This is a genomic window from Gimesia benthica, assembly GCF_009720525.1.
Lineage (GTDB): Bacteria > Planctomycetota > Planctomycetia > Planctomycetales > Planctomycetaceae > Gimesia > Gimesia benthica.
Map to the genome: position 1 here is coordinate 3,226,200 of NZ_CP043930.1, position 57,671 is coordinate 3,283,870.

General features: G+C 54.2%; 47 protein-coding genes, 1 tRNA gene and 1 pseudogene (2 of these 49 cut by a window edge). 25 read left to right on the plus strand and 24 right to left on the minus strand.

The window, feature by feature from the left end; translation table 11 throughout:
• A protein-coding gene (locus F1728_RS12200; RefSeq protein WP_155364333.1) for a CinA family protein crosses the window boundary here: on the minus strand, window positions 1–233 show its 5' end (the start). It extends 328 nt beyond the left edge of the window; 233 of the gene's 561 nt are visible here — the first part of the coding sequence; the start codon lies at window positions 231–233; its stop codon lies beyond the left edge, outside the window.
• Between the two features lie 123 nt (window positions 234–356).
• Between F1728_RS12200 and trmB the strand changes: the two genes are divergently transcribed.
• Window positions 357–989, plus strand: a complete 633-nt coding sequence (gene trmB, locus F1728_RS12205) for a tRNA (guanosine(46)-N7)-methyltransferase TrmB (protein WP_228030698.1) — start codon at window positions 357–359, stop codon at window positions 987–989.
• A 12-nt stretch (window positions 990–1,001) separates the two neighbouring features.
• Here trmB and F1728_RS12210 read toward each other — a convergent pair whose 3' ends face one another.
• The gene (locus F1728_RS12210; protein WP_155364334.1) at window positions 1,002–1,676 is read right to left on the minus strand and encodes a hypothetical protein; all 675 of its coding nucleotides are present in this window, start codon (window positions 1,674–1,676) and stop codon (window positions 1,002–1,004) included.
• A gap of 50 nt (window positions 1,677–1,726) precedes the next feature.
• A complete protein-coding gene (locus tag F1728_RS12215; protein WP_155364335.1) occupies window positions 1,727–3,121 on the minus strand; it encodes a TAXI family TRAP transporter solute-binding subunit in 1,395 nt (464 codons plus the stop codon).
• Between the two features lie 311 nt (window positions 3,122–3,432).
• Between F1728_RS12215 and serA the strand changes: the two genes are divergently transcribed.
• From serA to F1728_RS12230, 3 genes are all read left to right on the plus strand, one after another.
• Window positions 3,433–5,058, plus strand: a complete 1,626-nt coding sequence (gene serA, locus F1728_RS12220; protein WP_155364336.1) for a phosphoglycerate dehydrogenase — start codon at window positions 3,433–3,435, stop codon at window positions 5,056–5,058.
• Window positions 5,059–5,371: 313 nt separating this feature from the next.
• The gene (locus tag F1728_RS12225) at window positions 5,372–6,022 is read left to right on the plus strand and encodes an HNH endonuclease (RefSeq protein WP_145036094.1); all 651 of its coding nucleotides are present in this window, start codon (window positions 5,372–5,374) and stop codon (window positions 6,020–6,022) included.
• A gap of 228 nt (window positions 6,023–6,250) precedes the next feature.
• Complete coding sequence (locus tag F1728_RS12230) at window positions 6,251–7,564, plus strand: homoserine dehydrogenase (RefSeq protein WP_155364337.1); 1,314 nt, start codon at window positions 6,251–6,253, stop codon at window positions 7,562–7,564.
• 12 nt (window positions 7,565–7,576) lie between these two features.
• Here the strand turns inward: F1728_RS12230 and F1728_RS12235 are convergent, their stop codons facing one another.
• Together F1728_RS12235 and F1728_RS12240 are read right to left on the minus strand one after the other, a co-directional pair.
• Window positions 7,577–8,410 carry a peptidylprolyl isomerase gene (locus tag F1728_RS12235; protein ID WP_155364338.1) on the minus strand — a complete coding sequence of 278 codons (834 nt, stop codon included), beginning with the start codon at window positions 8,408–8,410 and terminating at the stop codon, window positions 7,577–7,579.
• Window positions 8,411–8,469: 59 nt separating this feature from the next.
• Entirely contained in the window at window positions 8,470–9,387 is a 918-nt protein-coding gene (locus tag F1728_RS12240) for a carbohydrate kinase family protein (protein WP_155364339.1), read from the minus strand.
• A 123-nt stretch (window positions 9,388–9,510) separates the two neighbouring features.
• Between F1728_RS12240 and F1728_RS12245 the strand changes: the two genes are divergently transcribed.
• From F1728_RS12245 to F1728_RS12260, 4 genes are all read left to right on the plus strand, one after another.
• Window positions 9,511–9,975 (plus strand): acyl-CoA thioesterase, encoded by a 465-nt coding sequence (locus tag F1728_RS12245; protein ID WP_155364340.1) that lies wholly within the window; start codon window positions 9,511–9,513, stop codon window positions 9,973–9,975.
• 96 nt (window positions 9,976–10,071) lie between these two features.
• Entirely contained in the window at window positions 10,072–11,739 is a 1,668-nt protein-coding gene (locus F1728_RS12250; RefSeq protein ID WP_155364341.1) for an ATP-binding protein, read from the plus strand.
• On the plus strand, window positions 11,625–12,536 hold the full coding sequence (locus F1728_RS31620) for a hypothetical protein (RefSeq protein WP_155364342.1): 912 nt from the start codon (window positions 11,625–11,627) through the stop codon (window positions 12,534–12,536). The genes F1728_RS12250 and F1728_RS31620 overlap by 115 nt, the downstream gene beginning before the upstream one ends.
• A gap of 1,392 nt (window positions 12,537–13,928) precedes the next feature.
• Complete coding sequence (locus F1728_RS12260) at window positions 13,929–16,367, plus strand: hypothetical protein (RefSeq protein WP_155364343.1); 2,439 nt, start codon at window positions 13,929–13,931, stop codon at window positions 16,365–16,367.
• A 161-nt stretch (window positions 16,368–16,528) separates the two neighbouring features.
• On the opposite strand, the gene F1728_RS12265 is transcribed toward F1728_RS12260, so the two are convergent.
• From F1728_RS12265 to leuS, 3 genes are all read right to left on the minus strand, one after another.
• The gene (locus F1728_RS12265; protein ID WP_155364344.1) at window positions 16,529–16,873 is read right to left on the minus strand and encodes a hypothetical protein; all 345 of its coding nucleotides are present in this window, start codon (window positions 16,871–16,873) and stop codon (window positions 16,529–16,531) included.
• A gap of 191 nt (window positions 16,874–17,064) precedes the next feature.
• A complete protein-coding gene (locus F1728_RS12270; protein WP_155364345.1) occupies window positions 17,065–17,442 on the minus strand; it encodes a hypothetical protein in 378 nt (125 codons plus the stop codon).
• Window positions 17,443–17,573: 131 nt separating this feature from the next.
• Window positions 17,574–20,498, minus strand: a complete 2,925-nt coding sequence (leuS, locus tag F1728_RS12275) for a leucine--tRNA ligase (RefSeq protein ID WP_155364346.1) — start codon at window positions 20,496–20,498, stop codon at window positions 17,574–17,576.
• Window positions 20,499–20,795: 297 nt separating this feature from the next.
• On the opposite strand from leuS, the gene F1728_RS12280 reads away from it, so the two are divergent.
• Together F1728_RS12280 and F1728_RS12285 are read left to right on the plus strand one after the other, a co-directional pair.
• Window positions 20,796–21,761 (plus strand): sugar phosphate isomerase/epimerase family protein, encoded by a 966-nt coding sequence (locus tag F1728_RS12280; RefSeq protein ID WP_155364347.1) that lies wholly within the window; start codon window positions 20,796–20,798, stop codon window positions 21,759–21,761.
• 46 nt (window positions 21,762–21,807) lie between these two features.
• A complete protein-coding gene (locus tag F1728_RS12285) occupies window positions 21,808–22,185 on the plus strand; it encodes a DUF5658 family protein (protein WP_155364348.1) in 378 nt (125 codons plus the stop codon).
• Between the two features lie 7 nt (window positions 22,186–22,192).
• Here the strand turns inward: F1728_RS12285 and F1728_RS12290 are convergent, their stop codons facing one another.
• Complete coding sequence (locus F1728_RS12290) at window positions 22,193–22,909, minus strand: 16S rRNA (uracil(1498)-N(3))-methyltransferase (protein ID WP_155364349.1); 717 nt, start codon at window positions 22,907–22,909, stop codon at window positions 22,193–22,195.
• Window positions 22,910–23,119: 210 nt separating this feature from the next.
• Here F1728_RS12290 and F1728_RS12295 point away from each other — a divergent pair, with 210 nt between their 5' ends.
• Both F1728_RS12295 and F1728_RS12300 read left to right on the plus strand, forming a co-directional pair.
• Window positions 23,120–23,956 carry an ExeA family protein gene (locus tag F1728_RS12295; RefSeq protein ID WP_145180338.1) on the plus strand — a complete coding sequence of 279 codons (837 nt, stop codon included), beginning with the start codon at window positions 23,120–23,122 and terminating at the stop codon, window positions 23,954–23,956.
• 53 nt (window positions 23,957–24,009) lie between these two features.
• Complete coding sequence (locus F1728_RS12300; protein WP_155364350.1) at window positions 24,010–24,705, plus strand: HAD family hydrolase; 696 nt, start codon at window positions 24,010–24,012, stop codon at window positions 24,703–24,705.
• Here the strand turns inward: F1728_RS12300 and F1728_RS12305 are convergent.
• Window positions 24,702–25,388 (minus strand): SOS response-associated peptidase, encoded by a 687-nt coding sequence (locus tag F1728_RS12305; RefSeq protein WP_155364351.1) that lies wholly within the window; start codon window positions 25,386–25,388, stop codon window positions 24,702–24,704. The genes F1728_RS12300 and F1728_RS12305 overlap by 4 nt on opposite strands.
• A gap of 146 nt (window positions 25,389–25,534) precedes the next feature.
• Between F1728_RS12305 and F1728_RS12310 the strand changes: the two genes are divergently transcribed.
• Window positions 25,535–26,488, plus strand: coding sequence for an aldo/keto reductase (locus F1728_RS12310; RefSeq protein ID WP_155364352.1), 954 nt, complete (start codon window positions 25,535–25,537; stop codon window positions 26,486–26,488).
• A 23-nt stretch (window positions 26,489–26,511) separates the two neighbouring features.
• Here F1728_RS12310 and F1728_RS12315 read toward each other — a convergent pair whose 3' ends face one another.
• Both F1728_RS12315 and F1728_RS12320 read right to left on the minus strand, forming a co-directional pair.
• Complete coding sequence (locus F1728_RS12315; protein ID WP_155364353.1) at window positions 26,512–27,177, minus strand: response regulator transcription factor; 666 nt, start codon at window positions 27,175–27,177, stop codon at window positions 26,512–26,514.
• A 48-nt stretch (window positions 27,178–27,225) separates the two neighbouring features.
• Window positions 27,226–27,501: a hypothetical protein gene (locus F1728_RS12320; protein WP_155364354.1), complete on the minus strand. Its 276-nt coding sequence runs from the start codon at window positions 27,499–27,501 to the stop codon at window positions 27,226–27,228.
• A 749-nt stretch (window positions 27,502–28,250) separates the two neighbouring features.
• On the opposite strand from F1728_RS12320, the gene F1728_RS12325 reads away from it, so the two are divergent.
• From F1728_RS12325 to F1728_RS12340, 5 genes and pseudogenes are all read left to right on the plus strand, one after another.
• Window positions 28,251–28,742, plus strand: coding sequence for a chemotaxis protein CheX (locus F1728_RS12325; RefSeq protein ID WP_155364355.1), 492 nt, complete (start codon window positions 28,251–28,253; stop codon window positions 28,740–28,742).
• Between the two features lie 65 nt (window positions 28,743–28,807).
• Window positions 28,808–29,173, plus strand: a complete 366-nt coding sequence (locus F1728_RS12330; protein WP_149341066.1) for a response regulator — start codon at window positions 28,808–28,810, stop codon at window positions 29,171–29,173.
• Between the two features lie 136 nt (window positions 29,174–29,309).
• Window positions 29,310–29,918, plus strand: a pseudogene (locus F1728_RS32570) (HDOD domain-containing protein); the annotation flags it as partial.
• A gap of 402 nt (window positions 29,919–30,320) precedes the next feature.
• The gene (locus F1728_RS32575) at window positions 30,321–31,283 is read left to right on the plus strand and encodes a GGDEF domain-containing protein (RefSeq protein ID WP_390644238.1); all 963 of its coding nucleotides are present in this window, start codon (window positions 30,321–30,323) and stop codon (window positions 31,281–31,283) included.
• 182 nt (window positions 31,284–31,465) lie between these two features.
• Window positions 31,466–32,899 (plus strand): sodium:proton antiporter, encoded by a 1,434-nt coding sequence (locus tag F1728_RS12340; RefSeq protein WP_149341071.1) that lies wholly within the window; start codon window positions 31,466–31,468, stop codon window positions 32,897–32,899.
• A gap of 114 nt (window positions 32,900–33,013) precedes the next feature.
• On the opposite strand, the gene F1728_RS12345 is transcribed toward F1728_RS12340, so the two are convergent.
• The 5 genes from F1728_RS12345 to F1728_RS12365 form a co-directional block, all read right to left on the minus strand.
• Window positions 33,014–34,414 (minus strand): SGNH/GDSL hydrolase family protein, encoded by a 1,401-nt coding sequence (locus tag F1728_RS12345; protein ID WP_155364357.1) that lies wholly within the window; start codon window positions 34,412–34,414, stop codon window positions 33,014–33,016.
• A gap of 170 nt (window positions 34,415–34,584) precedes the next feature.
• Complete coding sequence (locus F1728_RS12350) at window positions 34,585–36,342, minus strand: hypothetical protein (protein ID WP_155364358.1); 1,758 nt, start codon at window positions 36,340–36,342, stop codon at window positions 34,585–34,587.
• A gap of 113 nt (window positions 36,343–36,455) precedes the next feature.
• Window positions 36,456–36,980, minus strand: coding sequence for a DUF1572 family protein (locus F1728_RS12355; RefSeq protein WP_155364359.1), 525 nt, complete (start codon window positions 36,978–36,980; stop codon window positions 36,456–36,458).
• A gap of 50 nt (window positions 36,981–37,030) precedes the next feature.
• Window positions 37,031–38,158 (minus strand): ROK family transcriptional regulator, encoded by a 1,128-nt coding sequence (locus F1728_RS12360; RefSeq protein ID WP_194242792.1) that lies wholly within the window; start codon window positions 38,156–38,158, stop codon window positions 37,031–37,033.
• An 816-nt stretch (window positions 38,159–38,974) separates the two neighbouring features.
• Window positions 38,975–39,871 carry a mechanosensitive ion channel family protein gene (locus F1728_RS12365; protein WP_155364361.1) on the minus strand — a complete coding sequence of 299 codons (897 nt, stop codon included), beginning with the start codon at window positions 39,869–39,871 and terminating at the stop codon, window positions 38,975–38,977.
• A 288-nt stretch (window positions 39,872–40,159) separates the two neighbouring features.
• Between F1728_RS12365 and F1728_RS12370 the strand changes: the two genes are divergently transcribed.
• From F1728_RS12370 to F1728_RS12380, 3 genes are read left to right on the plus strand one after another with little or no spacing between them, the layout of a single operon-like run.
• On the plus strand, window positions 40,160–41,092 hold the full coding sequence (locus F1728_RS12370; RefSeq protein ID WP_155364362.1) for a peptidylprolyl isomerase: 933 nt from the start codon (window positions 40,160–40,162) through the stop codon (window positions 41,090–41,092).
• A 46-nt stretch (window positions 41,093–41,138) separates the two neighbouring features.
• Window positions 41,139–42,053, plus strand: a complete 915-nt coding sequence (locus tag F1728_RS12375; RefSeq protein ID WP_155364363.1) for a succinylglutamate desuccinylase/aspartoacylase family protein — start codon at window positions 41,139–41,141, stop codon at window positions 42,051–42,053.
• A 60-nt stretch (window positions 42,054–42,113) separates the two neighbouring features.
• Window positions 42,114–42,929 (plus strand): SDR family NAD(P)-dependent oxidoreductase, encoded by an 816-nt coding sequence (locus F1728_RS12380; RefSeq protein ID WP_155364364.1) that lies wholly within the window; start codon window positions 42,114–42,116, stop codon window positions 42,927–42,929.
• 15 nt (window positions 42,930–42,944) lie between these two features.
• Here F1728_RS12380 and F1728_RS12385 read toward each other — a convergent pair whose 3' ends face one another.
• Both F1728_RS12385 and murQ read right to left on the minus strand, forming a co-directional pair.
• Window positions 42,945–43,895: an N-acetylglucosamine kinase gene (locus F1728_RS12385; protein ID WP_155364365.1), complete on the minus strand. Its 951-nt coding sequence runs from the start codon at window positions 43,893–43,895 to the stop codon at window positions 42,945–42,947.
• A 49-nt stretch (window positions 43,896–43,944) separates the two neighbouring features.
• On the minus strand, window positions 43,945–44,841 hold the full coding sequence (gene murQ / locus F1728_RS12390; RefSeq protein WP_155367379.1) for an N-acetylmuramic acid 6-phosphate etherase: 897 nt from the start codon (window positions 44,839–44,841) through the stop codon (window positions 43,945–43,947).
• 170 nt (window positions 44,842–45,011) lie between these two features.
• Between murQ and F1728_RS12395 the strand changes: the two genes are divergently transcribed.
• Window positions 45,012–46,493 (plus strand): sodium:solute symporter, encoded by a 1,482-nt coding sequence (locus tag F1728_RS12395; protein ID WP_228030703.1) that lies wholly within the window; start codon window positions 45,012–45,014, stop codon window positions 46,491–46,493.
• On the opposite strand, the gene F1728_RS12400 is transcribed toward F1728_RS12395, so the two are convergent.
• Both F1728_RS12400 and F1728_RS12405 read right to left on the minus strand, forming a co-directional pair.
• Window positions 46,494–47,456, minus strand: a complete 963-nt coding sequence (locus F1728_RS12400; RefSeq protein ID WP_194242793.1) for a ribonuclease H family protein — start codon at window positions 47,454–47,456, stop codon at window positions 46,494–46,496.
• Between the two features lie 169 nt (window positions 47,457–47,625).
• Window positions 47,626–50,823, minus strand: coding sequence for a YCF48-related protein (locus F1728_RS12405; RefSeq protein WP_155364368.1), 3,198 nt, complete (start codon window positions 50,821–50,823; stop codon window positions 47,626–47,628).
• Window positions 50,824–51,119: 296 nt separating this feature from the next.
• On the opposite strand from F1728_RS12405, the gene F1728_RS12410 reads away from it, so the two are divergent.
• The 3 genes from F1728_RS12410 to F1728_RS12420 all read left to right on the plus strand — a co-directional run bounded on the left by F1728_RS12410 (window position 51,120) and on the right by F1728_RS12420 (window position 55,051).
• Window positions 51,120–51,204: transfer RNA gene (locus F1728_RS12410), tRNA-Leu, on the plus strand.
• 461 nt (window positions 51,205–51,665) lie between these two features.
• Window positions 51,666–52,346: a thioredoxin domain-containing protein gene (locus tag F1728_RS12415; RefSeq protein ID WP_155364369.1), complete on the plus strand. Its 681-nt coding sequence runs from the start codon at window positions 51,666–51,668 to the stop codon at window positions 52,344–52,346.
• Window positions 52,343–55,051, plus strand: coding sequence for an ATP-binding protein (locus F1728_RS12420; RefSeq protein ID WP_194242794.1), 2,709 nt, complete (start codon window positions 52,343–52,345; stop codon window positions 55,049–55,051). Before F1728_RS12415 ends, F1728_RS12420 begins: the two co-directional genes overlap by 4 nt.
• 18 nt (window positions 55,052–55,069) lie before the next feature.
• Here the strand turns inward: F1728_RS12420 and F1728_RS12425 are convergent, their stop codons facing one another.
• From F1728_RS12425 to F1728_RS12435, 3 genes are all read right to left on the minus strand, one after another.
• On the minus strand, window positions 55,070–56,125 hold the full coding sequence (locus tag F1728_RS12425) for a C45 family autoproteolytic acyltransferase/hydolase (RefSeq protein ID WP_155364371.1): 1,056 nt from the start codon (window positions 56,123–56,125) through the stop codon (window positions 55,070–55,072).
• Window positions 56,126–56,215: 90 nt separating this feature from the next.
• Entirely contained in the window at window positions 56,216–57,241 is a 1,026-nt protein-coding gene (locus F1728_RS12430) for an MBL fold metallo-hydrolase (protein ID WP_155364372.1), read from the minus strand.
• Between the two features lie 24 nt (window positions 57,242–57,265).
• On the minus strand, window positions 57,266–57,671 hold the end of the coding sequence (locus F1728_RS12435; RefSeq protein ID WP_155364373.1) for a fatty acid desaturase family protein. It continues 410 nt past the right edge of the window; 406 of the gene's 816 nt are visible here — the last part of the coding sequence; its start codon lies off the right edge, out of view — the gene reads right to left on this strand; the stop codon is at window positions 57,266–57,268.

Below are 57,671 nucleotides of genomic sequence, written 5' to 3' on the forward strand. Positions count from 1 at the left end.
ACATCGGTAAACTGGTTCAGCGTCTCCGCCTGTACTCCCAGCCACTTCATTTTGGTATCCCAGCGATAGACCACGGCTGAGCCACAGAAATAGTCAGAAATCCCCGGCAGGCTGGTCATCAGCGTGGCCACCAGTCCGCCGGTACAACTCTCTGCCAGGACGAGTTTTCGGTCGTAACGGGAGAGAGCTGATTTAACTTCCTCAGCAGACTGGATCAAAAACTCGGGAAACATGCAGATCTCTCCAAAAACAGCGTTTGCGGCTCTGCTGATAATTTACACAACATGCCATCTATTCTACAGTGTGCAAACCAGAAATAATTTCCCTTACTTCACCTGCGATAGCACAACGAATCCATGATGACGCGTTCGAAACCGACCAAAGACCTCAAACCCTATTTTCAGACTCTTGAAGACCTGGAAGGCCCTTTCGACTGGGCTGCTTTTTTTGGCAATGATAATCCGGTAGTTCTGGACGTAGGTGCCGGCCGCGGTCTGTTTCTGTTCAATTCCAGCGGTGAGCACCCGGAGAAAAACTTTCTGGGAATGGAGATCGACTACCGCGAGGGGCGCCGCGCTGCAACCCGGTTACTGAAATCCGAGCGTCCCAATGCTCGTGTGCTGGGGGGAGATGCGAGGGTTGCTTTCGACAAGTTCATCCCCGACTCTTCTATTTCCGAAGTACATGTTTACTTTCCCGATCCCTGGTGGAAGAAGCGCCACCACAAACGCCGGATTTTTACCGACGTGTTTGTGGAACGGGTCACCAAAGCATTAAAGAATGGCGGAGAGTTGCACTTCTGGACGGACGTCGAAGAATACTACGAACGGGTCGTTAACCTGATGGATCACGCACCCCAGTTCATCAAACGGGAAGCTCCCGAGGAAAAACTCCCGGAACACGATATGGATTTCCAGACCAGCTTCGAACGAAAAAAACGCAAGGAAGGCTGGATCATTCACCGTGGTCTCTGGGAACTCAGCAAGTAATTCACAACGACTTCAGTTGTCCAGCACCGCCTGCTGCAGATCGATGGGACGGTTAAACCGAGACCGCCGATCGATGTGATACCACCAGATTCCGCGCACCGGATAAAACATCACTGACCGCACGTGCTCGTGCTGGCGCTGCATGCTCGCCAGATAGGATTCTTCAAACTCCGGAAACTCGTGAGACAGTTCCAGATGTTTGATCCGGATCAGATCTTCAACCGCTGACGAATGCTTCTCATACAGGGGCTCGATCTGTTCGATGCCGAATGACTGCACGAAACGGCGGGGCGGCGCGGGAAAAATCAGTGACTCCCGGTCATTGGCAGTCAGCAGTGAATAGTCATCCACAAACAGGGTTGTGAAATTGTGGAACCGCCCGTAAGGAGAGAGAGTCACCTGAAAATAGGTGGCACTCTCGACGTGTTCCCACACCAGAATAAAATTCTGCTGCCAGCGATAAACGCCGGCTTCCCGAAACTGGCGGGAGCGGGCCCACTCCGATTCCGAGCCGCATTTACCGGTATAGTAATCGCAGGCTTCCTCTTCGGGCATCAGGATCAGCTGGGGAGACCGCATGTGCTGAATCGCGTAATAGATCAGAATCGGGATCAACACAAACAGGTAGCCGACGAACATGACCGCCAGCATGAGTAACACATTAATCAGGTTGGCATTAGCCGGCATAGTCTACTTCCGGGCGGGTAGCCTTGTATAAATGGCATCAGAGAAAGAGTTCAATCGTCCTTTATCTTCTCACCCAGCCGGTCAATTTTCCAGCCTAAAAGTTTGGCGTTAATTTTGTCACTCAATGCGTGACACATTTCCAGAAAGACATCTGTCGCCCGATCCTCATTCAACTCGTGGGCAGAAAACTGTTTCAGCGTATGCTGCCTCAGGCTGGTTACGTCATCCAGCAACGCGATGAGTGCCGGACCATCCTGCGGTTTATTGCCATCGAATTTCATCTGCTGATTCTCGATCTCAACCAGTTGCCTGATATAGCTGTCCAGCCGGTGTTCTTTCGATTTCTCGCGGCGTTTTCGGAACCAGTGGAACAGCAGGTAACCGGCAATCAGAATGGATACGATGAAGGAACGCATCCCTTCGGTCGCCTCGACGAATTCGGAATTCATAAACGGTTTGAGCTCCGGGTTGTAAACATGATCTGCCCCGTCGTGCATCGGAAACCCCTGGTTCTCGCGGGCGAAAGTCTGCCCCTTGGCGGACAGCTCATTCAGATGCACCTGCCGGGAAAAATTCTGATGCAGTACCTGTGTTGTTACCTCGGTAATCAGATCGTCCGAAACCGATTCCCTGGTCAACAGCAGCGCACCACAGGCGACCGTGGGCAGATTCCGCTCGGGGATGACGCTTTGTTTTCGGGAATACATGCCTGCCGGGATCTCATACGGATAGAACTGGGTTTCCCTCCGCGTCAGGGCACCGATATAAGGAATTTCGAGCAGACGATACTGACTGGTCTGCAGCAGTTTCTGTAAGAGCGGCGCTTCTACACCAACCGTCACGATAGCGGCATCCAGCTTGTTCTCACCGAACTCCTCTTCGATCTCGAGGTACGACAGATAGGCAGGCTTGATTTCATCCAGGGCCAGTTGGAGATGCTCCAGCAAAGGCAAACTGGCAGCCAGATCGCCTGAGCCCGGCTGCCCGATCGCAACCCGTTTGCCTTTCAGATCATTCACATTTCTGACTTCGGAATCGAGGGGTACAATCACATGCACGGCCTGGGAAAACAGATTGGCGATGAAACAGATTTCGTCCGTCTCAACCGGCCCAGCCTGCCTGGGAGCCGCGGGCCCGGGCTTGCGTTCGATCAGTACATACTCAGCCCCCGGCTGGTAAAATCCCAGATCGGCTTTGCCTGATCTCAGCAACTTCATATTCTCCAGCGAACCCTCTGTCTGCAGGATTTCGACTTCAATCGGTAACTGTTCCTGCAACCTTGCTTTGAGCTGTTCTGCGACCCCGTAATAACGCCCTTCCGGGTGACCGGCGGCGATGGTAATACGATCGGGTAAGGCGGTCATCCAGCGGTAGGTCTGATGCAAAATTACCGGCAGGGAGATCAGGAGAACGACAACGAGGATCTTGAGGATAGTACGTCTCATATGTCACTTCTTCGATGTATTCTCAAAAATAGTAATTCGGATAACCAACGGTAAAATGTGCACAGAATATCATACCCGTTTTGAAGCCGGTTATCTGCTTTTCAGCAGGAAATTGCAGCTTCAGTTACAGAGAAACGGATCAGACGCCCGGGGTGCTGAAACTGTTTGCTGAATTCCCCAGTTTGCAGTGTCATTTGCCTTGGCGCTATTTTTTGGCGAACTATGCTAAGGGACGATACCTCTGTATCATGAGGGGATTATTGTAACTCCCCTGCCCTGTATCCCTTATTTTGAATAAGTGAGTGAATTCCATGTACCGAGTCCTGATCACGGACAATCTTTCGCCAGCTGGTCTCAAAATCCTCGAAGACAACCCGGAAATCGAAGTTGACGTTCGTTCCGGCCTCTCGCCGGAAGAAGTACGGGAAGCACTCAAGTCCGCTGATGGTATCATCATTCGCAGTGCCACCAAGCTGACTGAAGAGATTCTCCAGGGGCAGCCCCGTCTGAAAGCCATCGTCCGGGCCGGCGTCGGTGTCGATAACATCGACCGCGTCGCTGCGACTCGCGAGGGCATCATCGTCATGAATACCCCCGCCGGAAACACCACCAGTACCGCCGAGCAGACCATCGCCCTGATGATGGCCCTCGCCCGGAACATCGGTCCCGCTTATGCCACCATGAAAGAAGGCAAGTGGGAACGTAAAAAACTGACTGGAACCCAGGTCGCCGGCAAGACTCTGGCCGTCATCGGTCTGGGTCGCATCGGTCTCTCTGTCGCCCAGCGGGCCCAGGGACTGGAAATGAAAGTCATCGGCTACGATCCGTTTATGTCAGCCGAACGTGCTGCCGAGTACGGCATCGAGCTTTACAAGGAAGTCGATGAAATCGTCAAACACTGTGACTTCCTGACCGTGCACACTCCGCTGACTGACGAAACCCGTGACCTGATCAACGCCGAGCGGATCGCCACGATGCGTCCCGGAGTGAGAATCATCAACTGTGCCCGCGGTGGAATCATCAACGAAGACGATCTGGCAGATGCTCTGGAATCCGGCAAAGTTGCCGGCGCTGCCTGCGACGTATTCACCCAGGAGCCGCCGGAAAACCGTCGCCTGATCGACGCTCCCAACATGCTGGCCACACCTCACCTGGGTGCTTCGACAGACGAAGCTCAGGAGATGGTTGCCCTGGAAGCAGCCGAGATCATCACCGACTTCCTGACGAAGAACGAAATCCGGCACGCCATCAACATGATTCCAGTCTCCGGTGCAGAAATGGCGGACCTCAAGCCGCACATCGAACTGGGACATCGCCTGGGAATGTTCCTGTCACAGCAGACCTCAGGCAGCCTCAAAAAGGTACAGCTTCAGTACCGGGGCGAAGTCGCCGAGAAGCAGACCAAGCTGATCACATCCAGCTTTACTGCCGGCCTGCTCTCACATTCATTCGAAGCCGAAATCAACATCGTGAATGCCACCGTCTTCGCCAAAGATCGGGGCATCGACATTTCCGAGGACAAGTCTACCGAAGTCGGCACGCTTTCCACCCTGATCTCTGCTACCGTTGAGACTGAGGATGGCAAGTTTTCCGCCGCCGGTACTATCTTCGGCCAGGACTTCCTGCGTCTCACCAAGCTGGACGAGTTCTACCTCGATGGCTATCTCGATGGTAATCTGTTGATCTACCGTCACAATGACGTACCCGGCCTGATCGGATACATCGGCACCGTGCTCGGTAACCACAAAGTCAACATCGCCCACATGGCTCTGGGACGCCTTCAGAATCAGCCCGGTGGTGAAGCGATCGCTGTGCTGAACGTGGACGGCGATGTTCCTGACGAAGCCATTGCGGAAGTCTCCAGCCACAAAGATGTTTCCTGCGTAAAACTCATCAAAATGCCACCAGCCACTGCTCCTCTTTCCTGGTTGCAGTAAGCTCGTACAGGCTTAATAGCCGCTTCATCAGTTCGTTTTTAAGCCGATGAAGCGGCTTAGCCATTTCAGCGAAAAATTCGCCCAGTCCCGGGAAAGTATTTGAACCCCAGGGTCCCTCCTGCATAAAATATCTGCGATAGAGGTACGTACCTGCCTAATTGAGTTTATTCCTCAAATTCCAATTGACTGCGGAATCTGTTAGGTTATCATTCCCGACAATTCGAATAGTTGAATCTACTTAAGTCGCTTCGGTTCTTATAGTACCTTAAAGTTTGCCATAACCTTGCTCAGAGATCTGGAGGGTGGGCGGCGTATGATTTCAGCAACTTCCGGGAAGGCGCTCTCGAGTGCCATGCAGGCGAGCGTACTGGCGCTCAATAAGACTTATTCGCCAGTGCACGTGATCTCTGCCAAGCGGGCATTCTGCCTGCTCAGCAAAGATATCGCTGAGGTCATCAGTGTCGAAGACGGCACCTTCATGAACTACGACTTCAGCTCCTGGATCGAAATCAGCGAATTACGTTCGGAGTTCAACGAACGCAGCGAACTTGAAGACTGGATCCTCACCGTCAATTACGAAATCCAGGTCCCCCGCGTCGTCCGGTTACTCCGCTATGACCGCATCCCCAACAATACCATCAAGTTCAATCGACGAAACATTTTTATCCGCGACAGTTATCGCTGTCAGTACTGCCAGAAGAAATTCAACGTCAAACAGCTCAGCCTGGATCACGTCGTCCCCCGCTCGCATGGCGGCGGCATGAGCTGGGAAAACATTGTCAGTGCCTGTCGTCGCTGTAACACCAAAAAGGGGGGCCGCACCCCGACCCAGGCCGGTATGAAACTTCTGCAGAAACCGGCCAAGCCCAGCCGGAATCCGGTACTCCTGCAGCAGGTGAAACAGGCGAAATATGAATGCTGGAAAAATTTTGTCGGCACCAAAGAACTCATCAACTGTGACTGATCATTCTGCTCCAGCCCCTTAGCCTGCCCCTGCTTTTCCAGCCTCTCCCGCACTCAAATCCTGTCACCAGTTCCCTCATAATCGACATATCCCCTCTGTTCCTCTGCTCGATTTGTGCTGAATTTACGGGCCATGGTTCCACTGGCTCTCTCAACCGTCTATATTACGAGACGAATAATCAACATCCCCGCTGAAAGTCTACGCACCAGAAAGCCTCAGGAATCAGGAATGTCGTCTTCTCCGTTAAACGTCGCCATTATTGGCATGGGAACCGTTGGTAGCGGTGTCGCAAAAATTCTTCTGGATCGAGCCGAGCAGATGACCACCCGTGCCGGGCGGCCGATTCATCTGAAACGGGCCGTCGTTCGCGATCTTTCCCGTCCTCGCGATATTGAGCTTGCCGAGGGTGTCCTGACCGACGATATTGACTCCGTCCTGAATGACGATTCCATCGATGTCATCATCCAACTGGTGGGGGGAATTGATCCCGCTTACGACATCATGCTGCGTGCCCTGGAAAGCGGTAAAGATGTCGTCACGGCGAACAAAGCCCTGCTCTGCGAAAAAGGGGAAAGCCTTTATCAGCGCGCCCGGGAACTCGGACGTTGCATCTGCTTTGAAGCAGCCGTCGCCGGCGGTGTTCCTCTGATTGAAACAGTCACCCAGGCGATGTCCGCCAATCAAATCACTTCCATCGAAGCGATTCTGAACGGTACCAGCAACTACATCCTGACACAGATGTTTTCCCACGATGTCAGCTACGATGACGCCGTCAAAAGTGCCCAGGAAATCGGCTATGCAGAAGCCGATCCTGCGATGGACGTCGATGGCACCGATGCAGCCCAGAAACTGGGGATCCTCGTCCAACTCTCACTGGGGATCAAGGTCAGCCTGGATCAGTTCCTGCGACAGGGAATCGATACGCTGTCCCTGGCAGACCTGAAATACGCCGACGAACTCGGCTACACCGTCAAACTGCTGGCGGTCGCCAATCTGATCGACGGTCAACTGGAAATGCATGCCCAGCCGACTCTGATCCGCAACGACAATCCACTGGCCCATGTCGAAGACGCCTACAACAAAATCGCCCTCGAAGGCGATGCGGTCGGCAAGATCTGGCTCTCCGGGATGGGAGCCGGACAGATGGCAACAGCCTCCGCAGTGGTCGCGAATCTGATCGATGTCGCCGTCGGACGGGCTGCACTCACATTCCCCAGGCTCGACTTGTGGAATCCCCGGCACGATATCAAGATCATGCCGCGTGAAGAGATTTCACGTCGCTACTTCCTGCGGCTGAATGTAGAAGACCGCCCGCACGTTCTGGCAGATATTACGAACGTGCTGGGCGATCATGAAATCAGCATCGCCAGCCTGGTCCAGCATGAGGCACCGGAAGTCGATCCAAATGAAAGCTATCCGATTGTGCCTCTGGTCATCATGACTCACCAGACCACCGAAGGTCGTTTCCAGGCAGCCAGCCGGGAGCTGGAACAGCTTACCTGTATCCGCTCTCCCTTTGTCCGGATGCCGGTCAACGACTGAGCCGTCGGAACACTATTCTTTCTTTTCAGCAGCCTCTTTCTCCGGTTTGGCTGCTGCTTCTTTTTTCTCCGCGGGCTTTTCCTCAGCCTTTGTTTCAGGCTGTTTTTCTGCCGCTTCTTTCTCGGCTGGTTTTTCAGCTTCCGCTTTCTCAGCTTCGGGCTTCGCTTCTCCCTCAGCCCGCTTCTCGCCGACAACGGTCGCCTTTTTGATGTAGTCCAGCATCGGGTATTCCTGTTTCAGGTATGCATTTCCCTGAGCACGAAGCCGCATCTGATCGGGACCTGCTCCTCCGGGAGCCCCTTCACCGTATCCATTGTAAAGTGAATCGACGACATCCATGCCTTTGACCACCTTCGCGAAAGGAGAAAAGCCCATGTTGTCCAGATTGGAGTTATCACCAAAGTTGATGAAGAACTGGGTGGAACGGGAATCCGGCAGTCCGGTTTTCGCAAACGAGACATACCCGCGTTTGTTCGACTCAATCACGGGATCATCCGGAATATTGTTATCGGCCCACTTCGCATGCACGGCGGGATCACCCTGAATCCCCACCTGGGCCATGAAGCCGTCGATCACGCGAAAGAAAGCCACATCGTTGTAAAAGCCTTCTTCGACCAGCTTCTTGAACCGCTCTGCCCCACGAGGTGACCAGGCGGGATGTACTTCCAGCAGGATGTCACCTTTGGTGGTGTTTAAGAGAACCTGAAAGTTTTCGGCATCCGAGGTTACCGGCTTTTCGCCAGCTGCTTCGGGAACTTCGGCATCGCCGGCCGTGGGAGTTTCACTGGTACATCCCACCAGACAGGGCAGCAACAGGCATAACGCGAAGAGGGTGATACGTAACATCAAATCTTTCCTTAAGTTTATCTGACTGAATTCAACAAAATGAAACTGATTAAGCTCTCTTAACTGTTTTTGATTTCTCGGCTGAGTTGCTCGAACTCATCCCGCAACACCGGCATCGCCCCGGATTGACTGGCCACCAGGCCTCCCACACGATTGGCAAACAATGCTGCCCGATCCCAGGGCCAGCCCAGCAGGCGTCGCGAAATCAGAGCAGCGGTAAATGCATCGCCGGCTCCCACCGCATCAGCCACTTCAACCGGTGTCCCCGGAATATCATAGACTTCGCCTCCCGCGTAGATCAGGCATCCCTGTGAGCCACGGGTAATACAGATCGCCTCGACTCCGTAATCTGCCTGCAGCTGATCCGCGAACTTCTGCAGGTCGTCTTGAGAGACTCCCAATAATTCTGACAGAACCTCGACCTCATCCTGGTTTAGCTTGACGACGCGGGCCGCTTTGAGTGATCGCTCGATCCAGTCCCGGTCGTAATACTTCTGCCTGAGATTGATATCATAGACCACCAGGCAGTCATCGCTGGTCGCTGCCAGGCACTGATGAATCGCCTCTCGCGAGTCGGCTTCGCGCTGTGCCAGTGTTCCGAAGCAGACGGCGCGGGCGTTGCCCATCAGTGTCGCCAGCGGAGCGGTAAAGTCAAGATGATCCCAGGCGACCTGTTCGTGAATCGTATACTGCGGATCGTTGGCGTCGGTAAACTCCACCGTCACCGTGCCGGTCGGGTAGTTCTCATCGACCTGCACGTAATCCGTGGAGAGCTGTTGTTTTTTGAGAAAATCGAGCAGTTCCCGCCCCAGATCATCCTGGCCGACGCGCGTGACCACGGTCCCCCTGCATCCCAGTTGATTAGCCTGAAATGCGACATTCGCAGGAGCCCCGCCCGGACGGCGGTCATCACCAAAACAATCCCAGAGTAATTCACCTAAACCAATTACCAGCGGGAGTGACGCAGAATTATTCATGGAACTCCGATTCCATTCTTGTTGATTTCAATTACACTGTTGATCAGTATTTCGATAAACCCGTCCAACAGCATTTCAGTTCATCTCTGCTGATACCATACCATATTCCGGGATAGAAATTCCATGCATCGTATTTATGAATACCATCATTTGGTGACCAATGATGAAATCGACGGACTGGGCCACGTCAACAATGTCGTTTACCTCAAATGGCTGCAGGACGCCGCTGTCGCCCACTCTGGAGCCAACGGCTGGCCCGCCCGACGCTACCGCGAACAGGGAATCGGCTGGGTCGCCCGCAGTCACTTCATCGAATACCTGCAGCCCGCGTTCGTCGATCAGGAAATTGTCGTGCAAACCTGGATTTCTAATCTGCAGAAAGTCAAATCCCTGCGCAAATATCGCATCATCCGTCCCGCTGATTCCGAACTGCTCGTCCGGGCCGAGACCAACTGGGCCTTCGTGAATTACCAGTCCCTCTCCCCCTGCCGCATCCCCACAGAGGTCTCGGAATGTTTCTCTGTCGTCTCCGATGAAGAAGCACCCGAGCAGGCTGCATTTTCTGAGAAGTTCACGGACAAAACGTGATTTCTCGATCGCTGCCTGCTACCCTATTAACAATCAGAGCTCCCTGGAACAGCGAGCCTTCCCGATTTCACTTCCCGTTGCCCATCACGGTGTGCCATGACTGACCAACCCTATGAGAAACTAGGCGCCTTCTACCTCGGTAAAGAATACGATCTCCCCACCGGGTCGCTCACCGACAACCTCGTCCTCTACGACAGCAAAGACCTCACGACCCACGCGGTCTGTGTTGGCATGACGGGCAGTGGTAAGACGGGCCTCTGTCTCTCGCTGCTCGAAGAAGCCGCCATCGATGACATCCCCGTGATCGCCATCGACCCCAAGGGGGACCTCGGCAACCTGCTGCTCAACTTCCCCGATCTGAAACCAGCCGACTTCCGTCCCTGGATCGAAGAAAGCGAAGCGGTCCGCAAAGGAAAGACACCCGATGAATACGCCCGCGCAACCGCAGACCTCTGGAAGAAAGGCCTCGCCGACTGGCAGCAGGACGCCGATCGCATCGCTCGGCTCCGTGACGCCGTCGACATGGCCATCTACACCCCGGGCAGCAGCGCCGGCCTCCCCATCTCGGTCCTCAAATCGTTCGACGCGCCCAGCGATGCGGTCCTGAACGACAGCGACGCCCTGCGGGATCGGATCCTCTCCGCCGTCTCCGGACTGCTGGCCCTGCTCAAAATCGATGCCGACCCGATCAACAGCCGCGAACATATTCTGATCTCCAATCTGCTCAACCAGGCCTGGAAAGAGAAACGCAACCTCTCGGTCGCCAGCCTGATTCAGGAAATCCAGGCGCCCCCCTTCGACAAGATCGGCTTCCTCGACCTGGAAACCTTCTACCCGGCTAAAGACCGGATGGCTCTCTCCCTGCAGTTGAACAACCTGCTCGCCTCCCCCGGCTTCGAAGCCTGGATGCAGGGCGAAGCACTCAACATCGCCAACCTGCTGACGACCCGCGCAGGCAAGCCACGCATCTCGATCCTCTCCATCGCCCACCTCTCGGACTCAGAGCGGATGTTCTTCGTCACCGTCCTGCTCAACGAAGTTCTGGCCTGGGTCCGCAGCCAGTCGGGAACGTCCAGCCTCCGCGCCATCCTCTACATGGACGAAGTCTACGGCTACTTCCCCCCGACCGCCAATCCTCCTTCCAAAACGCCCATGCTGACCCTGCTCAAACAGGCCCGCGCCTTCGGACTGGGCGTCGTCCTCTCCACCCAGAACCCGGTCGACCTCGACTACAAAGGGCTCTCCAATACAGGTACCTGGTTCATCGGTCGCCTGCAGACCGAGCGGGACAAGGCCCGCGTCCTGGACGGACTGGAAAGCGCCTCGGGAACCGCAGGCAGCCAGTTCCACCGTCAGCAGATGGAAGCCATCCTCTCCGACCTCGGTAGCCGCGTCTTCCTGCTGCACAACGTTCATGAAGATGCCCCCGTCGTCTTCCACACCCGCTGGGCCCTCTCGTACCTCCGTGGCCCCCTGACACGCACACAGATCCAGACCCTCATGGATCCCCGCAAGCAGGCGCTCGCCGACGAAACGTTAACCACGGTCACCAGCGCCCCGCGCGCCACCGAACCCACAGTAGCCGCCGAGCCCGATCAGCCACCGTTGATCCCCCCGACATCAAACAACGCGTCTTCCGGGCCTCCAGCATGCTCCCCCAGGGGAGCAGACTGGTCTACCGGCCCGGCGTACTCGGCCTGGCGAAGCTCCGCTATGCGGATGCCAAATCGAAAGTCGATCTCTGGCAGGATGTCGCTCTGTTGATCTCCCTCACCGGCGATGTCCCCGAGAGCCTCTGGGAAGAGGCTACCCCCATCCCCGTCGGCGATCTCGACTACCAGGACCAGCCCGCAGATCAGGCCCGTTTCGCCGGCGTCGACACCGCCCTGACTCGCAACAAGCAATACGGCACCTGGGAAAAAGATCTGAAAAACTACCTCTACCAGGAACGACCGCTGAAACTCTGGTTCAGCGGCGATCCCAAACTCTACTCCGATCCGGACGAAACCGAAGCCGACTTCCGCGCCCGGCTCAAATTGCTCCTGCGCGAAGAACGCGATCTGCAGATCGAAAAACTCCGCGCGAAATACGCTTCCAAACTCGAGACCATCCAGAACCGCATTCGCACAGCCGAAGAACGCGTTGCCCGCGAAGAGTCCCAGTACAGCGACAAAAAAATGAGCTCCTTCCTCTCCATCGGCACCACCATCTTCGGAGCCATCATGGGTCGTAAAATCGCCAGCGCGACGAACGTCCGCAAAGCCTCCACCGCGGCCCGCAGCGTCGGTCGCGCCGCGAAGGAATACGACGACATCGAACGCGCCCAGGAAGCCCTCAAAGTCCAGCAGCAGAAATACGAGGAACTCGAGGCCGAGTTCCAGCAGGAACTGGATGAGCTCGAAGCCCCCATCCGTCCCGAGGACCTCGAAATCGAAGAGTACCTCGTCCGCCCCCGCAAATCCGACCTGATGATCAACGAAGTCGCCTTCACCTGGCTCCCCTGGTCCGTCGACGAAGCCACCGGCATCAGCGAACCCCTCTACCAAAGGGACGTCCGTTAGGCGTCCCCGTCAGTCGGCTTGAGAACAACCTCACGATTTCCAGTTCCCTTCTGTTCCATTTCCCTGAACAGTTTGACCTTGATCGGCTCTTCCCGAACCGTAATTTATCGCAATTGTGCTTCGCGCGCGAGGCGGACGATGCGAGCACTGGAACACGACGCACCAGTGACTCAGATTCACCTGAATCGGCGTCGATTTTTCCAGTTTTTCACCAGCACAAACGGAACCGGTTCCCGATGTCTCGTAGATTTTCAAATCATTTCGGAGCACTTTCAGAGCATTTCGCGCGACACTCACCAGCAACTCCCCCCCTTTCAAATCAGAATCAAAGCACAATTCCCCTTGACCCCCACACGCCCTTCAGCAAGATCACACAACATATCAACAAACAGCAAGCACTGTTTCTCGCCAAACCGGAAATGAACAGCAGCCGAAGCAATCCTGCCCTCCGTCTTGTCAGGAACCCGGACTGCAATAAAAACCAATTAGCCGCAGGGCGTTAGCCCCGGTTGAAACGATGATCGCCAGCACGCACCCAAATCCAGAATCGGCTCACCCCGAATGAAACCCGGGCCGAGCGCAGCGAGCAGGAAGTCGCAGCTCAATCGATCAATCCACAACCGGCCACCCACCCCAAACCGTAGGGTGCGGCCCCATGTGTCCGCCCGCCTGGCGACTGTGACTGCAATACAGACTCCCAAGGGAATCCCAGCCAGCACCAAAAATCAAAAGAACCATTTTACAAAAAAGAAACTCTCGCCTGTAGCTGAATATTGCTAAGCTGAAGGGAGATAGATTGCGAAAGCAATGTTCGAAAGCCCGATCTGGTTCCTGTCACATTTTCTGTCCAGAGAATGGGTATGCGTCAGGAACCTCATTGAGCATTGCGCACCAACAAGGAATGGATCTCAATCTGGTGCTTCGTCAAGTTTGAAATTAAGGGCTGGGAGTGTGGTTATGTGCTCTGTTGTCGCACTCCCGTGATCGCCATCACCCCAAAATTCATCAATAGAGCAGCGGATATAAATTGTCATATGAGATTTCAAGCTCGACATGGCACTACATTTATTTTTCATGGAGTGTGAGATGCTTTCCTGGAATCGTACTCTGGAAATCAGCTTAATTTTGTTCATCGCCACTTTTACAAGGAATTCTTGCGCTGAGGAACAGGAACTCTTCATTCAGCAATGGGGCCTTACATCTGCCGATCGTGTTGACGACTATGACCCTGAATCAGGACATCTGCTGACGAGACATCAGGCAAGTGCTGTTTTGTGGGATGTCAAAACGGGACTGGCGTTGCGGCAGTATCCGTTCAATACAAGAAATTTCTCTGCAAGGTTCTTGCAAAACGGTCGCTTGTTATTGAAGTCATCAGAGATGGTGAGGCTGTTGAATAAGCAGAATGGAGAAGTCATTCGCGATATCGACCTCACCAGGTATAAATTCTCAAATTATTCCAACATCCTGTTGATCAACGACGGGCAGCCAGTTTTCGTCGCTTCCTGCGGACCAGAAACGATTCGTGTCTGGAATCTGGAAACAGGCGAAATTCTCAACGAATTTCCGACAGAGGGAGAAATCAGCACAGCGAAGATCTCACCTGATCAACAATTTTTGTTAGCAGGTTCTGGTAACATTGGAATTCTCTGGAATTTAAGAACAGGGAAAGTACAACAACGGTTCTGTTCTCCCAATAGAATTCACACCGTTGAGTTCAACGACGATGGCAGCAAATTTCTCACCATCGGATCAGGCGAATTCTGGTACACACCGCGCGTGATCGTCTGGGAGACAGCGTCCGTATTTCCCTTGCTCTCTATTCCACGAACTGCACTTGATGCATCCTTTGTGAATGATGAGATTTTGCTGAATTACCCCCAGGGAAAAGTTGAACTCTGGCCCTTGGATCGACATGAAAAAGCCCCTCCCAAAGAGAAATGGCCGACCTATCAGTCATCAACAGACAATCGCTGGTGGGTCACAAGGAATCATTGGCGGTTGCACGTTGATTCGAAGCAGAAAACCATAAGCCTGCACGGACCGTTACCGGATTCTCCTACGATTGAGATCCCCACCCAGACGTCGTTGTTTGCGGCAGCATACCATCTTCCCCTGGCATTCTCGCCCTCAGGTCGCTGGCTGCTGACAGGCAAATCAGGCTGGGGGGATCCCGGGCAACCGAGTGCAATCTGGGATCTGAAACAGGGGGAGTTGAAATATCATTTGAAGAATATCGACTATGGCTCTTTTCATCCAACTGAAGACAAAGTACTTCTTCAGGATAATGAATTAAGAATCATGGACCTGACCTCAGGCGAGGTCCTGCAATCACTGCAAAGAAAAAAAGGAGACTCTTACTTTGAAGGGGCATTCACGTCTGCTCAGTTTTCGAAAGAGGGGAAACACGTGCTCATCTCAACGGGAGACTGGTATGACGGAAACGGAGGAGGGATCCTCATCTGGAATCTTCAGACTGGTAAAATTGAACGAGACTATGCCAGATCGAGTAAAGCAGTCATCTACGCCGGTTGGAACTCAGATGAATCGAAAATCGTCGCTGCACTGACACCAGGAAACGATGGAAGTGCCGGCATTGACGAGATCAGAGTAATCGATGCCATGACTGGAGGGTCGCTGCAAACGAGGATGTTTCCTGATTCGGGGATCGGAGTCGGCGACGTTAATCCGTCAGGGAATTTGATTTCAGCAACTTCCTGCAAGTGGATCAGAAACAAATTGCCAGCCAACGGTTCGACTATGCAATACACGACTTCTTTACTGGCAATTGACGATCTCGAACAAAACCGCGCCGACTTACCCGGGCAACATCTCTTATGGAACAGGAATGGCAGCATTGCCGGATACCTTCCGAGTCGCGGCAAGCTGAGCTTCTTCGATCTGGAAGAAAATGAGACCCTTTGCTCGCGCGCGACTTCGTTGAGCCAGTGGTCGAAAATTCTCTTTCACCCCGGTCAACTTCTCATCGCAGGTTCACCAGGACCTCCACGTCAATCGGTGGAGACTGTCAGTGATTCTGTCGGCTTTGAACAGACCCTGACTGGTGATCTGGAGGCAGAATTGTTCCTCTTTTACGGCTCTGAAGATTGGCTGATTAAAACGAAATCCGGATTCGTGAACGGATCGCCCGGTGGATTACGCCGCGCAACAAGTCGAGTCCCGGGAACGCCACAAGTCAGTTACGAAGCCGACTTCACTGATTCGATCACCAGGCCGAAGGCGGTCGGCAAAGCACTCACTCAATCGCTTGCGGACGACTTGAACCTGAAAGCAGAACTACAAAAGTTACCACAGCGCGACATCCCCAATCTCGCCCCAACCCCCAAGGCAAAACCGCAAAAGTATCACGACCCCACAAAACGGCTCAAAGAGATTTCCGAGCAACTGAAAGCCGCAGGAGCGAAAATCAAACAGGCTCAATTCAGCGGGATCACCTACGTGCATCTCGAAGGTCATCCCGTCACCGACGACCTCATCAAACAACTTCGCTGGGCTGGAAATATTGATCGACTCTATCTGGCAGAGACCGGAATCACTGATCAACAACTCGATGAAATTGGGATTCTGAAGGATATCAAAAGAATGTCACTGTGGGGAAATCCAATTACCGACGCCGGTCTCTCAGAACTGACTGCCATGTGGAGTCTGGAAGTCCTGGACATTCATGATACCAAAATCACCGCAGCGGGTTTGAATCAGTTGCGAATGCTTCCGGATCTGAAAACGCTCATCATCCCAGCGAGCATCAATGTAAACGAACTTGCTCCATTAAAAACTCAGCGACCTGATTTGGAACTTCTTCTGCGATAAACAGATCGATCTTGAGCCACTTCCCTGACGGTTTCACAGAGTATAACCATCAAGTTAATTGTCATCGGACGATGTAACTCGGCAGAACGGATGTCGGGCCGCGGTGAAGACTTACTGGGCTAATGCCATTGACCTCATTATCACGCCGAAAACCAATATCCCTAGTCGTCGATCCCGGTGTCTTGATTGCCGACACCGAAGCCGTGGGGGTGGGACGACGGCACTTCCAATACGTGCTTCCAATGTTGGATGAAGGTTTCCCCGTGCTCCGTTTCCAGGCGTTCCTTCTCCTCCTCCACACGCTTCAGCACCTCCGGCCACCAGGTGGAATTGAGATAGGCCACGCGGCGGTCGTGCTCTTCGACAGAGATCCCCTCCTCATCAGGATCCAGCCCTTCCTGCTCAAAATTCATATCCCGCCAATGATCGCCGGGATGGGGAACAAACCCTTGTGTGTCATGAGGAAACTGGTGGTTAAATGAATCCATATGAGACTTGTGAAACATCGGAACCTCTCCTGTGCAATCCAGAATGCGAATCGAAGTAAAGTGCCTCACTCTATTGGAATCTTCAGCTCCAAAGTCTTCAATACCGAATGCCGGGTAGATCGAAAGAAATTCCGATGGAGATGAAAGGTGTCAGGAACCATTTTTGGAACTCGTATTTGGTTCCTGAAACTTTTTTTAGCTATCACCCTCTAGTAGTCAACTGTCTCAATTAGAATTACTTCATGCCCTAATTGAATAAAGATGTCATGCAGTTTTTTAACGAAATTGATACCTTCATCCCCTCCTTCTAAAAAATCCATCAGCTTGATTACTTCATGAGAATTTCGAACTTTTAGCATATGGTCTGTCGAAAAAGCCCCCATAAAGTACCGTTTGCTTAGTTCTTCCTTTCCTGTTTCAGGATTGAATTCATAGATCGGCTCTAAAACGAATTCGTCTAAATCATCATCTTCATCGACTAAAGGTATTTCTCCAATTGCAATCCAAATACGCTTAGGTACAGGCTTTTTAGATGAAAATAAAGCAACTTCGGAGAGCCTCATTTCATAGATAATATGGACTTTCATTTTTGCAATTCTGGGTTAAGGACAACATCATAGTGGCAGATCTTTTTCACATCCCAACAGACGCAAAAACAGCGCAGCAGGTCCCGCTGCGCTGCAAGCCTGCCTCTGACTGCTCCCCGGATGAACGCCGCTTACTTCACAACGAAGTTGATCAACCGGCCGGGAATGACGACCGCTTTGACAATCGTCTTGCCTTCCAGGTATTTGGCGATGGTCTCGTCCTGCTCCGCGGCCTGCTGCATCGCTGCCTGGTCCGCATCGGCGGCTACTGAGATCTTGGAACGCAATTTTCCATTCACCTGCACCGGCACTTCGACCACCGATTCCTGCAGCAACGCTTCGTCATACTGCGGCCAGTCGGCGTAAGCCAGCGACTCGGTATGACCGAGGATGCTCCAGAGTTCCTCGGCGATGTGCGGTGCGAACGGGGAGAGCAACAGGAGGAAATCAGAAAGCACCGAACGCGAACGCGTCTTCTGCTGCCCCATCGCATTTACGAATTCCATCATGCGGCTGATGGCCGTATTGAACGAGAGCTTCTCGATATCTGCGGACACCGCTTTGATGGTCTTGTGCAGAATCCGCAACTGTTCTTCCGAAGGATCTGCGTCGGTCACGCTCTCGTTCAACTGCAACTCTTCGGCACGTTCATCGATGATCAATCGCCAGACGCGACCGAGGAAACGACAGACGCCGTCCACGCCACTCATGCTCCAGGGCTTGGTTGCTTCGAGCGGTCCCATAAACATTTCGTACATCCGCAAGGAGTCGGCACCGTACTCGTCCACCACAAAGTCGGGATTGACCACGTTGCCCCGCGACTTCGACATCTTATGCGCGCGGCTGTTGACGAAGATCTCCGGTTCACCCACGAGCACGAAATCTTCGCCCGCTTTTTCTACCTGCTCCGATTCGAGTTTGATCGGCGTGGCTGGTTCACCTGAGTTCTTAATGGCCCATTTTGTGTCGGACTCATCCGATTCTTCCACGTCTTTCGCGGAGATCCAGGAGCCGTCGGCTTTCTGGAAGCCGGTCAACTCGACGTCGCCGAGAATCATCCCCTGGTTCACAAGCTTCTGGAACGGTTCGGGGCAGGTCACATAACCGCGGTCGAACAACACCTGATGCCAGAAGCGGGCATAGAGCAGGTGCAACACCGCGTGCTCACCACCGCCGATATAGAGGTCAACGGGCAACCACTGTTTTTCAATCTCGGGATCGATAAACCGCTCCCCGTTTTTCGGATCGGCATACCGCAAGTAGTACCAGCAGGATCCCGCCCATTGCGGCATGCTGTTGACCTCCCGCATCAAACGGGTGCCGTCCGCGTCGGTTTTGTACAACCACTCTTCAGGGGCGACAGACAACGGCGGTTCCGGAGTTCCTGTCGGCTTGAATTCCTTCAACTCGGGAAGTTCAACGGGCAAATTATCTTCTGCCTCGGCCCGCATCAAACCGGTGATGTTGCCTTCCGCGTCGAGTTCATGCCAGATCGGGAACGGCTCGCCCCAGAAGTGCTGACGACTGAAGAGCCAGTCCCGCAACCGGTAATTGACGGCCCCTTTCCCCACGCCCTGACTGACGAGGTCCGCGGTAATCTGTTTCTTGAAGTCAGCCGTCGGCGTGCCGTCAAAGTCACCTGAGTTAATCGCGGTTCCGAACCCGGAAAACGGGGTACGTTTCTGACCGTCAATCTCGGCTTCGAGCGCCTGTTCGTCTTTGGACGGTGTGTAGTCCGCGGGCGGTTCGACAACGGCGATGATCGGCAAATCGAATTCCACCGCGAATTCCCAGTCGCGCAAGTCGTGCGCGGGAACCGCCATGATGGCACCGGTGCCGTAACTGCTCAAGACGTAGTCCGCAATCCAGACCGGCACCCGCGCCCCGTTGACCGGGTTGACTGCGTAGCTGCCGGTAAAGACGCCCGTCTTCTCCTTGGCGAGATCGGTTCGGTCGAGATCGCTCTTGAGGGCCGCCTGTTTGCGATAAGTGTCGACAGCTGCTTTCTGTTCGTCGGAGGTCAAACGATCCACGAACGGATGCTCGGGCGCCAACACCATGTAGGTGGCTCCGTACAACGTGTCCGGTCGGGTCGTGTAAACCCGCAACACGTCGGCTTCCTGATCTTCCGGGAATCCCTCGCCACTGCGTCGGGTCTTCCAGGCAGAGAACGCGGCATCGAGATCGTCGCTGTCTTCTCCCGAGCCGATAAAGAAATCGACCTCGGCCCCTTCACTGCGGCCAATCCAGTTGGTCTGAAGCGACTTGATCGAATCGGACCAGTCGAGACCTTCGAGGCCGTCCACGAGACGATCGCCGTATTTGGTGATCCGCAACATCCACTGCCGCAAGGGAACCCGCTCGACCGGATGGCCGCCCCGTTCACTCTTGCCGTCGATGATCTCTTCATTCGCCAATACGGTTCCCAACTTCGGGCACCAGTTGACCGGCGCTTCATGCTGGTAAGCGAGACGCTGACGATCCTGGTAGCGGCGGACCGCTTCTGCTCCCGCGGCCTGCACTTTTTCAGGAATCGGCAATTCGCTGATCGGGCGAGCCCGCCCCGTGCGTTCTTTCCCGTCCGGCCCGGTCCACTTGCATTCATTGTCGAACCAGGAATCGAACAACTGGAGGAAGATCCACTGCGTCCAGCGGAAGTAATCGGGATCGGTCGTGGAGAATTCACGACTCCAGTCGTAACTGAAGCCGAGCATCTTCAACTGGCGGCGGAACGTATCAATGTTTTTCTGCGTCGTAATCCGCGGCGGGGTACCGGTTTTGATCGCGTGCTGTTCCGCGGGCAAGCCGAAGGCGTCCCAGCCCATCGGGTGCAAGACCTGCTTCCCCTGCATGCGGGCATGACGACAGACAATATCGGTGGCGGTGTAACCTTCCGGATGCCCCACGTGCAGACCATCGCCCGACGGATAGGGAAACATATCGAGAACATACAGCTTGTCTTTCCCTTCAACAAAGTCTCCCGTTTTGAAGGTTTCGTGCTGGTCCCAATAGGCTTGCCATTTGGTTTCAATCCGCTTGGCGTCATAGCGAGGCATGGTATCCGGTCTTCCTGATTCGTTGGGCACACGGGCCCGGTCAAAGATTTAAAATTCAACAGCCTGGAAACGTTTTCCCGGTCGTACAGGGTAACAGACAGACAGGTTGGCTGTCAGTGATATCTACAAGAATAGAGTAAGTTTAGCTATCCTCGGAAACTTTGCAATTCTGCCTGTTTTTGAGATCGAGGGTTTCTTTACAGTCCTCGATTTGTCAAAATGGACGGGCTTAGAATCCGCCCCAGAACAATCCGATTTTTGACACTTAAAATACGGCTCAGACCGGGAGTAAACATAATGGCAGTTCCTTCAGAGACCCAATTCAACCAGGAAACCAGCAGACGCGAATTTCTGAAATCAGCCTCACTGGCCGGTTTCGGTGCCCTCGCAGCAGGTTCTTTGTTCACAGACACCGTTTTGTCCGCCGGTGTTCAGAAAAAAACGGCCCCCGAACATCTGAAACTGAGTCTGGCCGCCTATTCTTTCAATCGGGATCTGCAGAAATACTGGCCCACGCCCCGCAAACGCAAAACTCCCGCCACCATGGATATCATGGATTTCGTTCGCTACTGCGGCGAGCTGAAACTGGATGGCTGCGAGCTGACCAGCTACTACTTCCCCAACCCGGTCAGTGAAGACTACCTGAAAGAGACCAAGGATCTCGTCGGCTCTCTGGGTCTGGAAGTCTCCGGCACCGCCATCGGCAACGACTTCTGTCTGCCCAAAGGCGATGCCCGCGACGCACAGCTGGAAATGACCCGCAAGTGGATCGACTACGCCGCCATCCTGGGTGCGCCCGTCATCCGGATTTTCGCCGGCCGGGTTCCCAAGGGAGGCAACGAAGCAGAAGCCATCAAGATGTGCCAGGAAGGGATTAACGAATCACTGAAGTACGCGGAACAGAAAGGTGTCAGCCTCGCGCTGGAAAATCATGGCGGCATTACTTCCACCCCGGAACAGATGATGCGGATTATCGATGGCATCAACAAATCACCCAACTTTGGCGTGAACTTCGACAGCGGTAACTTCCGCACCGAACATCCCTACGCAGACCTGGAAAAGATCGCCCCCCTGGCGATCAATGCCCAGATCAAAGTCGAGATGGGTGCCCGCGGAGAAGAAAAACCGGCCGACATTCCCCGGATCGTAAAAATTCTCAAGGACGCAAACTACAAGAACTTCATCGTCCTGGAGTATGAAGCCGATGAACCACCCAAAGAAGCAATTCCCGGCTACATCAAACAGCTGCGCAAGCTGATTTGAAGGTACTCGTTCCGCCATACCCCATCAGGTCGCATGAGACGCCATCATGGATGAAACCGATCCGCCCAATGAAAAAAAGACAGGCCGCTCGTTCCTGGGGAATCAACTTCCTCTCGAACGGGAGACCTGCATCTTTATCCTGGTCAACGCACTGGATGTGTTTATGACCTACCTGCTGCTGGTCACCGGAAGTTTCCGCGAGTCCAACCAGCTGGCCAACTACTTCATCGCCCACTGGGGCATCCGGGGGATGGTCTACTTCAAGTTCTCCCTGGTGGCGGTGGTGACAGTGATTGCCCAGATCGTGGCCCGCAAAAAAATGGAGACCGGCCGCAAGCTGTTGAACTTCGGCTCATTGATCGTCGCAGGCGTCGTCATCTACAGCTTCGTACTGCTGATGCGCTCGGGTTACCTGTTTAAATAACGAGGCTCTAAGGCAAGCGAACCAGGCCCGCCATCAGGAGGGCCGCCGTCTCGATCCGCAGGATTCCCGCGTTGATTTGAACCGCCTGCGCCCCCGCATCTTCAGCTGCCTGAACTTCCTCAGCAGAAAAGCCCCCTTCGGGTCCGATCAGAATCACAACACCGGCTGCGGACGCCTCCGATCCGGCCAGATTCAGTTCCGTCCACGCGGCTCCCTGTGGATCGGCGATCAGCAGTTGCTGCTCTGCCGGGTCGATCTCCTTGAGGAAGTCGCTCAACGGCTGTAACGGGGCCAGCTCCATCAGTCGAATCTGCCCCGACTGTTTCGCGGCGGACACTATCGTCTGTTGTAATTTTTTCAATCGGTTCTCACCCGGATCGACGCTGCTCCGTTCCGTGGTCAGGGGCACGAGCCTGGTGACGCCCAGCTCGGCTGCTTTTTCGACCAGCCAGCGAAAGCGATCTCCCTTGGGAACCGCGGTCGCCAGAATCAGGGGAACCTGTGTCTCAGCCTCGCTTTCGTGACGACGCACAACCTTGATATCGACCGTTTTCCGACCTGTTTTCTCAATCTGCCCCTCGGCTTCGATGCCGGTGCCGTTAAACAGCAGAACCTCATCCCCCACCTTCATCCGTAACACGTGCAGCAGATGATGGGCCTCGCTCCCGTCCAGTTGGAGGAGCGCGTCGTCCAAAGAACCTTCATAAAAAAAACGATGCGTCATGAATGTTTCTCAAGAAATCACTGATCGAGGAAGAGACTGTGCGGCTTTAATTTACGCAAGTTGAGGAAAATGAACTCAGCAGCCACGGTTCGGTCATGCCGATAGTAGCCATTGGCCGATTTTAACAATAAGGCAGGATTCCGTAACAGCGGGACCAGAGAATCTGAGCAAATCTGTTCAAACATCATTTTCATCGGGTCAACTTCAATCATGTACTACGACTTCTGGAATTTGTCACAAGCACCCTTTTCTCAACAACAGGATCTGGCGCTGTTCTTTGAAAGTGAACTCCATGAAGAGGCCCTGGCCCGTCTGCTGTTCGTGGCAGAGGAACAGAAAAAATGCAGTCTGTTTAGCGGCCCTTCCGGCACCGGAAAGTCACTCACGTTAAAAGCCTGCCAGCAGATTCTGACCCGCAGTTCCTGTCAGTGCGAATACCTGGACCTGCTGGGACTCGGAGAAGAAGAGTTTCTCTGGCAGCTCTGTGCTCAACTGCGTCTCGGCCCCGCCCATGAGACCCCACTGCCACAGCTCTGGAGACAGCTCACCGACTGTCTGACCGGCATGCAACTCACCCAGGGTCGACTCCTGCTGCTGCTGGATCACGTTGATCTGAGCCGCCTGGAAGCACTGCACGCCGTCGAGCGTCTGTTGCACACCGGCAATCAGCAGTTCCCCAGTCTCTCTCTGGTGCTGACGATGGACGAAGCCAGCTCGCCCCAGGCCGAGCGTGCCGCACAGATTTCCGATCTGTCGATCGAACTGACGGCATTGGATTCGGAAATGACCGAAAATTATATTCAGCATCGCCTGAGCCTCTCCGGTTGTGCCGACTCGGTCTTCACCACAGATGCGATTAAAGAAATTCACCGGTCCACACACGGATTCCCGACCCGGATCAATCAAATCTGCGATCTGGCACTGCTCGCCGGATATGAACAGAATCTGAACGAAATCGACGCCGAAGTGATCCGCAGGGCACAACGTGAAATTAATGGTGCACCTGCACACGTCAACCGCATTTCCGAAGCCATCCAGGGTGTATAGAATAAGGGCAGACAAAACAGCCCGTTATTCTTTCACAGAAACCCTGACGCATCATGCACATCTGCCTGTTTGACATTGATGGTACGCTCATTGACTCCGGCGGCGCCGGTCAGCATTCAATTCTGCACATGCTGGAAGACGAATTCCAGGTAGCCGCCCCCATCGAGGGTATCCCGACGGCCGGCCGCACCGATCACTCGATCATGGTCGATCTGTTTGAATACTTTAAGATCGAAAACACCAGCGCCAACCGCAAGCGTTTCGAAGCCGGTTATCTCAGGCTGCTCGCGTCCAATCTGAAGACCCACCAGGGACGCGTGCTGCCGGGCATCCGTGACATTCTGGATACCCTGGCCGAACACGAGCATGTCGACCTGGGTCTCTTGACCGGAAATTTTGAGCAGGGCGCGCATCAGAAACTGACACATTACGATCTACACCACTTTTTCGAATTTGGTGCTTACGGAGATCATCATGCTGATCGCAACGATGTCGCCCATGAAGCGATTCGGCAGATTCAACTGCGCCACGCTCCCGAACTGCTGACGCAGGCGACCATCTGGGTCATCGGCGATACCCCCAGTGACATCACCTGTGCCCGGGCCATCGGCGCCCAGGTCATTGCGGTCGCCACCGGCGTCTATCCCCTGGAAGAACTGGAAAAGTGCAAACCCGACTACCTGTTCGCACACTTCGAAGAGATCCAGCCGGTCCTCTCGCTGTTCGCGCCTCCTCCGGTAACGTTTTAGAACAGCGTTTTCTGTTCGCGGATCGGTTCGATGCATTCGGGGGAATCGTTGGCCACTCGATTCACGAAGGAACTGACCGGGTAAGCCTGCATCTCGTCTGCAGGATAGGTCTGCAGCAGAGTTTCCAGCTGCGGAATCGGCGTGGTGTCGGCACTCAGCCATTTGCGGTACTGTTCCGGTCTCAGGATCACCGGCATCCGCGGATGAATGCCTTCCAGCAATGAATTGGCAGCGGTCGTCAACACACTGCAGGTTTCCAGTTCGCTGCCGTCCAGACTGCTCCACTGTTCCCACAATCCCGCCATCGCGAACAGGGGTTCCTCACCCAGACGCACACACATCGCCTGCTTCGAACGATTGCCGGCACTCTTCCATTCATAAAACCCATTTGCAGGAATCAGGCAGCGACGATAACGGAATGCGTTTTTAAACGAAGGTTTTGAAGCTGCGGTTTCCGAACGGGCGTTGATCATCGCCTGTCCCGGCTGCGGATCTTTGGACCACGCGGGAATAAAACCCCATTGAAAATGCCGGACCTCGAGCTCCGCACCAGCATTCGTAATCGCCAGCACGGGCTGGGAAGGAGCGATGTTGTAACGCGGGGAAACCCGCGGAAATGACACCATCTGAAACAGCCGCTTGATTTCTTCGTCAGGCGAAAACAGGAAAAAACGGGCACACATGCTGGATACGCTCTTCACTCTTTTGAAACAGGAAAGGCGGTACAATGGTTGACACCAGAGCCTGTTATCTTAAATGATGAGGACCACAAGTGCCATTCAGAACCCGGGCACAGCAGAAACTCACACACGCGGAAGGATCAAACAGCATGAGCCAGTTACGCACCATCGGCAAAACAGACATCCAGATCACCCCCATCGCCATGGGCTGCTGGCCCATCTCCGGGGTTACCAGCGTGGATGTCACCGAAGAGGCCAGCCTGGCTACGCTCCAGGCCGCGTTTGATGCAGGCATCAACTTCTTTGACACCGCTTACTGCTACGGATATGACGGCGAGAGTGAAAAACTGATTGCCAAAGCCCTGGGAGAGAAGCGGGATGAGATTGTCATCGCTTCCAAAGGAGGCATTCACTGGAAAGACCGGAAACAGGTCCGCGACGCCTCCCCCGCCCGCATCATACAGGAATGCGATGAGAGTCTGCAGCGACTGAACACCGACCGCATCGATCTGCACTATCTGCACGGCCCCGATCCGGAAATCCCGGTCGGTGAATCTGCAGCCGCGTTCAACGAGTTGCGGGAAGCGGGCAAGATTCGCTCCGTCGGCGTTTCCAACTTCACGCTGGAACAGCTGCAGGAATTTCACGCGGTCTGCCCGATCTCAGCCTATCAACCCCGCTATAACATGCTGCAGCGGGACATCGAACTGGATCGCCTCCCCTGGTGCAGAGACAACGAGATTTCGGTGATGGCGTACTGGCCTTTGATGAAAGGTCTGCTGGCCGGCAAACTCGCGCGGGATCATCAGTTCGACCCGCAGGATGGCAGACAGAAATATCCCATGTTTCATGGAGCGGAATGGGAAAAGAACCAGGACTTCCTGGATGAACTCCGCACGCTTTCCACGGAATGGGAACACTCGATTGCAGAGATCGTCATCCGCTGGACAATCCAGCAGCCCGGCATCACATGTGCCTTATGTGGTGCCAAACGTCCGGAGCAGATTCAGGAAAATGCGGAGGTGATGAATTTTGAACTCTCCGAATCACAACTGGAGACCCTTGATCGCCTGATTGCAGAGCGAGGGCCAATCCAATCCTGATCGGGAGTTCCCGTCAGGAGACACTAAGGGAGTGTCAATCCTTCGCGAATGGAATAGCGGGCCAACTCGACACGGTCGTGAATGCCCAGCTTGTGCATGATTCGATACTTGTGACTGTCGATCGATTTCTCCGACAGGTGCATCGACCGGGCCACCTCTTTCACACTCTTTCCGCGTGCCAGATGCCGCAGTACTTCAATCTGACGCGAGGTCAATGAAGTCAGCATGCTCTGTGACTGAATCGAGTAGCGGTTCCTTTTCTGGTCGTAAACCAGACGTTCCTGGACCGATTGAGAGAAACAGTATTCGCCACGGGCAGCCTTCTTGATCGCATGGATCAGCGATTCAATCGGTTCTCCTTTGAGCAGGTAGCCGACAGCATTCACTCGTAATGCCAGCTCAATGAAGATGTCTGACAGATAACCTGTCAGGAAAATCATTTTGGTATTCTTGAGTCGGGAGGTGATTTCCTCAGCAATGTCAAACGAGCCACGTCCCGGCAGTTCGACATCCAGAATGACGACGTCTGGTTCTGTTTCCAGAATCAGTGACAACCCTTCATCCGCATTAGTCGCTGTCCCCACGACTTCGATCTGAGTATCTCTGTGAAAGCGTGAGACTAGTGAATCAACCAGCATCAAGTGATCGTCCACCAGGACAATTCGAATTAGATCAGTGGAAGTTAACATTCTGGCCCCCGAGAAAAGAAATGATTAGATATCAATAAACTGAACGGTTCAATCTAATTTCTGACTTGTATCTGGATGTGTAACTCCTTCCAGAAAATCTCTACATTGTTTGGATAGTTCCAGTACGTCGTTAGCCGCAGTATCAACCAGAGGCTCCAGATCCTGCAGAACGACTGCCAGTTCCGGTTCCAGCTGGCTGGAGGGTAATCCCGCCAGGTGCTCGTGTTGACACTGTAAAATGGTCAGGAAGTTATTTAAGCGATGGCAAGTTGTTCGAACATGCTGCGCAAAATCGACTTGCTCTTGATTGATAGAATGAGACATTAGATTCGAACACTTTGAAAGTGGGTATCTAGATATTTATATCAGCACCAAAGTAAACTGTACTGCACTTCTTTCTGTTTTTGAATACTGAAAAAATCAAGTTCAGTGAACGAGATGTGAAAACCAAACTTTTCAGCTAGAAATGAGCTTGTTTAGTAGGTGAAAACCACTACTTCTGATACCTGCGAACACATCGTAAACGATTTATGTTTGGTGACTCAATAACAATATTTTTGTTTTTGGTGATACCGCACGTTCGGGTGTGCTGATTCAGACAATTCTTGCCTTGCATGCCTGAAAACAGGTGTTTTCTTCCTTTTATTAAGGAATGGCGCTTCGCAGTCACGTTTCTGCCTGATGCGTAAGGGCTTCTTTGAATTTCCTGCTGCCCTGGACAGGGAAATCAGGGATCTCCCTCCCTCTGCATTCTACCAATAAGGAGGGATTTCACTGCATTTGTCAGGGGGGGGTTGCGAGATATTCGTTACAGCCGGCAAACTCGGAAATGTTGCCTGCGGGTCGAGTTTTTTCTCATGAATCAGATGTTGATATTTTAGCACATCTGATTTTCCGTGATCTATGTTCTAAATGCATACTCACATGACAGTCTCAGTCCCCCGATTGACCGATGTGGAAGCGACATGGTCAATCACGACAGGGGTACTGATTTTAAGAGAATAATATTTCGTACCACATCGCAACGGAATCGGGCCCTCTGTGATCGATTCTGAAGAAGCAGGAATTCGAGAATGACATCATCTTCAACTCTCAGTAAATCTGAACTCACTGCCGAATTTGTGAACCCGATCATCAGTTCCACGATTTCCGTTTTTGAAATGATGCTGGGTTGCACCCCCAAACGGACCGGTCTGAGTTTAAAACAGGACGTGATCCCACAACACGAATTGAGTGCCGTCATCGGTATCTCCGGAAAGGCAGCCGGCACGCTGGTTTTGAGCCTGTCCGAAAGCGTTGGTAAAGGCGTGCTGGACCGCATGCTGGGAATCACGGCTGAAGAAATCAACGACGAAGTCTGTGATGCTGTATGTGAACTCGCCAACATGATTGCCGGTTCTGCGAAGGCACAACTGGAACACCTGGAAGCTTCCATCAGTATTCCGAACATCATCACCGGGAAAGGTCATACCGTCCATTACCCATCCAATGTGTCGCCGATCTGTATCTCCTTTGAATCAGAAATCGGAGCGTTCTCTATCGAAGCAGGCTTCTCTGATCGATAGATCCACCACTGATTAAACTCTGTTTTAACTCGCCAAAAAAACTTTAAATATAAGAGGCCAGTCCGATGAAAGTTTTACTCGTAGACGACTCAGGAACAATGAGAACTATCCAGAAGCGCTGTCTGTCGAAACTGGGTATTGAAGACGTTACCGAAGCAGAAGATGGGGTTCAGGCCCTGGAGCACTTTATCAACAACCAGTTCGATATCGTACTCAGCGACTGGAACATGCCCAACATGGATGGCTTACAGCTGCTGAAAGAAATCCGTCAGCGGAACAAAGACATTCCTGTCATCATGATTACCACCGAAGCTGAACGGGCACGTGTTGTGACTGCCATCCAGGCTGGTGTTTCAGATTACCTGGTGAAGCCGTTTACTCCCGACAGCCTGAAAAGCAAGCTGGAACGTTGGGTCACCTCGCACGCCTGAGGCTCGTTGAGCCGTCAGGCTGACAGGCTGAATAAGTATCGGTTCACTGAATATTGCCCAGGCAGGCAGGGCAATCTCTGTTTTATAAGAATGGCTGCAGCCAGGCTGAGTAAAAATTCCTTGAAGGTCATCACACATGATTTCTCCTGAAAAAATCTGGTCGTCGGATCAATTACCTACCCTACCCGCCGTCGCAGTAAAGTTGCTGGACCTGTCTAAGGATCCGGACACTGATATCAAGGATGTCATTGACACCATCAAGGCAGATCCCGCGATCACAGCCAAAATCCTGAAGGCCAGTAACTCATCCTTCTTCGGGCTGCGATCCGAGTGTAAGGGTATCGAACGGGCCGTCCCTCTGCTGGGAACCATGGTGGTTACTTCGCTGGCGCTGAGCTTCTCGCTCTCCGAAGCAGCAATCACACAGGGTCCTCTGAAATCACGCTACGATTCGTACTGGAAACAATCGATCATCCAGTCTGCCGCCGCCGAGTTACTAGCCACCCGACTGGGTAACGAACTCAAATACGACAGCTTCCTCATCGGACTCCTGCAGGATATCGGGCACCTGGCCATGCTCCGCTCGATCCCCAATGACCTGTTGCCCGTACTCGAACAGGCTGAAAAGCAGCAGCGTGACATGTCTGAAGTCGAAACCGAAGTCCTGGGAATCAACCATACTGAAGTCGGCGTGAAAATGATGGAACGCTGGCAGATGTCCGAACAGTTCCAGATCGCCATCGAACATCATCACGACACATTCGAACAATTAAAGGCCCTCCAGTCCGATCCCAACTTTAACCTGATCATCATCATCTCTGCCTCGGCCGCCATTGGTGATTACTTCTGCTCCCCCAACAGCGGTCTCGCATTACAACGACTGCAGCAGTTGATGGCAGAGTTCTACAACATGCCCATTGATGATCTGCACGGGTTCCTGGAAGAGGTCAAGTACCGTTTTGAAGAGGCTGCCCAGATCTTCCAGGTCAACATGGATGACATCGAATCGCCTTATGAAATCATGGCCAAAGCCAACGAACAACTGGTGCAGTTGACCATGAAAGCCCAGGTCGATTCCACGCAGGCTTTCGCCCGCCAGGCTGCCATCGAAGAGCAGAAGGTAAAACTGGAATCCGAAAACAAACAGCTGCAGAGCAAAGCAATTCACGACCCGCTGACCAAAACCTACAATCGCAGCTACTTCAACGAATACTTCGAAAAAGAACTGCATCGCTGTGCCCGCTCTGCCCAGCCGATCGGAATCATTTTCTCCGACATCGACCGCTTCAAAAGTCTGAACGACACCTACGGCCACCAGTTCGGTGACCTGGTCCTGCAGCGTGTTGCCAAAGTCGCCAGTGAATCCACACGACGCTCCGACATCTTCTGCCGCTACGGCGGTGAGGAATTCGTCATCATGGTCAACAATCCCTCTGAAAACGGGATCCATGAACTCGCGGAACGTCTGCGGAAACTGATCGAAAACGAAGTGATTGAATTCGAAGGCAAACGCGTACCCGTTACCGCCAGCCTGGGTGCGGTAGTGGGTATCCCGCCTCGCGACATGACCGGCTTCGGAGAACGCCTGATCGCAGAAGCGGATGAAGCCATGTATAATTCAAAAGAGAATGGCCGCAACCAGGTTCACGTACGCTCGATCATCAGCCAGGAAGACAACGAACTGCAGAAGCTGGTCAAACGCAGCCGCTTCAGTCGCTGGCTGGTTACCAAGAAAATTTTTGATATCCCGACCATTTCCAAAGCACTCTTGAAGTGCCCTCAACAGGAAACACAGACGAAAATCGGTGAACTGGCAGTCAATGAAAAACTGCTGACCAGTAACCAGGTCACAGAGATACTCGAAGCACAGCAGAAAAATGGACAGCGATTCGGGGAAATCGCCATCCAGAGGCAACTGCTTACCCGTGAGCAGGTGGCTTATCTGCTCGCAATACAGATCGAACCGCCGATCGTTCTGGGGAAAACGCTGATCTCGCTGGAGATGCTGCAAAGTGCAGAGACAGCGGAGCTGGTAAAGCTGTATCTGTCGGAATTCAAAGCCAGTGCGGCTCCGATGGAAGAACGCCGCAGTGAATTCGCAAATTCATAAATTCAATTTGTGAAATCCTGCCGACGTGGAAGTTGTACACAGGGTCGGTTCCTGCCATAATCCCGAGTTGACCACACGCCAGTTAGCAAGCTGAGCTCTTGTTATCACCGTTCTACATGAAAACGGATTTTCGCGCTTTAACCCATTTTTTCATAATCCCCAAGTAACGGAGGGCGATTGAGATGAACTTAATCGCTGATACATACGCGCAACTGGAAGCAACCTCATTTGTGGCCACGACTGAACAACCGCACGAGGAACATCATGGCCATGCCGAACCTCCCGCCTTTTATAGTGTAATTCCGTTCGCCGCGCTTTTGCTGTGTATCGCTTTTCTACCCCTGATTCATAAAACGGAAGAGTGGTGGGAACATAACAAAAACCGGTTTCTGGTCGCAGTCAGCCTGGGTCTGGTGACCCTGCTCTATTACACATTCCTATACGGACACGGCGTCGTCGATCATGGCACACACGAGCTGTCAGCTCCCGGGTTCCCTGCCGCTGTCGTCGTCCTCAAGAATGCGATTCTCGGGGAATACATCCCCTTCATCGCCCTCTTGTTTTCCCTGTATGTCATCAGCGGCGGAATCGCGTTCAACGGCCATCTGGTGGGACGACCGATTCTGAATACGGGCATCATTGCCATCGGTGGCGCGATCGCCAGCTTCATCGGAACCACAGGCGCCGCCATGCTCCTGATCCGTCCTTTGCTGAAAGCGAATGCCAAACGTGACTATGTGGCACACACGGTTATCTTTTTCATCTTTGTCGTCTGTAACACCGGCGGCTGTCTGCTCCCCATTGGTGACCCCCCCCTGTTCCTGGGCTTTTTAAGAGGCGTCCCCTTTACCTGGACGCTGACGCTCTGGCCTGAGTGGCTCGCCATGAATGGCATGCTGCTGGCCGTTTATTTTGCCTTCGATACCGTCCGCTATCGCAAAGAAAACAAAGCCAAGGTGGAAGCCGTTCCGGAAGACCCTGAACCTTTCGCACTCAAAGGGGGCATTAACTTCCTCTGGCTGCTGATGGTCATCTTCTGCGTCGCACTGCTGGACCCCTCCAAAACGGTCCCGGGGACCAGTTGGAGTGCACCTCACTTTTTCCGTGAAGGCTGCATGTTTGCCCTGGCAGGCATTTCCCTGCTCACAACTTCGAAAAGTATTCGCGAGCAGAACTCCTTCAATTACGAAGCCATCGTCGAAGTCGCCGCCCTCTTCGTCGGTATTTTTATCTGCATGCAGGCTCCCGTACAGATCCTGAATGTCTACGGTGCCTCGCTGGGCATTGATTCCCCGGCGAAGTTCTACTGGGCCACAGGCACGCTCTCCAGCTTTCTGGACAACGCTCCGACCTATGTCGTCTTCTTTGAAACGGCCAAATCTGCGGGCGGCAGTCCTCCCATGGTTGCCGGCGTCAGTGAAATTGAGCTGGTTGCCATCAGTTTGGGAGCCGTCTTCATGGGAGCCATGACCTATATCGGCAATGGTCCCAACTTCATGGTTAAAGCGATCGCCGAAAAGAACAACATTCGCATGCCCAGCTTCTTTGGCTACATGTTTTACAGCTGTCTGTTCCTGTTACCACTTTCAATTCTGCTGACGATCTTCTTCCTGTAAGCAGCCGGTATCCAGAACCGCAACCGTACAAAATAAAACAGGCAGTCCGGGTTTCAAACCCGGGCTGCCTGTTGTTTTATAACATCTCGAATCAAGTTCTGATGTCAGCGTCGCTTACTTTTTCTTAGCAGCGGTCACCTTCTTCAGGACATACTTCCGGGCCTCAGGCTGATTGATCTCATAGATCTTATCTTCCAGGGCTTTCGCAGCTGCTTCGCTCTCCTGGATCACGCGATCCTGGTCGGCCAGACGTTTCTCCAGCTGTGCCACAGCAGCCACCTTTTTCGGGTCCTTCTGATCCCCCTGTGCGTCCAGTTCCCGCTTCATCCGCGCGTATGACTGAAATGCACGCCAGCTGTTACGTTTGTCTTTTACGGGGCCGTCATTGCGTTCCTTGTTCAACAACGCGACCTGCATCGCCTGCTGGTACTGAGGCGTCTTTGGATTTCCCTGCAGTTCTACATGCCGGGCCAGGGTCGTGTTGGAGTATTGTCCCACGACTTCCCCATCGATAGACAGTTCATACCGGCCGGGGGGCAGGTCATGGATCGACAGCGATTCCTGACTCATGCGATGCCCCAGTTTCGTCAACTCTGCGCCCAGCTTCGCTTCAGCAGGCACTACCCAGGGCAGGCTGTCAGCCAGCCAGGTGAAGGAGACGCCGTCGTCTGAATATTTCAGATCAGACAGCTTACCGCCACGCGCTGTCGAGGTGGCCTCACCGTTGGCTTTTTTACTGACGGTGATCCGCGAAACCTGTCGTTGCACGTTCATGTCAGACAGCAGGGCAAACGCCATCACCACCTGCCCTGGCGCATCGGGATGCACGGCGTCCCTGATGATCGTGAACTGAGGATTTTTCTGACGTTCCGCAATCGTGATGTTATTCAACGGTCCGTACATGTCCACAAACCCGAAACCGGATTCGGCAGCAACTTCACGCAGCCAGGTTCCATAGTACGCCAGAACCGAGTTATACAGCTCTACCGAAGCCGGATCCCGCGGGCGTTTTCCCATGCGGGCCGCCCGGGCGTCGAACATGGTTGGCGTCATCAGGATCGGAGTCGCACCAATGCCTTCGATCTTGCTGATCAGCTCTTTCATGTCATCGTAGTAGGTCTTGAAAATCTCATCATTGAAGGGCTGATAGCGGCCGTCGTTCATTCCCAGCAGCACGGTCACATACTTGGGATGATAGGCGGCGACGTCCCGGTCAAAACGAGCCAGGGCATCCCAGGCCTTTGCGCCACCCACGCCTGCATTATGAAACTTCAGACGCATTTTCGGATAACGGGTGTAAAAGAAATCTTCAACATACTGGGTGTAGAGGCACTGGTGCGTAATACTGTCTCCCAGGAAGACAATGGAATCGCCGGTCTGCAATTCCATCTTGGACAGCGGCGCCTGATGCGTCTTTTGTTCCGCTTCCTGAGCGGATAAAAGCGTAGTTGCCTGCAGCAACAGACAGACTGCTGCCAGGCGGATCAGTTGATAGCTGATCTTCGGATATTTCATGATGTTTCCCCTGCGTAAAGGTTCTCTGGAGTGTCAACGCGTCAGTATTGTTGACGAAAAGCATTGTTCATTTCGTCTAATGTCCCCTGAGTCACATCGATTTGCAAGCATCATCCCGGACGTCCCTCAGTTTTTCCTGGAACAGAAAACAGACGGGTATTCAGGTGTGCTTACTCGCGGACTTTCATGCCGGGAGGATAAGCCAGGGGACTGGGATCCGCGGGCTGTAATTTCAATCGCTCCGCAGTCTGTCGATCGAGGAAGACCGCAGCCGCCTGGTCGGCAAACACAAGCATCCAGCCCGGATTCGCGGCCATTCCCATGATTTCATTCCGGGAATAGCGACTGTCGAGAATCACCGCCGGTAACTGGCCATTATCATCCTGTAATAAATAGGCCCAGTCGGTACTCCCCTGCATCATCTGCTGTTTGATCTGCTCGTACCATTCAAACGTCTGCTGGCTGTTGACCTCCAGACGTCCGTCAAAGAACACTCGCTTCTCGGGCCCGTTATGATAAATGTAGACCGCCGCCTGTCCCATATTCGAAATATAGGCACGGTCCGGCATTCCCGGTTGTCCTGCAAACTTCGAGGCACCATGCGCATACCAGGCTTCCGCCTCTCCCAGCGCCAGTCGTTTCCCTTCACCACCCCACGCATGCCAGTACCCGGTAAACAGGCTGATAAACAGGAACAGAAATATCCCCGCAGAAACAAGCGATCCACGAGATAGCTGACGCGTTCCCTCAGCAGTGCCAGACGCCGGCTTCCCGAAGAGAGCAATCCCAAAACGGGAGCAGTCCGAAAGATTGTCACAGAGTACGATCCCCGAGATCAGCGCAAAGATGCTGGTGTTCCGCGAGGCCTTGAAAGCCAGGTGTGTGAACGCAGCAAATACCAATAACCGAAACACGTTGATCCGTCTGTTGATCAGCAGCGGAATGAAACTGACCAGCGTCAATACTCCCAGTAACACCTGTGATGCCAGAAATAAATTCTTCAGTCCATGCTGTCTGATAAAATCCAGGGGCGGCTGGAATTCACCGATGCGTACCGAATAGAAGGCCTGGTCCACCGAAAACTTTTCATACAGCGTCAGGGGGAATAGCACTCCCTGCTCGAAGTAGGGATTCAGAAAGCAGGCAATTCCCGTCAGCACGGCGATGCGAATCAACATCACACCAGTCAGCTCCGTCGCAGCCGGCTCCAACCCAAAGCGCCCCCGCGCCCAGATGCGCACCACATGATCGATCACCCACAACACGCTGACGACCAGCCCCAGTACAAACAGCGCATGACTGTTGACCCAGAGGAACGCCAGCAACGGAATCAGCCACAACAGTTGGGGACGCGCCGCAGCCCGGTTCAAAACCAGCATCCAGGCTGCCAGATAGACCAGCGAAAGCATTTCCGGACGCACGACCGAACGACCGGAAAGACAGATCACCGGCAGAATCCACAGCAATGCTTTCCCCCAGGGGGGCAAAAACCGACCACCGGCAAACCAGCCCAGCCCGACCGTCAACGCCAGGCAGAAGGCTTTGCTCAGGATCAGTAAATTGACGCCGCCCCAGTGATACAGCCATGTTACCAGCAACTGGAAGCCCCAGTGCATGTCGATCCAGGGCCGATCAGAGTCCACGAACGTAAACCAGTCGAAATAAGGAACGGTCCCCCGCTCCAGAATCAGCTCTCCGGTTCTCAGGTGCCACCAGATATCCATGTTCCGCATCGGAAAGCAGGAGACGAGAAATGACCAGATCAGCAGCAGAGAGAGAAACAGCCAGGTGTGGCGTGAAATCCCCGGCGATGGTTCCGTTAACGCCTGACTGCTGCCAGGAACACTCGAGACAGCAGCCCGCTTCTCAACCTGAGCAGTTTCCCGTTTCGATGTGTTTTTTCGCGCTCGCTTCGCCTTACGAGACATGACAACCTTACCCCGGATCAGATAACAACATACTGACAGTCAGCAGGTATTGTAGCGTGTTAAAGGTTACCAAAAAATAAACCGGGCACGTTCTGAATCAGTTTTCGCATGGTTCAAATCGGCACACCGTTTCGCTCTGCATCGGGAGACCAGTCGAACTGGTATGTTTCTCCCAGCTGCAGCCGGGTCAGATAAATGATCTGGTGCGTATGCCCGACAAAATGAGGCACCGTATGTGCAATGGCTCCCAGCACGGAGACGGAAAAGCCCTGGATCGTCCGCGACTCCAGTAAGTCAGCGGCAGACAGCGACTGAAAGACCGCACACGCACGTTCTACGCTCTGTTCCAGTAGAGACAACAGTTCGTCGCGATTGTGGCTCTGTTCGGCCTGAAACTCGGCTTCCCGCTGCCGCTCATCATGGGCTCCGGTAATGCCGGCCACCGCCCATTGATTGAGATTCCCGGACAGATGCAGTATCAGGTTTCCGATACTGTTGAGCCCCGGCTCCGGACGCCACCAGATCTGCTCCTGCTTCAACTGGCCCAGACAGTGACGGATTTTACGTAACGACTGCGCGAGCAGGTGCTGGAATTCGCGAATCGCTTCCCGGGCCAGATCGTCTGCCGAGGGTGACATACCCCTGTTCCCTTCCTGATCAGCGCCTTCCGCAGCGGTTCGACACAACTCTAGGTCAACCGCGGTCCCAGGCCGTTTGCCAGATGGTTAATAATTCCGGCTACAGCGCCCAGATACTTGTTGCCTTTTGAGCGTTCAATCTCGCAGGAGCTGGAAGAAGGTTTCAAAGCCCGATTCTTGGCCAGATCACACATTCTGCCGAAGACATCGTCCTGCAGATCAAACAGCCGCGAGGTGATGAAGATATTCGAGGGATTGAAAATGTTGATCGCGGCAGCCACCCCGATTCCCAGGAACTCGATCGTGCGATCCAGTTCCGGTGTAATATCGAGCTCGCCCTGCTTCACGAGTTCTTTGATCGCATCAAAGTCGAGTTCTTTGCCAACCCGCTTCGAAACATAATGAGTCAAAGCCATGTCGGTCGCGACGGTTTCCAGGCAGCCCAGGTTACCGCAACCACAAACACGTCCTCCCTGGGGCTCGACGGTGATGTGGGCGATTTCTCCCGCCAGACCATGTTGACCATCCAGCAGCTGACCGCCAGTAAAGGCACCCATACCGAAACCGGATGTCACGTCGAGGCTGATGAAGTCTTCCAGATCCTGGCCGGCACCATAAGTTTTTTCGGAGAGACACAACGAGGTGGATTTCTGCACCAGGATGCATTCCAGGTTGGTCTTCGCAGCAATATCCACGGCGGGTGCCTGTCCGTCTACAATGTGCAGGTTCGACGCGAGGAAGATACGACCATCATTGCTGTTAACCAGACCGGGCACAGTGATCCCGACACCCAGGGCAGGAATTTCTTCCTTCTTGACCAGGTCCATGATTTTCTGGGAAATGATATTAATCAGATCTTCATATGACGAAGGGGTTTTGAACTGATCGAGCTTTTCTTCGTGCAGAAAACCATCCAGCCCGGAGGCAACGATCGAACAATAGTCCCAGTCCAGAACCACGCCAATCACCTGGGCACTGAAGCGCGGTAACTGTAGCAGCTTGCCGGGACGACCCACCGAAAATTCCGCTGTCTCACGTTCCTCAAGCAACCCCGCATCCAGCAGGGCACTCACGGCCTTGGAAACAGTAGGAGCACTGATTCCAGAACAACGCATGACATCAGCGCGAGTTAATGTTCCCTGGCTCTGGATAACTTCCAAAACCTTACGAACGTTCATTTTTCGTAACAAGCTCGGTCGGTGTGGGGATTGCATAGTCACTCTACGTATTAAGGAAGAAATGGAATGTACAACGACGGGTCGTCGAAATGAATCTAAATATCACTCGGTAATCATTACTATAAGTGAGATCGGGCTCTGACCAGACTGGCGATTCTGGAGAGCACTTGATGCAGGTTTCTGAATCGTCCTGCCGCAGTAAATTTATATAATACGGAATCTTTTCGTAATTACAAACGCGAACCAAAAAGAAGGTATTCATTTTTTCATCTGCGGAATTTTCGAGCTGGAGTCTCAGATATAAAACTCAGGAAGGGTCCCAAGTGCGACAACTGAACAAACAGACCCGGCTGACCACATAGAAGACAACTCGGGCCTGCTTGAGTTGAAAACTACCACGCATGATCAACCGGGTATTATTTGTGAACTAACGAGTTGCGCTCAACAACACTTGAGAAATTGAAAAATTTCAAAGAAAGGGTAAGTAATTCCACCAATTATCAGGTTATTTAAATATAAAGGAAGTTTGAACTGAAGTGTGGAGGTATAACCATTAAAAGTGGATATCCAAGTCATTTTGTACACGCACAATCGCTACGACCGGACGAGCCCTCTATAAAGCGTACCTGGAGCCGGAATCCGAACCACAGAAAGACAGCCTTCAGCCGCATTTCTTAAACCATGGATTTACTACGCCAACCACGGAACTTCAGTGGGGCCTGTTTTAGAAAACCGGCTGATTTCCGGGGCAGCCGCAAAATCAATAAAACGAATTCTGCAACTGGCTTAGCCCCCGGATGAATGACCACAATCGCCTCACGACTCCGCGCTGACGGCACTCTCATTATAAAGATGCACATCCCGGCTGGGATAAGGAATCGTAAAGCCACGCTCATCGAAGCCGAGCTTGATCCGTTCGGTCAGATCCCAGCGGGTGGCCCAGTAATCCGCATTTTTGACCCAGGGACGCACGACGAAATTGACACTGCTGTCAGCCAGTTCATTGACGGCAATCACCGGTGCAGGATCAGCCAGAACCCGCTCATCCCCGTTCACGACTTCTTCCAGAAATGATTTGACCGCTTTGAGGTCATCGTCATAGCCACACCCGATCACCAGATCGATGCGGCGATTCTCCTTGATGGAGAAGTTGCGAATGTTGCCAGACGTGATATGACTGTTGGGCACGACAATCGCAATGTTATCCCCGGTGCGCATCGATGTGGTAAAGATCTGAATCTCCTCGACCACGCCCGCCGTCCCCGCCGCTTCAATGTAATCCCCCACCCGAAACGGCTTGAACAGGATCAGCATCACACCCGATGAAAAATTACTCAACGTTCCCTGGAAGGCCATCCCCACCGCAAAACCGGCTGCAGCCAGAACCGCCGCCAGAGAGGTTGTGTTAATCCCCAGCTCCGACAGCGCCGCCAGAACGACGATGACCAGCAGAATCGAGTAAACAATATTCGACAGAAACCGGGCCAGTGTCTCATCGACCTTCGCCTGCTTCATCAGACGATTACAGAACCGGCTCAAAATATTGGCAATCCATTTACCTACCAGAAAGATCGCCAGCGCCACAACCACATTAATGGCGAACTGCAGCCCCTGGGTCGCCAGGAATGTTTTGACTGTATGCCAGAGTTCATTTGCCTTTGTCACAGGATCTTCGGAAACCGTCGACGTTTTCTGAGCCAGGATTGACCACATGCGCGGGCCCCTTGTTCAAGAGTAAAAAAGAAATGAGTATGGAATTGAGTGCCCCACACAGCCGGAAAAATCCAATGAACTCCTCTGCTGCTTCAGGTTGACTTGATTTTAGACAGTTGACTTCAGGAGTCCAACTTTGATTTTCATAATTTTCGCCGCCCGATTCACACTGACAGCGTGGTTCGAAAATGCAATAATATCCTCACCACACTCGTTTCACTGAGGCGATTCCCCTCCGGAATCTTCTTCGATCTGAGTTCGTTTCGCCCTTTGCAGGAAGCAATCACGATGTCATCGCCGCGCCGTCACTCGTTCACATACCTCCTCTGCCTGGCTCTTCTGGGCCTCTCCGCAGGACAACCGCTTCGCGCTGCAGCAGCCGAAGAGGTACTCGCGACCGTCAATGGCCAGCCAGTGACCGAGGGCGACCTCTCATTTGCCCTGCTCTCACGTGGCATCACCGACGCACCGCCGGCTCTCCGTCAGCAACTGCTGGAGCAGCTGGTCAATCAACGTCTGATCCAGGAATTTCTGAAAGCGCAGAAAATCGAGGTCCCGCCGAAACAGTTGGATGAAAGTGTTGTCAAAGTCGAGAACTTCATCCGCAAGAAAGGCGATAATCCCCAGCAGGTACTCGGAAAAATGGGCTTCACTCCCGAAAAGCTCCGCGCCGCGATCGCCCTGCCGCTGGCCTGGAATCTCTATGCCCGACAGGAAATCACGCCGGAGAAAATGCAGGCCTATTTCAACGCTCATCGTGAAGAGCTGGATGGCACCCGCGTCGAAGCCAGTCAGATTCTTCTGAAACTCTCCCCCGACGCTTCCGCCACTGAAATCGATCAAGCGAAACAGAAACTGCTGGATCTGCGGAAGCAGATCCAGTCCGGCAAGCTGACCTTCGCCGAAGCCGCCGCCCGGCATTCGCAGGCCCCCAGCAAAACAGAGGGAGGCAAACTGGTCACCTCCGCGTATCGGGGAAAAATGCCGCTGGTCTTCACCAGACAGGTCTTCCCCCTCAAAGAGGGTGAAATCAGTGACCCCTTCCAGTCCCCCTTTGGCATGCACCTCATCACGCTGAATAAGAAACACCCTGGCCAATTCAGTCTGGAAGACGTGCGCGGCGAACTCTTTCAGACGCTCTCCCACGAACTCTACGATCAGACGCTGCAGAAACTGCGTTCCACGGCCAAAATTGATTGGAAGACCGAACCAAATTCCTGATCCTGGCGCTCACCACTCGAACTCACTCTCACTTGAAGTAACCCCCATGTCGAGTTTGCCTCCCATTGAATCGACTGTCATCACAGGCCAGCAACCCGGACCGCATCTGCTGATCCTCGGCGGCGTACACGGCGATGAATACGAACCCATGGCCGCCATTCGCAAACTGATCACGCTGATCAAACCCGCTGAATTCAGCGGCAAAGTCACGCTGGTGCCGGTACTGAATCAACCCGCATACGAACGCTGCCAGCGCTGTGGTCCGGATGAACTGGACCTGGCCCGCACTTTTCCCGGCGCGCTCGACGGTTCCATCACCGAGCAGATTGCCCATCAGGCCACGCAGCTGATTCAGTCAGCCGATTATCTGATCGACCTGCACACGGGAGGCGTGATTTCTGACCTGGCCCCCTTCTCCGGCTACTGTCTGCACTCCGATCCAGCCATCCTGGAAACGCAACGCACGATGGCCCGCGCTTTCGGACTCCCCGTTGTCTGGGGCACGACCGCCACGCTGGAAGGACGCTCCCTGTCTGCCGCTCGCGACGCGAATGTGCCTGCGATCTACGCCGAATGGGGAGGCGGCAGCCAGTGCAACGCCACCGCCGTCTCCGGTTATGCCTCCGGCTGTCTACAAGTAATGTCTGCCCTCGGCATGCGGAACGAACCCGTTCCCGAACAGCCAATCCAGTACGAGATCGAAGACAACCGCGATCAGAGTGGCCACCTGCAACTGCATAACAGTGCCCCCGTGTCGGGCTTTTTTGAACCAGCGATCCAGTTAATGGATACCGTTCAGGCAGGAGACACACTGGGAACCATCTGCTCGCCGCTGGGAGATGAAGTCACCAGCATCAAAGCCAGTCAGACCGGCGTGGTTCTGGGAATCCGCACGCTCCCCTATGTGAAGCAGAACGAATGGCTGGTGGTAATCCTCGAAACCGATCACAGCGCCAGTTGAAGCATGCCACAGCGCTTTGAAACCTCAGCAATCACAACCAGAGACGGAAAGGAACTCGCCATGAACCCGCAACCGGTTGCCATGATCACAGGAGCCGCGGGAGGCATCGGCGGTGAAACCGCCGTCCGCTTTGCCGAACGGGGCTACGACTGCGTCCTGCTTGCCCTCCCCTCGGAGGACCTCAACCCCATCACCAAACGCATCGAGGATGCAGGCCGTCAATATATGATCTGCACCGGTGACCTCGCAGATCTGGCGTATGCAGAATCTGCCGTCGAACAATGTATCTCCGCCTGGGGACGCATTGATGTGCTGGTCAATAATGCCGCCTGGCGGGAAATCACCACCATGCGGAAGATCGAACTCGCCAGCTGGGAACAGACCCTGCGTGTCTGCCTGACCGCCCCCGCGTTTCTCTCACGGTGGTGTGCAGCCCACATGGAAGCCCGCGGAGAGGGAGTGATTATCAACGTCTCCAGCATCCAGTCTCAGATGGCAGCCGGTATCAGCCCGGCTTACGTCGCAGCCAAAGGGGCCCTCGATTCGTTGACCTATGAACTGGCCACGCTCTACGGCCCCGCGGGCATTCGGGTGCTCAGCGTCAATCCCGGCGCGATCGACACGGCGATGGGACAGGATATCGCCGTTGACCAGCAGGCCACCGCCACGAAAATCCGCCAGGCTTCCGAAGACATGATTCCTTTACGACGCTGGGCACATCCGCGGGAAATCGCCCACAGCATTGTCATGCTGGCCGGAGAAGACGCCAGCTATCTCACCGGAACCTCCGTCACCATCGACGGCGGCTGGAAACAGCAATGCTCCCCCTACTCGGTAAAACAGCTGCAGATACCCGATCAGTTCCCGGAAGATTAGCCAGAGCCATACGAATTATCCCAGCAGTCGGACGGCAATCCGCACAGCCCCTACGCTCGGATCTTCAACGCACTCGATGGTTGCGGGAGCCAGTTGCTGCTCTGCCAGGCGTTCGAGCAGAGAGACCCGGTAATCGCGTTGATGCAACAATATCCCACCGGTCAGCGCCAGTGCATAGGCGTCTGCTTTGAAATGCAACCGCTGCGCCACCGCCAGTACCAGCTCAGACAGTTCCTGCGCGCCCTGATCCACAATCGAACGGGCCACCGCATCCTCATCCATAGCGGCTTCAAACACAAAACCTGACAGCCGGGCGATCCGACCGCGGTCTCCCGGGTCCTGGTAGAGATAACCGATCAGCTCCTCGGGTGCATTCAAATTCAAGGCCTTGAGAAATCGTGACTGTAGAACTGTCTCCGGCCCCCGTCCGTCAACCGCCCGCAGGATCGCCTTGATCGCCGCGATCGCCAGTTGATAGCCACTCCCTTCATCCCCCAACAGATATCCCCAGCCCCCGGCGCGCGTCTGAGTACCGTCGGCCCCTTTCCCGAAAGCCAGCGAACCGGTTCCCGCAATCAATGCCACACCGGTTCCTGCCGGAGTTCCCGCTGCCAATACCGTCTCGGCATCGGTGACCACGACCACTTCCTCCGCGATCTGATTCTGCATCGCCCATTCCGCCCAGGCATGCTGCTCGGCTGGTCGTCCCGCTCCCGCCATGCCCATACAGAGTACAGACACTATGTGCGGTTCTGCGCCAGCAGACTGAAAGGCCCGCTCGACCGCCCGTTGCAATTCACCGGCAGCCGCATCCAGGCCCACCACGTTCAGATTGGAAGCCCCCGCCGTGCCCCGTCCAACGACGTGAAAATTCTGATCGTCAGAAACTACAGCCAGAGTTGCCGCGGTTTTGGTGCCACCACCGTCGATGCCCAGTACCAGTTGTCGGGACTGTAATCCGGTCATACCGTGAATTCCTCAGAGGGGATTTGCCCTGCCAGCGACGGACTCAAGTTCACTCGGCTGCATCCAGTACCCGCCGCAGATGACCGCCCGCCTGCTTGAGCAGTTCCTCCGCACGTTCGGGAGACACATTCCGTTTCACGCTCACGATCGCGGTTTTCAACTCGCCATGGCAGGCTTCCAGCACCGTCTCGGCTTCGTCACGCGGAAGATCGGTAAACGCGATCAATATTCGAATGGAGCGGTCGATCAGTTTCTTGTTCGTGGCCCGCAGATCGACCATCAGGTTGCCATACGTTTTTCCAATCCGCACCATGGCTCCGGTCGTCAACATGTTCAACACCATTTTGGTTGCCGTCCCCGCCTTGAGACGCGTGGAACCGGTAACGACTTCCGGACCGACTACCGGACAGATGGTAAGATCGGCCACATCCGCCAGTTGATTCTCCTGATTACAGGTAAACGCGATGGCAGCGGCCCCCTGCTCTCGCGCGTATTGCAGAGCGGCAATCACATACGGCGTGCGTCCACTGGTGGCGATTCCAACCAGGACATCATCCTGACTGAGCCCCAGTTCCTCCAGATCGGCAATCGCAAACTCGGGATGATCTTCGGCCCCTTCGACGGCATTCGTCAGTGCAGTTCGTCCCCCCGCGATTAAGCCGACCACCTGTTCGGGTGGACTGTTAAACGTAGGTGGACACTCACTGGCATCCAGCACTCCCAGTCGCCCCGAGGTTCCTGCGCCGATGTAAACCAGTCGACCTCCCCGTCGAAACGCTTCGGCAATCAGATCGACGGCAGCTGCAATCGTTTCCGATTCTTTGGCGACGGCTGCAGCCACACCGGCATCTTCAGCATTCATCAGCTGCACGATTTCCAGACTGCTCATGGCATCAATCCTGTCGGATGCCGGGTTGCGTTGTTCGGTCGTTAAATGCTCTAACATCATCTTTTGCCTGTTCGAATTGGGAGCGGACAGCTACTATGATAACCGGGATTCTGAATCTCGAAAGGATGCACTTCGCCAAACTCCACTGGAATTGGAAATTGTGCCCCCTGAAGTTCCTGTCACGCGTTCTGCCAATCATCACACGTTCCAATATAACGGGTTGCACTGTGAACATCGCCATCGGAAATATCGATCTGATCATTCTGGGACTCTACCTGGCAGGCGTTGTCTGGTTCGGGTCCTGGGTGGGCGGCAAACAGAAAGATCTGTCCGATTATCTGCTCGGCGGAAAAACGCTACCCTGGTGGGCCATCCTCGGCTCCATCGTGGCCACAGAGACCAGCACCGTTACCTTCCTGAGTGTGCCCGGCATCGCTTATCAGCCGGATGGTAACCTCCAGTTCCTGCAGCTTCCCCTGGGTTATATTGTGGGACGCTTCCTGGTGATCCTGTTTCTGCTTCCCCTCTATTTCCGGGGTGAAATCTTTTCCGCTTACGAAGTCTTCAAAAAACGGTTCGGCGGCAAAACCGAACGCCTGGCCTCGCTGACCTTTATCGTGATGCGCACCCTCGCGGATGGACTCCGTCTGTACCTGACCGCGCTCGTGCTGGAGAAAGTGGTCGGAATTCCCATCTCTGCCTGCGTGGTCGTCATCGGCATCGGCACGATCATTTACACCTGTCTGGGGGGGATGAAATCGGTCGTCTGGAACGACTGCCTGCAATTCGTAATCTATATCGCCGGCGCGCTCTTCGCGTTCTATATCATTCTCGAGGCACTCCCCGGGGGATGGACCGACTATCAACAGTTCGCCGTGGCGAATCACAAATGGACCATGTTCGATTTCCAATGGGACCTCTCTCAGACTTATACTTTCTGGGCCGGTCTGGTCGGCGGCATGTTCCTCTCTATGGCCACCCATGGTGCCGACCAGCTGATGATCCAGCGGTACCTCGGTGCACGCAATCAGCGCGATGCGGCCCGGGCGCTCGGCTTCAGTGGCTTCGTGGTCTTCTTACAGTTCGCCCTGTTCCTGCTCCTCGGCATTGGCCTGGCGGCCTTCTACCAGAGTTTTCCGCCAGCCACGCCGTTCGAAAAGCCCGACGAAGTATTCGCCACCTTCATCATCGACAACCTGCCCAAGGGGATTAAGGGGCTCACGCTGGCCGCCGTCTTCGCAGCCGCAATGTCGACCCTCTCCAGTTCCCTCAGTTCGACCACCAGTGCCCTGGTTAACGACTTTTACTTACCGCTGACCTCCAGGAAAAAACAGCAGTCCGAGCTGGTAGCCCTCAGTCGTGTGTTTACGGTTCTCTTCGGTCTCGCGCAGATCTTCGTGGGGATCGCCAGCCAGTCGATCGAAAGCAGCGTCGTTGGAAACGTGCTGGCCATCGCCGGCATCTCTACGGGCCTGATTCTCGGGATCTTTTTCCTGGCCACGTTCAGTCAGCGGGCCTCGCAGGCTTCCGCCCTGCTCGGTTTTCTCGTTGGCTTGGCCACCGTGCTCTATGTCGCCTTCATCATCAAGGGCACCGTCGCCTGGCCCTGGTACACGCTCATCGGAGCCACGACCGTCTTCGCAGTGGGAATTGCCACCAGTCGCTTCTTCCCGGCGACTGAGCCTGCAGATTCAGAAACCACCGAATAATTACTGACCACGCCACAGAATCTGGTCGGAAATCTCCAGTTCAGCCTGGGCTGCCGCGATTTCACTTTTGAAGCGTCGTGCATCAACCGGATAGCCTTTCGTCGGCTTGATGTCAGGCACATGTTCCGACCAGAACTGGTTGAACAGTTCCATCATCACTTCGCGGGTGTACTTGCAGACCATGGAGGAAACCGCGACCGGAAAATGCGCCTCGGCTTTGGTCTGGAAGCGAATCTCTGTGGCCCCCACACGATAGATACTCCGTGCTGTCGACTCTTCTACGCGGAAGATCATTTCGCCATCCAGGATCTCATCCAGATATTCATCGTAGCGATTTCGCCCGCCGTGCTTGTCTCCAATGATCAGCGTGGGCTCATCACTGTTCCGATCCCAGACGCGTGTCAGCAGCTGCATACACAGCCGCGTCAGCATCACTCCTTTGCTGCCATACTCTCTGCACAAATGATTGAACCGCTCGGGCAACACAATCTCCGAGCAGAGTGCCTTAAGCTTGATGCCAGCTGCGTCCAGTGCCGTCTGCAGCTTCTGTTGTGAGTCGCGCGTCCCCTCAGTTTCGACGGCCGTGGGCAGTGCAAACCGGTCGTCTCCGTTCCACGGATGTTCCTGAATCGCGTCCAGATGCGTGGGAGAAGCGATCAATAACCGCCAGAGTTTTCCCAGCGAATCCACCTGGTCGGCATCATTGACCATCTGCAGAAAAGGAAAGGTCGAACGTTCCAGCGGCCCCAGTCCCTTGGCAGACGAGTGGACTTCTTTGGAATCGGCGACGTGCAGCAATTCAGAATTACGGCGGGGACGGCTGTTGGAAACCACGGATTCCAGTGCCGACCAGAAATCGAAGGCGCGCGGTTCCCCGGGGACTTCCCATAAACTGGCCGTAATCACAAGCGGTCCCAGATTCGGACCATAGCCTGCTTCGTCCATGCCAATCAGGTAACCCATCGCCGCTCCATCTTCTCTTTCAAAACTAATCGCTCTGCAGACCAGCGGCAACTCAACCGCCGATCGTCCCATCGATTCTTAATCGACGTCATCATAAGCGAATCGAATGCTGCGTGAAACGCAGAGCGTCAGAGAAAAACGGCGACTGTGAGTATTACCGGCTGCGCGTCTATTCAAACTTCATCAGCCCGAACGTATCGGGACGGGGAGACGTCGTCAGGGGGTAATTCCAGCCTTCCAGACCGATGGCGGGCAGAATCCGCACGACCGAAAAGCCCCAGGTGCTGCGTTTGAGCTGTGTCTGTGGTACGAGTTCCTGTAATGGAATCGCGAACTCGGTCCGCCAGTGCCGCTTGTCTTTCTCGCGCGCCACGTACCAGCGGGGATTCCAGCTCTGATCAATCCAGCAGCTGTCACGCGTCCACCCGCGGTGATCGACTTCCAGCTGATAGTAAGTCGTGTAATCCCGATCGATATCAAACGCGAAAGCCAGGCGATCCTGCCGCTGCAGATCCGCATCGTAGGTCCGCCCCGAATCGGGAGCCGCGGGATATTCCAGTTCATCTCTGACAGGAATACTGGCGGCCACATACAGGTATTCCCGGTCATAAGACATCAGCACAAAGGGACGATCCAGCGGGTTGGCACCAATCGCATCCGGGTCTCCCCCGTTTTCCGCAGGATTCGCGGAGAGGTGCAGTTCGTCCGCAGACTGCCAGCATTCATCGGACAACACGCCGTCCAGGATCGGTCGCGTCTTGGTGAATTTACAGAGATACACCGGACGTGGCGGGGCACTGGCCGGATGCAGTAACCAGTTTTCCGCCTTGGCAATCTTCTTCCACGACTCGTTCGCTGCGGGAGTGTGGTAATTACGGAAAATATCGTCGGCCTTGCCATGCGAACCGATCAGACGATACAGCGACGCCAGGGGAATCTGCACTTCCGGCGTCTCATAAAAAGCGGGCGCGTATTTCTGGAACCAGTGCACCGCCGCCAGGGCCTGCTTCTTCCAGTTCTCAGCAGTCTGGGTCCGCCAGTTCTCGGGCGCCCCTGTATTCAGCTGACCTACCTGCCGCACGGTCTCCAGCAATGAGTTCGTTGAAGGATCCGAAAACTGTGAGGCGTTCTGTACCTGGTCGGTCACCTGTCCGGGTGAGTTGGTCGACCGGCTGCGTTCCACGGGTACATTTTTATTTCTCTGCCAGGCGATCTCTTCACTCGACCAGAGCTGAAACAGCCAGAGCATCGCCCGCACGGCCTCCGGTTGACGCGGATACTGCTCGACCAGTTCCTGGCAGGTCGCTTCGGCTTTCTCCAGATCCTGGTGATCGATGTATTGCTGAGCCAGCTGCTCCAGCTGCAACGCTGCCTGTCGTTCAGACATACCCTGTGTCATCGTTTTCAAATGTGATACCAGCTGAGCGGAATACTGGGGATCCGTAATCAGCTTCGCAGCGATCGCTTTCAGGTTCCGCTGACGTTCAGCCAGCTTCCGATTACGTTCTTCATCTTCGACGTTAATCTCTGACAGTTTTCGACGAGCCGCGGAACCCGGTGCGATACCAATCCCCGCAAACAGGCTCCCCCCCGAAATCACGGATGGTGCCCCCGTTCCCTCAACGGCGTCCACATCGATCTGACGATACACAAAGCGACTTTCCTCGCCGGTGACTTCCTTGCCCAGAATCTGTTTTCCAGACGAAGCCGCGGTCGCAGCCGTCAGGCCCAGACGTGCAAGATATTCGTCTGCCTCAACCGAGACATGTCCCGAGCTTCCCGGCGGCAAGCGCAGAAAGACCTTTTTAACCTTCCAGGGATTCAACCCCGCCTGCTCCCGATGTTCCAGATATCGTGATCCATCGGCGGCATAACGGACTGCCTGCAGCATCGCATCTTTCATCAGAGTGGACGCGGCATCCTTTCCCTGGGGCTGATCGATGATCAACACGTCGGGCCGCCAGGTACGCAGCTGCGACACAAAGCGACTCAGCGTGACCGCAGCCAGCCGACCTTCCGTATGTTTGTTCCATTCTGCAATCAGGCGATCTGCATTCTGTTCCAGCTCAGGAATATCGACGGGGAAACGCCAGTCCTGTCGTCCCACAGAAGCCCCGACACTGACGACCGCTTCGCCGAGTCGCAGATCGAGATCCTGAAATCGGGGCCCCTCCGGTCCGAGGTCACGACGAATCGGCAGCATGACCATACTGCGGTAACCCTGATCGCCCGCATATTTACTCAACATCTCAAACGAAATCTGTTCGGGCTGGGCATGCACGCACATCAGTGCCACACGACGGGCATCCGCATGATTCGACTGCCATGTCATACCGCCGTCGCTTGTCCGTAAGATGGTTCCCAGTGCCCCCACTGCATAGCCGATCTGATCGTCGACAAAATCAATCGATGAGAGGGGAATACTCTGTCCCGTCCACTGCTGATGCCAGGTCCGGCCTCCGTCTCTGGAGTGCCAGACCACCGATCCGGGATCGCCGACGACCCAGATACGATCACCGCGGACTTCGACGGCTTTGAAATCGGTAAAATCTTTTAAGGGATCGGGCAGCGCCCCTGCAGGCATTTCCCAGACCAGTCCCCGATTGGTCGTTTTTCGTAACATGGCGCCATCGCCGGCCATCCAGCCCGGTGAAGTCAACGGGACATTGATGTTCTGTATGCCGCGCAGCCCCTGTGGTGGAAAGCGTGGCGGCATGACGGCGCCACCCCCGACCAGGGTCAGATGTCCCCGGTTGCCGGCCACGACTCCGGTCTCTTCATCGAAGAAGGCGGCACTGCGATAGCCGTCCGCTTCGTGACCTGTGATATCCTGCCAGGTCTGGCCACCATCCTCTGTTTTGAAAACGCCGGTCGCATGCTGGACCGAGGTGTCTCCCACCACGACCCCTTGCTGCATGCCGAAGAACCGCACGTAATGCAGGCGCGGTAATCGCTTCTGGATCAGCTCGGTCCAGGTCTGGCCTCCGTCTTTGGTAAACAACAGAACGCCCTGGTTTAAATGACCGTAAGGGGCCGTCCCTCCACCGGCGATCCAGCCGATCTGATCGGTGACAAAACAGATATGTCTCAGAGGACAATCCACGGGGCTCGGCACAAACTGCCAGCTCTGTCCGCCGTCGACAGTCTTGCGAATCACGCCCCGATCGCCGACCGCCCAACCGGTTTTGGAACCCAGAAACTGCACCGCATGCAGATTGGCATCGTCGAGCAGAGGCGAACCTGCCGCCCCGGTTCCTGTGTCTGCCTGTAACGAGACAGGCGAAGCCAGCAGACAGAGCGCAAGCAGACCTTGCAGGAACAGCACGCTCAGGGTGATATCAGTATTCCGGCGGTTGAAAATCAGCATCGGACATCCTTGTTCGAATCGATTCAGGGTGTCGGAAACAGCCAGACTTCCGTATTCCACGGAGAAACGCTGTTGCGACGGTCGAAAACGGGGCGTAGTTTACAAAAATGCAGATTATACGGGGAGGGTAGTTTGAACTCATTGGAGGTCCATTTTCGTAAAATCCCCGCATTTTCACCCCGAGATTGGCCTCCGCTTCCCTTGATGGTCCCACCCGGATTGTTATACTGGGAAATCCTCGACATTCAGACTGTTTTCAGGCACCTGTACAGGTAAATGAGAGCATCTGCAGCCGAGCCCAAGTGGCGGAATTGGCAGACGCGCTAGCTTGAGGGGCTAGTGGGGGTAATCCCCGTGGAGGTTCGAGTCCTCTCTTGGGCACTAAATTAGACTCAGGGTTATACCTGAGTCTTTTTTTGCGCCTGCCTGAAATCATGCTGCGAATCAGCAGTTCTCTTTACCCACCTGGCTGGAGGGGTAAAACTCAGATTGAGTCCCACCGAATTTCTGAACGATCTTTCTAAAGCATGTGAATCAAATCTGAGGGAAATCCTCCTGTTCAGAATGCACGCAATCCCAAGCTATTTCTCAGCTTACTCCCCTGAAAACTGCATGGGAATTCCTCCTTATTTCAACTGATTTTTACCGGTTGTGAAGCCTATACATTGGTCTGTGCCAGATACCGGATCGTTTTATCAGTTTTTAAGCTGATTCCACCCACGCACCACAGATTTCAACTTATGTTTTCTTCGCTGTGGTGCAGATTCCCGGTAAGGAGCCTGCAGAGACCTCTGCAGAAACGCCCCTGACCAGTCTTATCTACAAAGAATCGATTTGACCTGATGAATATCTCCAGTATCTGGCATATTGAGAAACCACTCCGATTGAAACCTATCCCTTCCAGACGGATCGGGAACCGGTATCTCATTCCCTGTCTGACAATCGTCTGGGCAGGTCTGATTCTGTCCGTGATGGGAGTTCTCTGGAGTTATCAGACCACTCCCGGTGCGGTAGCGCATTCACCGACTCAGTGGCCGACAGAAAGTCAGACCACCTGGAATGCATTCCGTCCCACCCTGGTCATGTTTGCGCACCCCCGCTGCCCCTGTACTCGGGCCAGCATCAGCGAACTGGAACAGATCATGGCTTACGGCCCTGAACGACTGGATGCGCGTGTCGAATTTTATAAGCCGGAGAACTTCCCTCAGGATTGGGAAAAAACAGATCTCTGGAAAGCGGCGGCAGCAATTCCCGGAGTGACCGTCAATACAGACCTGGATGGCCAGGCTGCCCGGCTGTTCGGTGCCACGACCTCCGGATATGTCGCCCTGTATGACACTCGGGGAGAACTGGTCTTCCACGGGGGAATCACCGGATCACGGGGACACACGGGGGCCAATCGCGGCAGCAGTGCAGTTCTTGAATATCTCTCTCAGGGCAACTCAGAGCGGCATCAGACTTACACATTCGGTTGCCCCCTGCTGGGACGGGAAAAGACATGCCGACAGGAGGAAAAGAAATGAAACTCAGTATCCTCAACAAACCCTGCCAACCTGATTTCGCACAAAGAGCAGACGAACTTTTCAACGAACTTCGTCAGCAGCTCTGTCAGCGAACCGACCGTCTGTTCGCTGTTCTGATGATTATCCAGTGGCTGGCTGCCATCGGAGCTGCCTGCCTGGTGACCCCGTATACCTGGATCGGTAATTTAAATCAGACCCATCTGCATGTCTGGGCGGCTGTCATCCTGGGCGGTTTGATTACCTGCTTCCCCGTCTTTCTGGCCTGGTTTCATCCGGGCCGCGTCCTGACCCGACACGTAATTGCAATCAGCCAGATGTTGACGTCATCTTTATTGATCCACCTCAGTGGCGGGCGGATTGAAACACACTTCCACATTTTTGGTTCCCTGGCATTCCTGGCCTTTTACCGGGACTGGCGCGTTTTGATCTCGGCGACCATGGTCGTTGTCATTGACCATACTGCATTCGGGCTGTTGTACCCCCAGGCGGTCTTCGGTGCGCTCACAGCCAGCCCCTGGCGGATTGTCGAACATGGTGCCTGGGTTGTATTCGAAGACATCTTCCTGATCATTGCCATTCAACAGAACATGCAAGAAATGCAGGCGATGGCGCGTCAGAGAGCGGCCCTGGAGGAAACGAAAACGCTGATTAGATGCGAGGTTCAAAAACGAACCAGCGAACTGCATCTCGCCAATCAGAAAATCTCAGAAACTAATCGCCAACTGGAAATCAAGGCTCAGGATCTGCAGGCAGCCAATGAGCGGGCCGAACAGCTCAGCGCATTTGGTAAGATTCTGGATCAATCATTGAATGAAATTTATATTCTCGATTTCGACTCGCACCGATTCATACATGCCAACCGGGGTGCCCGGGAAAATATTGGTTACAGCCTGGAAGAACTCAAACAGCTGACTCCGATCGATATCACCTCGGAGCTCACACATGCAGAACTGTCGGAACTGCTGGAACCTTTGAAACAGGGTACGCAGAGCAATGTTGACCTGAACTGCACTCATCGTCGGAAAGACGGGACCGAGTACCCGATCGAGGTGCATCTGGAGATGTCTGAAATGGGCAACCGCCGGGTACTGGTTGCGGTCGTGCTGGATGTCACCGAACAACAACGAACGGCTTGCGAAATTGAACGCCTTTCCCGTTTTGCAAATGAAAACTGCAATCCAGTTATGCGTTCTTCTGAAACAGGCAAGTTATTATACGCGAATATCTCCAGTACTCCGTTATTGAACTCCTGGGGAGTTCAAACCGGTGGGTATATCCCACAGGACATCCAGGATGTCTGTCAACAGGCACTGCAGATGGAGAAATCGATTCAGATCGAAGTCGAGGCAGAAAGTCGTTTCTATTCATTGAATGTGACACCGATCGTCAAAGAGAATTACGTGAACCTGTATGGGACAGATATTACCTCCCGCAAACAGGCTGAACTCGAACTGATCGGAGCGAAGGAACATGCAGAGGCCGCCAACCGCGCCAAGAGTGCATTCCTTGCCAACATGAGCCACGAAATCCGTACCCCGATGAATGCCATTCTCGGCTTCAACGATATCCTGCTTGAGAACGTTTCCGCTCCCGAAAATGTGGAAGCAGCGAAAACCGTGAAGGTAAACGGCGAATACCTGATCCGACTCATCAACGACATTCTGGACCTGTCCAAAATCGAAGCCGAAAAAATGGAAGTCGAACAGATCGCCTGCTCGCCCCACGAACTGTTGAATAATGTCTCTTCATTGATGAATGTCCGCGCGGTCGCCAAAGCACTGCCGCTGGAATTTCAGATTGAGGGCCCCATTCCCGAAACGATCCAGACCGATCCTACACGTCTGCGACAGATTCTGATCAATACGATCGGCAATGCGATTAAATTCACTGAAACCGGTTCCGTAAAAGTCGTCACACGCCTGCTGAATGAATCAGGGCAGGCACCACAGCTGCAGTTCGAAGTCATCGACACTGGAATCGGTATTCCCACAGAATGTCTGGAAACTCTGTTCAACCCCTTCACCCAGGCCGATGGTTCCATGACGCGCAAGTTTGAAGGTACCGGGCTGGGACTGACGATCAGCAAACGCCTGGCAGAACTGCTGGGTGGATCGATTTCTGTCAGCAGTACCCACGGCGAGGGTAGCACCTTTACCATCCGAGTCGGTACCGGCCCCCTGAATAATGTTCCCCTGGTAGAACAAGTGGCAACCAGCCTGAAACCGATTGCGAAAGAAAAAGAAGCCGTCTCTCCTGAGACTCTTCCAGGCACACCTCTTAAAGGGTATCGCATCCTGCTGACGGAAGACGGCCTCTACAATCAGCGGCTGATCACCTTCCTGCTGAAAAAAGCAGGTGCGGACGTCAGCCTGGCAGAAAATGGTCAGATTTCCATCGATCAGGCGACAGCAGCCGAATCACAGGGGCAGCCGTTTGACTTGATCCTGATGGATATGCAGATGCCGGTTCTGGATGGTTACAATGCGACCAGGCAGTTGAGAGACGCTGGTTTCCAGGTACCGATCATCGCGCTGACAGCACACGCGATGAACGGTGATCGTCAGAAATGTCTGGATGCAGGCTGCGACGAATATCTGACGAAGCCCATTGATCGCAAGAAACTGATTGAGGTAATTTTAATGTCGCTCAATGAAACTCAGGGGGAGCAAAACGTCCTGACTTCTGACATCGCTTACCAGATTTAAGCAACGAACGCTTTGAGCTCAAAGCTGATACACTTCATAACTTTGGTTACAGGGGGTGCCCCGCGAGACATGCATCCGCTGCCGCTCCGATTCGATGATTACGGAAAATACAGTCTGCCAGTAGCCGTGGTCGGGGTCGTCGTTGACATGCCTGCAGATCGATCGTGGATAATCCTGATGATCGCGGAGAGCAGTTTTGATCTCTGCGACTCCTGGATCGGCGGAACTGGCTTGAAACAATTCATCAATCCGCGCCTTACGCGGGTGTGAACCGATCAGTTCCGGAAATTCAGCATTGTAGTGACAAAACTCCGGATGCAGACAATGATTGGTATGCGTAATCCAGCTTGTCTCATCCGGCCTTAAGACCTGCACACTGTCAATCGTCACTTCCAGGTTCGCAGGTCCTTCGGGAGTCGCCAGCATGATGTTCGCGGGAATCGCCCGCTCGGCCCGTTGGATCGCCTCCACCGCGCCTGCCAGGCTGTCTGCTTCATAGAGCTCGCGGAGCGTGAAATAGTGCGGTACTCCGTGTGCGCGACTGGGGGCAGGCAGGGAATTCAGACAGGCACCAATGCCCTCTGAATTGAACCCGATGTAGGAAATCAACCCGGCCTGTGTTAACGTCATCAGCGCCGGTTTCCCCGTCGGGCGACGCGTCAACACGATGGTAAACGCATCGAGAGCCGGGTCATTGTCCCAGTTCTGAGCCACGATCGCTCCCTTTCCGGAAGGATCCGGAACACTCAGCGAAGTGCAGCCCGCATCCGGTCCCGGGGTGAACTGATTCCGGATTTGCAACAGCATGATCTGCCACAGCGGAACAGCGACGGCTTCGGCCAGCCCCTCAAGTTCCTCTACCGAATCGGGACTATATTCTCTCGCGACAGGCAGACAGACTTCCGCCAGAGCCCGGGCCCGTTCTGGGCGGACCTGCATCGTCTCCTGAAGACGCTCCAGCGCCACAGCACAAAAAGCCCGCACATCTTCAGCAGCAGCTTCTCCCAACTGCCTGCCCATCTCGCGGGGAGAACCACTGACTTCGATTTCACGATAACGTTCAGCTGGAACCATTTCACCTGCTCACGATTGATTGTTGAATCTCGCCCGGAAAACGCGACGGCCTCCTGACAATCTTAAACCCTTCTCCCGGGATTGTTGAGCTTAAGCAGAGGAAATCCGCGGTTCACCTGCTTCTTTTTCAAGTTCTTGAATCAGCGATGCAGATGCTTCCTGCTGGAATTTCTCTCTCAAAAACGATTTGACGATATTACTCCGAGAGAAGTCCGAACCGGTAATCAGCGACAGCCAGCCTTCGCCAAATGAAAGAAAGTCGACCAGGCCACGTCGGTCGAAGACCTTACGCGTCAGTTCTTCAATCGTCTGTGCGTGCGTGGCAAACTCGTACACGCGATCGCGAATCGTCTGCAGGAACGCAAGTTTGCGGCTCAAATGCTGTTCCACGGCCTCGGCCCCTTCCAGAACCGTTCCATGCGCATCAAACAGCCACTCCGCACGCAGCTGAATGGCCTGCTCCAGGCTGGCGATCCATTTCGGACCGTCCGCGTCTCCCAGCTGACTGTCCAGGTCGGCTGCGATATAGAGATCGCCGCTGAACAGGATCTTCCGCTCCGGCTCGAACAGACAGATATGCCCGGGGCAATGGCCGGGAGTTTCGATGACCTCGAATCGCATGTGTTCCGTTTTTATCGAATCTCTGATCGGCTGGGCATCCGCGATGGCGGAAGGGCCAAACAGGAAACTGCGGTACCAGCGCAACTCCACAGGAAAGCGGATTTCCGGAATCGCATCCGCATGCGCGAGAACCTGCGCGTCGCACAGCTCCACCAGCAGATCATTGTTCCCCGTGTGATCTTCATGATAATGCGTGTTCACGACGGTCGTAATCGTTTCCACAACGCCCAGTTTCTGCAGCGTCTGCTTCAGACTCCGACGGGCCCAGGGAAACCCGGTGTCGATCAGCAGTGTCTCGTCAACCAGGTAACAGACTGCGTAATCATAGCCGCCACTGAACCGGCTGAGCGTGCGTGTGAGTAAATTGTCGATCTGAATACAGGTCACGTATTCCACCGGTTGCGTAATCTTGACCTGGAACGGCCAGAGAGGAAACCGGCGGCAGAGCAGTGCATAAGGCTGCCATAACAGAAATCGCAGCCACCTGCTGATCATGAATTTCTCCCAAGATTGTAAGTTTCAGAACCAGGAACGAATCGACTTCAGGCCGATCTGTTTAAACCAGGGATCCAGACGTTGTGCCAGCCGGTGCCAGTTCTGATGAGGAACATTGGGATACAGATGATGCTCCAGATGATACAAATGATCGAAGGCAATCAGGCGAAAGAGAGTCCCGCGGAACAGTCGCGTCTGGTGGGCGGCATCCTGTCCCTGGGGATTGTGCGGGATATAAGCTGTGATCAGCGGAATGATCCAGCTTCCGGCAATCATCAGGCAGACATAAACCAGCGGCACAATTGTGACTGGAATCAGAAGAAACGCCGCAACAATGATTGAGCCTACCAGAACACCTTCCACTATGATCCAGTTCAATCGGCCTCGTGGATGTCGCAATGCCCAGAGATAGATACGCGGCTGGAAAAGA

Coding starts and splice junctions, on each gene's coding strand:
- trmB (WP_228030698.1), top strand. CDS start 357: ATGATGACGCGTTCGAAACCGACCAAAGACCTCAAACCCTATTTTCAG.
- F1728_RS12210 (WP_155364334.1), bottom strand. CDS start 1,676: ATGCCGGCTAATGCCAACCTGATTAATGTGTTACTCATGCTGGCGGTC.
- F1728_RS12215 (WP_155364335.1), bottom strand. CDS start 3,121: ATGAGACGTACTATCCTCAAGATCCTCGTTGTCGTTCTCCTGATCTCC.
- serA (WP_155364336.1), top strand. CDS start 3,433: ATGTACCGAGTCCTGATCACGGACAATCTTTCGCCAGCTGGTCTCAAA.
- F1728_RS12225 (WP_145036094.1), top strand. CDS start 5,372: ATGATTTCAGCAACTTCCGGGAAGGCGCTCTCGAGTGCCATGCAGGCG.
- F1728_RS12230 (WP_155364337.1), top strand. CDS start 6,251: ATGTCGTCTTCTCCGTTAAACGTCGCCATTATTGGCATGGGAACCGTT.
- F1728_RS12235 (WP_155364338.1), bottom strand. CDS start 8,410: ATGTTACGTATCACCCTCTTCGCGTTATGCCTGTTGCTGCCCTGTCTG.
- F1728_RS12240 (WP_155364339.1), bottom strand. CDS start 9,387: ATGAATAATTCTGCGTCACTCCCGCTGGTAATTGGTTTAGGTGAATTA.
- F1728_RS12245 (WP_155364340.1), top strand. CDS start 9,511: ATGCATCGTATTTATGAATACCATCATTTGGTGACCAATGATGAAATC.
- F1728_RS12250 (WP_155364341.1), top strand. CDS start 10,072: ATGACTGACCAACCCTATGAGAAACTAGGCGCCTTCTACCTCGGTAAA.
- F1728_RS31620 (WP_155364342.1), top strand. CDS start 11,625: ATGCTCCCCCAGGGGAGCAGACTGGTCTACCGGCCCGGCGTACTCGGC.
- F1728_RS12265 (WP_155364344.1), bottom strand. CDS start 16,873: ATGTTTCACAAGTCTCATATGGATTCATTTAACCACCAGTTTCCTCAT.
- F1728_RS12270 (WP_155364345.1), bottom strand. CDS start 17,442: ATGAAAGTCCATATTATCTATGAAATGAGGCTCTCCGAAGTTGCTTTA.
- leuS (WP_155364346.1), bottom strand. CDS start 20,498: ATGCCTCGCTATGACGCCAAGCGGATTGAAACCAAATGGCAAGCCTAT.
- F1728_RS12280 (WP_155364347.1), top strand. CDS start 20,796: ATGGCAGTTCCTTCAGAGACCCAATTCAACCAGGAAACCAGCAGACGC.
- F1728_RS12285 (WP_155364348.1), top strand. CDS start 21,808: ATGGATGAAACCGATCCGCCCAATGAAAAAAAGACAGGCCGCTCGTTC.
- F1728_RS12290 (WP_155364349.1), bottom strand. CDS start 22,909: ATGACGCATCGTTTTTTTTATGAAGGTTCTTTGGACGACGCGCTCCTC.
- F1728_RS12295 (WP_145180338.1), top strand. CDS start 23,120: ATGTACTACGACTTCTGGAATTTGTCACAAGCACCCTTTTCTCAACAA.
- F1728_RS12300 (WP_155364350.1), top strand. CDS start 24,010: ATGCACATCTGCCTGTTTGACATTGATGGTACGCTCATTGACTCCGGC.
- F1728_RS12305 (WP_155364351.1), bottom strand. CDS start 25,388: ATGTGTGCCCGTTTTTTCCTGTTTTCGCCTGACGAAGAAATCAAGCGG.
- F1728_RS12310 (WP_155364352.1), top strand. CDS start 25,535: ATGAGCCAGTTACGCACCATCGGCAAAACAGACATCCAGATCACCCCC.
- F1728_RS12315 (WP_155364353.1), bottom strand. CDS start 27,177: ATGTTAACTTCCACTGATCTAATTCGAATTGTCCTGGTGGACGATCAC.
- F1728_RS12320 (WP_155364354.1), bottom strand. CDS start 27,501: ATGTCTCATTCTATCAATCAAGAGCAAGTCGATTTTGCGCAGCATGTT.
- F1728_RS12325 (WP_155364355.1), top strand. CDS start 28,251: ATGACATCATCTTCAACTCTCAGTAAATCTGAACTCACTGCCGAATTT.
- F1728_RS12330 (WP_149341066.1), top strand. CDS start 28,808: ATGAAAGTTTTACTCGTAGACGACTCAGGAACAATGAGAACTATCCAG.
- F1728_RS12340 (WP_149341071.1), top strand. CDS start 31,466: ATGAACTTAATCGCTGATACATACGCGCAACTGGAAGCAACCTCATTT.
- F1728_RS12345 (WP_155364357.1), bottom strand. CDS start 34,414: ATGAAATATCCGAAGATCAGCTATCAACTGATCCGCCTGGCAGCAGTC.
- F1728_RS12350 (WP_155364358.1), bottom strand. CDS start 36,342: ATGTCTCGTAAGGCGAAGCGAGCGCGAAAAAACACATCGAAACGGGAA.
- F1728_RS12355 (WP_155364359.1), bottom strand. CDS start 36,980: ATGTCACCCTCGGCAGACGATCTGGCCCGGGAAGCGATTCGCGAATTC.
- F1728_RS12360 (WP_194242792.1), bottom strand. CDS start 38,158: ATGAACGTTCGTAAGGTTTTGGAAGTTATCCAGAGCCAGGGAACATTA.
- F1728_RS12365 (WP_155364361.1), bottom strand. CDS start 39,871: ATGTGGTCAATCCTGGCTCAGAAAACGTCGACGGTTTCCGAAGATCCT.
- F1728_RS12370 (WP_155364362.1), top strand. CDS start 40,160: ATGTCATCGCCGCGCCGTCACTCGTTCACATACCTCCTCTGCCTGGCT.
- F1728_RS12375 (WP_155364363.1), top strand. CDS start 41,139: ATGTCGAGTTTGCCTCCCATTGAATCGACTGTCATCACAGGCCAGCAA.
- F1728_RS12380 (WP_155364364.1), top strand. CDS start 42,114: ATGAACCCGCAACCGGTTGCCATGATCACAGGAGCCGCGGGAGGCATC.
- F1728_RS12385 (WP_155364365.1), bottom strand. CDS start 43,895: ATGACCGGATTACAGTCCCGACAACTGGTACTGGGCATCGACGGTGGT.
- murQ (WP_155367379.1), bottom strand. CDS start 44,841: ATGTTAGAGCATTTAACGACCGAACAACGCAACCCGGCATCCGACAGG.
- F1728_RS12400 (WP_194242793.1), bottom strand. CDS start 47,456: ATGGGTTACCTGATTGGCATGGACGAAGCAGGCTATGGTCCGAATCTG.
- F1728_RS12405 (WP_155364368.1), bottom strand. CDS start 50,823: ATGCTGATTTTCAACCGCCGGAATACTGATATCACCCTGAGCGTGCTG.
- F1728_RS12415 (WP_155364369.1), top strand. CDS start 51,666: ATGAATATCTCCAGTATCTGGCATATTGAGAAACCACTCCGATTGAAA.
- F1728_RS12420 (WP_194242794.1), top strand. CDS start 52,343: ATGAAACTCAGTATCCTCAACAAACCCTGCCAACCTGATTTCGCACAA.
- F1728_RS12425 (WP_155364371.1), bottom strand. CDS start 56,125: ATGGTTCCAGCTGAACGTTATCGTGAAATCGAAGTCAGTGGTTCTCCC.
- F1728_RS12430 (WP_155364372.1), bottom strand. CDS start 57,241: ATGATCAGCAGGTGGCTGCGATTTCTGTTATGGCAGCCTTATGCACTG.